The organism is Alteraurantiacibacter lauratis (assembly GCF_037154155.1).
Lineage (GTDB): Bacteria > Pseudomonadota > Alphaproteobacteria > Sphingomonadales > Sphingomonadaceae > Alteraurantiacibacter > Alteraurantiacibacter lauratis.
Genome location: NZ_JBANRN010000004.1, coordinates 54,242 through 109,972, shown reverse-complemented (window position 1 = coordinate 109,972; position 55,731 = coordinate 54,242). Strand labels below are relative to the sequence as shown.

53 protein-coding genes and 1 tRNA gene (2 of these 54 only partly in view) are annotated in these 55,731 nt (G+C 64.6%); 35 read left to right on the top strand and 19 right to left on the bottom strand.

All coding sequences use genetic code 11. The features are described from left to right. From WFP39_RS05660 to tsaD, 5 genes are all read right to left on the bottom strand, one after another. Positions 1-182, bottom strand: the beginning of a protein-coding gene (locus WFP39_RS05660; RefSeq protein WP_336918371.1) for an acyl-CoA dehydrogenase. Its footprint begins 994 nt before the window's first position; only the first 182 of its 1,176 coding nucleotides appear in the window; the start codon lies at positions 180-182; its stop codon lies off the left edge, out of view. A 92-nt stretch (positions 183-274) separates the two neighbouring features. After that, on the bottom strand, positions 275-778 hold the full coding sequence (locus WFP39_RS05655) for a helix-hairpin-helix domain-containing protein (RefSeq protein WP_336918226.1): 504 nt from the start codon (positions 776-778) through the stop codon (positions 275-277). A gap of 29 nt (positions 779-807) precedes the next feature. Next, on the bottom strand, positions 808-2,265 hold the full coding sequence (locus WFP39_RS05650) for a lipopolysaccharide biosynthesis protein (RefSeq protein WP_336918370.1): 1,458 nt from the start codon (positions 2,263-2,265) through the stop codon (positions 808-810). 59 nt (positions 2,266-2,324) lie between these two features. Continuing rightward, positions 2,325-3,335, bottom strand: coding sequence for an NAD(P)H-dependent glycerol-3-phosphate dehydrogenase (locus WFP39_RS05645; protein WP_336918225.1), 1,011 nt, complete (start codon positions 3,333-3,335; stop codon positions 2,325-2,327). Next, positions 3,332-4,369 carry a tRNA (adenosine(37)-N6)-threonylcarbamoyltransferase complex transferase subunit TsaD gene (gene tsaD / locus WFP39_RS05640; RefSeq protein WP_336918224.1) on the bottom strand — a complete coding sequence of 346 codons (1,038 nt, stop codon included), beginning with the start codon at positions 4,367-4,369 and terminating at the stop codon, positions 3,332-3,334. The genes WFP39_RS05645 and tsaD overlap by 4 nt, the downstream gene beginning before the upstream one ends. A gap of 50 nt (positions 4,370-4,419) precedes the next feature. On the opposite strand from tsaD, the gene hemC reads away from it, so the two are divergent. The 3 genes from hemC to WFP39_RS05625 are packed head-to-tail and all read left to right on the top strand — an operon-like array spanning position 4,420 to position 6,985. Further along, positions 4,420-5,349 carry a hydroxymethylbilane synthase gene (hemC, locus tag WFP39_RS05635; protein WP_336918222.1) on the top strand — a complete coding sequence of 310 codons (930 nt, stop codon included), beginning with the start codon at positions 4,420-4,422 and terminating at the stop codon, positions 5,347-5,349. Beyond that, the gene (locus WFP39_RS05630) at positions 5,346-6,032 is read left to right on the top strand and encodes a uroporphyrinogen-III synthase (protein WP_336918221.1); all 687 of its coding nucleotides are present in this window, start codon (positions 5,346-5,348) and stop codon (positions 6,030-6,032) included. Before hemC ends, WFP39_RS05630 begins: the two co-directional genes overlap by 4 nt. An 8-nt stretch (positions 6,033-6,040) precedes the next feature. Beyond that, positions 6,041-6,985, top strand: coding sequence for a hypothetical protein (locus WFP39_RS05625; RefSeq protein WP_336918220.1), 945 nt, complete (start codon positions 6,041-6,043; stop codon positions 6,983-6,985). Between the two features lie 3 nt (positions 6,986-6,988). Here WFP39_RS05625 and WFP39_RS05620 read toward each other — a convergent pair whose 3' ends face one another. Continuing rightward, positions 6,989-8,203 carry an FAD-dependent monooxygenase gene (locus WFP39_RS05620; RefSeq protein WP_336918219.1) on the bottom strand — a complete coding sequence of 405 codons (1,215 nt, stop codon included), beginning with the start codon at positions 8,201-8,203 and terminating at the stop codon, positions 6,989-6,991. 79 nt (positions 8,204-8,282) lie between these two features. On the opposite strand from WFP39_RS05620, the gene WFP39_RS05615 reads away from it, so the two are divergent. After that, positions 8,283-10,355, top strand: a complete 2,073-nt coding sequence (locus tag WFP39_RS05615; protein ID WP_336918218.1) for a protein-disulfide reductase DsbD family protein — start codon at positions 8,283-8,285, stop codon at positions 10,353-10,355. Here the strand turns inward: WFP39_RS05615 and WFP39_RS05610 are convergent. Beyond that, on the bottom strand, positions 10,348-10,908 hold the full coding sequence (locus WFP39_RS05610; RefSeq protein ID WP_336918217.1) for a hypothetical protein: 561 nt from the start codon (positions 10,906-10,908) through the stop codon (positions 10,348-10,350). The genes WFP39_RS05615 and WFP39_RS05610 overlap by 8 nt on opposite strands. Then, complete coding sequence (uvrB, locus tag WFP39_RS05605) at positions 10,908-13,094, bottom strand: excinuclease ABC subunit UvrB (RefSeq protein ID WP_336918216.1); 2,187 nt, start codon at positions 13,092-13,094, stop codon at positions 10,908-10,910. The genes WFP39_RS05610 and uvrB overlap by 1 nt, the downstream gene beginning before the upstream one ends. Positions 13,095-13,214: 120 nt before the next feature. Between uvrB and WFP39_RS05600 the strand changes: the two genes are divergently transcribed. From WFP39_RS05600 to WFP39_RS05570, 7 genes are all read left to right on the top strand, one after another. Beyond that, a complete protein-coding gene (locus WFP39_RS05600) occupies positions 13,215-13,745 on the top strand; it encodes a DUF3617 domain-containing protein (RefSeq protein ID WP_336918214.1) in 531 nt (176 codons plus the stop codon). Positions 13,746-13,958: 213 nt separating this feature from the next. Beyond that, positions 13,959-14,747: an alpha/beta hydrolase family protein gene (locus tag WFP39_RS05595; protein ID WP_336918213.1), complete on the top strand. Its 789-nt coding sequence runs from the start codon at positions 13,959-13,961 to the stop codon at positions 14,745-14,747. Positions 14,748-14,841: 94 nt separating this feature from the next. Continuing rightward, positions 14,842-16,272, top strand: coding sequence for a circularly permuted type 2 ATP-grasp protein (locus WFP39_RS05590; protein WP_336918212.1), 1,431 nt, complete (start codon positions 14,842-14,844; stop codon positions 16,270-16,272). Positions 16,273-16,303: 31 nt separating this feature from the next. Continuing rightward, positions 16,304-17,248, top strand: coding sequence for an alpha-E domain-containing protein (locus tag WFP39_RS05585; protein ID WP_336918369.1), 945 nt, complete (start codon positions 16,304-16,306; stop codon positions 17,246-17,248). Positions 17,249-17,269: 21 nt separating this feature from the next. Continuing rightward, on the top strand, positions 17,270-18,082 hold the full coding sequence (locus tag WFP39_RS05580; RefSeq protein WP_336918211.1) for a transglutaminase family protein: 813 nt from the start codon (positions 17,270-17,272) through the stop codon (positions 18,080-18,082). 84 nt (positions 18,083-18,166) lie between these two features. After that, complete coding sequence (locus WFP39_RS05575; RefSeq protein ID WP_336918210.1) at positions 18,167-18,919, top strand: proteasome-type protease; 753 nt, start codon at positions 18,167-18,169, stop codon at positions 18,917-18,919. A 240-nt stretch (positions 18,920-19,159) separates the two neighbouring features. Further along, complete coding sequence (locus WFP39_RS05570; protein WP_336918209.1) at positions 19,160-19,834, top strand: response regulator transcription factor; 675 nt, start codon at positions 19,160-19,162, stop codon at positions 19,832-19,834. Between the two features lie 2 nt (positions 19,835-19,836). Here the strand turns inward: WFP39_RS05570 and WFP39_RS05565 are convergent, their stop codons facing one another. Then, complete coding sequence (locus WFP39_RS05565) at positions 19,837-20,541, bottom strand: extensin family protein (RefSeq protein WP_336918208.1); 705 nt, start codon at positions 20,539-20,541, stop codon at positions 19,837-19,839. A gap of 227 nt (positions 20,542-20,768) precedes the next feature. Between WFP39_RS05565 and WFP39_RS05560 the strand changes: the two genes are divergently transcribed. The 3 genes from WFP39_RS05560 (at position 20,769) to WFP39_RS05550 (ending at position 24,794) form a co-directional block, all read left to right on the top strand. Further along, positions 20,769-21,929 (top strand): phosphoserine transaminase, encoded by a 1,161-nt coding sequence (locus WFP39_RS05560; RefSeq protein WP_336918207.1) that lies wholly within the window; start codon positions 20,769-20,771, stop codon positions 21,927-21,929. A gap of 100 nt (positions 21,930-22,029) precedes the next feature. Further along, complete coding sequence (gene serA / locus WFP39_RS05555) at positions 22,030-23,616, top strand: phosphoglycerate dehydrogenase (protein WP_336918205.1); 1,587 nt, start codon at positions 22,030-22,032, stop codon at positions 23,614-23,616. A 65-nt stretch (positions 23,617-23,681) separates the two neighbouring features. Then, positions 23,682-24,794, top strand: coding sequence for an ATP phosphoribosyltransferase regulatory subunit (locus tag WFP39_RS05550; RefSeq protein ID WP_377923530.1), 1,113 nt, complete (start codon positions 23,682-23,684; stop codon positions 24,792-24,794). Here the strand turns inward: WFP39_RS05550 and trhO are convergent. Beyond that, complete coding sequence (trhO, locus tag WFP39_RS05545; RefSeq protein WP_377923531.1) at positions 24,791-25,558, bottom strand: oxygen-dependent tRNA uridine(34) hydroxylase TrhO; 768 nt, start codon at positions 25,556-25,558, stop codon at positions 24,791-24,793. The two genes, WFP39_RS05550 and trhO, sit on opposite strands and share 4 nt — an antisense overlap. A 30-nt stretch (positions 25,559-25,588) precedes the next feature. Further along, the gene (locus WFP39_RS05540; protein WP_377923532.1) at positions 25,589-26,470 is read right to left on the bottom strand and encodes an alpha/beta hydrolase; all 882 of its coding nucleotides are present in this window, start codon (positions 26,468-26,470) and stop codon (positions 25,589-25,591) included. A gap of 132 nt (positions 26,471-26,602) precedes the next feature. On the opposite strand from WFP39_RS05540, the gene WFP39_RS05535 reads away from it, so the two are divergent. From WFP39_RS05535 to WFP39_RS05520, 4 genes are all read left to right on the top strand, one after another. Further along, complete coding sequence (locus tag WFP39_RS05535) at positions 26,603-27,892, top strand: adenylosuccinate synthase (protein ID WP_336918204.1); 1,290 nt, start codon at positions 26,603-26,605, stop codon at positions 27,890-27,892. A 107-nt stretch (positions 27,893-27,999) separates the two neighbouring features. Then, entirely contained in the window at positions 28,000-28,737 is a 738-nt protein-coding gene (locus WFP39_RS05530) for a class I SAM-dependent methyltransferase (protein WP_336918203.1), read from the top strand. 63 nt (positions 28,738-28,800) lie between these two features. Then, the gene (locus tag WFP39_RS05525; RefSeq protein ID WP_336918202.1) at positions 28,801-29,811 is read left to right on the top strand and encodes a MarR family transcriptional regulator; all 1,011 of its coding nucleotides are present in this window, start codon (positions 28,801-28,803) and stop codon (positions 29,809-29,811) included. A 90-nt stretch (positions 29,812-29,901) separates the two neighbouring features. Then, positions 29,902-29,977 (top strand) — tRNA-Val (locus WFP39_RS05520). Between the two features lie 158 nt (positions 29,978-30,135). On the opposite strand, the gene WFP39_RS05515 is transcribed toward WFP39_RS05520, so the two are convergent. Next, positions 30,136-30,633: a MarR family winged helix-turn-helix transcriptional regulator gene (locus WFP39_RS05515; protein ID WP_336918200.1), complete on the bottom strand. Its 498-nt coding sequence runs from the start codon at positions 30,631-30,633 to the stop codon at positions 30,136-30,138. Positions 30,634-30,939: 306 nt separating this feature from the next. On the opposite strand from WFP39_RS05515, the gene WFP39_RS05510 reads away from it, so the two are divergent. The 6 genes from WFP39_RS05510 (at position 30,940) to WFP39_RS05485 (ending at position 39,760) form a co-directional block, all read left to right on the top strand. After that, entirely contained in the window at positions 30,940-34,137 is a 3,198-nt protein-coding gene (locus WFP39_RS05510) for a TonB-dependent receptor plug domain-containing protein (RefSeq protein ID WP_336918199.1), read from the top strand. A 102-nt stretch (positions 34,138-34,239) separates the two neighbouring features. Beyond that, on the top strand, positions 34,240-34,833 hold the full coding sequence (locus tag WFP39_RS05505) for a hypothetical protein (RefSeq protein WP_336918197.1): 594 nt from the start codon (positions 34,240-34,242) through the stop codon (positions 34,831-34,833). Between the two features lie 117 nt (positions 34,834-34,950). Next, positions 34,951-36,246, top strand: a complete 1,296-nt coding sequence (locus WFP39_RS05500) for an FAD-dependent oxidoreductase (protein WP_336918196.1) — start codon at positions 34,951-34,953, stop codon at positions 36,244-36,246. Further along, a complete protein-coding gene (locus tag WFP39_RS05495; protein WP_336918195.1) occupies positions 36,243-36,686 on the top strand; it encodes a c-type cytochrome in 444 nt (147 codons plus the stop codon). The genes WFP39_RS05500 and WFP39_RS05495 overlap by 4 nt, the downstream gene beginning before the upstream one ends. A gap of 522 nt (positions 36,687-37,208) precedes the next feature. Continuing rightward, the gene (locus tag WFP39_RS05490; RefSeq protein WP_336918193.1) at positions 37,209-38,828 is read left to right on the top strand and encodes an ATP-binding response regulator; all 1,620 of its coding nucleotides are present in this window, start codon (positions 37,209-37,211) and stop codon (positions 38,826-38,828) included. Continuing rightward, positions 38,825-39,760, top strand: a complete 936-nt coding sequence (locus WFP39_RS05485; protein WP_336918192.1) for a DNA-binding response regulator — start codon at positions 38,825-38,827, stop codon at positions 39,758-39,760. The genes WFP39_RS05490 and WFP39_RS05485 overlap by 4 nt, the downstream gene beginning before the upstream one ends. A 70-nt stretch (positions 39,761-39,830) precedes the next feature. On the opposite strand, the gene WFP39_RS05480 is transcribed toward WFP39_RS05485, so the two are convergent. Beyond that, complete coding sequence (locus tag WFP39_RS05480; protein WP_336918191.1) at positions 39,831-40,166, bottom strand: UrcA family protein; 336 nt, start codon at positions 40,164-40,166, stop codon at positions 39,831-39,833. Positions 40,167-40,700: 534 nt separating this feature from the next. Then, on the bottom strand, positions 40,701-41,237 hold the full coding sequence (locus WFP39_RS05475; RefSeq protein ID WP_336918190.1) for a Rid family hydrolase: 537 nt from the start codon (positions 41,235-41,237) through the stop codon (positions 40,701-40,703). 319 nt (positions 41,238-41,556) lie between these two features. Between WFP39_RS05475 and WFP39_RS05470 the strand changes: the two genes are divergently transcribed. The 3 genes from WFP39_RS05470 (at position 41,557) to WFP39_RS05460 (ending at position 45,227) form a co-directional block, all read left to right on the top strand. Then, the gene (locus WFP39_RS05470) at positions 41,557-44,184 is read left to right on the top strand and encodes a TonB-dependent receptor plug domain-containing protein (protein WP_336918189.1); all 2,628 of its coding nucleotides are present in this window, start codon (positions 41,557-41,559) and stop codon (positions 44,182-44,184) included. Between the two features lie 73 nt (positions 44,185-44,257). Further along, positions 44,258-44,752 carry a Rid family hydrolase gene (locus tag WFP39_RS05465; RefSeq protein ID WP_336918188.1) on the top strand — a complete coding sequence of 165 codons (495 nt, stop codon included), beginning with the start codon at positions 44,258-44,260 and terminating at the stop codon, positions 44,750-44,752. Positions 44,753-45,053: 301 nt separating this feature from the next. Beyond that, a complete protein-coding gene (locus WFP39_RS05460) occupies positions 45,054-45,227 on the top strand; it encodes a hypothetical protein (protein WP_336918187.1) in 174 nt (57 codons plus the stop codon). Positions 45,228-45,296: 69 nt separating this feature from the next. Here WFP39_RS05460 and WFP39_RS05455 read toward each other — a convergent pair whose 3' ends face one another. Next, positions 45,297-45,719, bottom strand: a complete 423-nt coding sequence (locus WFP39_RS05455) for a c-type cytochrome (protein ID WP_336918186.1) — start codon at positions 45,717-45,719, stop codon at positions 45,297-45,299. Between the two features lie 13 nt (positions 45,720-45,732). Then, on the bottom strand, positions 45,733-47,325 hold the full coding sequence (locus tag WFP39_RS05450) for a flavin monoamine oxidase family protein (protein ID WP_336918184.1): 1,593 nt from the start codon (positions 47,323-47,325) through the stop codon (positions 45,733-45,735). Between the two features lie 178 nt (positions 47,326-47,503). Here WFP39_RS05450 and WFP39_RS05445 point away from each other — a divergent pair, with 178 nt between their 5' ends. Continuing rightward, positions 47,504-47,656 (top strand): hypothetical protein, encoded by a 153-nt coding sequence (locus tag WFP39_RS05445; protein ID WP_336918183.1) that lies wholly within the window; start codon positions 47,504-47,506, stop codon positions 47,654-47,656. Positions 47,657-47,678: 22 nt separating this feature from the next. Here the strand turns inward: WFP39_RS05445 and WFP39_RS05440 are convergent, their stop codons facing one another. Further along, entirely contained in the window at positions 47,679-48,242 is a 564-nt protein-coding gene (locus WFP39_RS05440) for a TlpA family protein disulfide reductase (RefSeq protein ID WP_336918182.1), read from the bottom strand. Between the two features lie 67 nt (positions 48,243-48,309). Between WFP39_RS05440 and argH the strand changes: the two genes are divergently transcribed. From argH to WFP39_RS05405, 7 genes are all read left to right on the top strand, one after another. Beyond that, positions 48,310-49,686 carry an argininosuccinate lyase gene (gene argH / locus WFP39_RS05435; RefSeq protein WP_336918365.1) on the top strand — a complete coding sequence of 459 codons (1,377 nt, stop codon included), beginning with the start codon at positions 48,310-48,312 and terminating at the stop codon, positions 49,684-49,686. Next, on the top strand, positions 49,683-49,922 hold the full coding sequence (locus WFP39_RS05430; RefSeq protein ID WP_336918181.1) for a hypothetical protein: 240 nt from the start codon (positions 49,683-49,685) through the stop codon (positions 49,920-49,922). The genes argH and WFP39_RS05430 overlap by 4 nt, the downstream gene beginning before the upstream one ends. Positions 49,923-49,933: 11 nt before the next feature. Next, complete coding sequence (gene lysA / locus WFP39_RS05425; RefSeq protein ID WP_336918179.1) at positions 49,934-51,199, top strand: diaminopimelate decarboxylase; 1,266 nt, start codon at positions 49,934-49,936, stop codon at positions 51,197-51,199. Between the two features lie 7 nt (positions 51,200-51,206). After that, on the top strand, positions 51,207-52,016 hold the full coding sequence (locus tag WFP39_RS05420) for a precorrin-2 dehydrogenase/sirohydrochlorin ferrochelatase family protein (protein ID WP_336918177.1): 810 nt from the start codon (positions 51,207-51,209) through the stop codon (positions 52,014-52,016). Between the two features lie 74 nt (positions 52,017-52,090). Further along, positions 52,091-52,258: a hypothetical protein gene (locus tag WFP39_RS05415; protein WP_336918176.1), complete on the top strand. Its 168-nt coding sequence runs from the start codon at positions 52,091-52,093 to the stop codon at positions 52,256-52,258. A gap of 14 nt (positions 52,259-52,272) precedes the next feature. Continuing rightward, positions 52,273-53,226, top strand: coding sequence for a hypothetical protein (locus WFP39_RS05410; RefSeq protein ID WP_336918174.1), 954 nt, complete (start codon positions 52,273-52,275; stop codon positions 53,224-53,226). Then, positions 53,226-54,125: a transposase gene (locus WFP39_RS05405; RefSeq protein ID WP_336918173.1), complete on the top strand. Its 900-nt coding sequence runs from the start codon at positions 53,226-53,228 to the stop codon at positions 54,123-54,125. The genes WFP39_RS05410 and WFP39_RS05405 overlap by 1 nt, the downstream gene beginning before the upstream one ends. On the opposite strand, the gene ruvX is transcribed toward WFP39_RS05405, so the two are convergent. Both ruvX and WFP39_RS05395 read right to left on the bottom strand, forming a co-directional pair. Next, positions 54,122-54,604: a Holliday junction resolvase RuvX gene (ruvX, locus tag WFP39_RS05400; RefSeq protein WP_336918172.1), complete on the bottom strand. Its 483-nt coding sequence runs from the start codon at positions 54,602-54,604 to the stop codon at positions 54,122-54,124. The genes WFP39_RS05405 and ruvX overlap by 4 nt on opposite strands. 10 nt (positions 54,605-54,614) lie before the next feature. After that, a protein-coding gene (locus WFP39_RS05395) for a DUF3089 domain-containing protein (protein ID WP_336918171.1) crosses the window boundary here: on the bottom strand, positions 54,615-55,731 show its 3' portion. Its footprint extends 56 nt past the window's final position; the window shows 1,117 of its 1,173 coding nt (coding positions 57-1,173); its start codon lies beyond the right edge, outside the window; its stop codon occupies positions 54,615-54,617.

Below are 55,731 nucleotides of genomic sequence, written 5' to 3'. Positions count from 1 at the left end.
AGGCCCGCCTCGCCCATTTGCGGGAACAGTTCGCGCGCGTCGGCCTCTTGCGCGAAATCTTCGATCACACGCGGTTGCAACACATCTTGCGCAAAGCCGTGCGCGGCATCGCGGATCATCCGCTCCTCGTCGGTCAGTTGATCGTCGAGATTGAGCGGATCGGCCCAATCGAACGGCACCATGTGGGTCATTGAGGGGTGGCCATCAAACAAGTCTCCTTTGAAACCGCCTTAGCCGTGTTGGCCGGTCAAGCCAATGCCTGCTTTGGGTGCCCTCAACCGTTACCGAAATGCGCGGCGAAACCGGCCTTGTCGCCTGCCGCCAGCAGCCGGGCCTGTTCCACCCACCGGTCGCGCCGGATGCGTCCGGCAAAGCGGCCCATCAGCGCGTCCACGCGGTCGATTTCGGCATCGTCCCACGCGGCGATCTGGGCAAAACTGGTGATGCCCATGCCGGCAAGCTGCGCGGCGATCTTGGGGCCAAGTCCCTTGATCTGCGTCAGGTCATCGCCGGATGCAGCGGCGGGCGTAGTCTGCGTGACGGCGGCCGCCGCCGCGACCGGCGCAGCTTCGGGAACGGGCGGGGGAATCGTTTCCTTCACCACCGCAGGCGGCGCATCGATCAACGCCTGGTTGCGCCGCGCCTGCGCATCCTGCGCATCGCTATCGCGCTGGATGCGCGCCTTGCGATTGGCGGCGATCACGAACCACATCACCAGAAGAAGCACAATCAGCGCCGCCACCAGCAGCGCCGCATTTGCCTGAATCATTTCCGCCATGGCAGACCCCTCAAACCTGTGCCCGCAGCTTATGCAAGCTTGTCGTCATCCTGCAAGCGGCGGCGGAACAGCACGCGGTCTTCCGGCCCGAAGCCGCGCGTCCAGATGATCCAGCCATAGGCCGCCAGAATGGCCGGGATGCCAAAGGCCAGTTCCATCCATTCGGGCAGCAAGATCGCAATCTGCCCCACTGCCACCGCTGCGGCACAGGCCCAGACCAGCGGCCATCGCCAATTGTTGATCGGATGGCCCAGAATGCGCCCCAACATGGTGGCCTTCACCAGCGAAGCCACCCCCAGCGCCAGCATAAGCGCCGCGGCCGCTGCAGCCGCGCGGTAGTAATCGGCGCTTTCGGGCTGGGCGAAATCCACCCGGCCGATGATGACCATCAACACCACGGTGAGCAGGCCTTGCAGCACAATCGTGCCGATCGACACCCACAGATTGCGCAGGCGGGCGACATAGACCAGCGCGGCCTCGGCAACAACGGCAGTGGCCGCCACCACTTCGGCCATCAGCAGGAAGGCCAGCGCCCCTGTGCCCGGCACGAACTCTCCGCCCGATCCGAACAGGCCCATCAGCGCTTCGCCCGGAATCCCCAGCGCCAGCGCAATGCCAGCCTGCGCCGCCACGATCCAGAAGCCCACCTGGCACACCTGACGCGCAATGGCGGCATAATCCCTCTCCTTCAGGCGCGCGGTGATGACCGGGCCAAGGATGGGTTCGAAACTGGTTTTGAGCTTTTGGGGCAGGCTCGCTACCTGCTGCGCCATGTAATAGATGCCCACCGCCACGGGCCCGGCAAACAGGCCCAGGATGAAGATGTCTAGCCGCCGTGTGCCCCATTCGATCGCATCGGCCACCGCCAGCGGCAGCGCGCGTGCGGTCATGCGCCAGAGCCGCACCGGATGCGGCGACCAGTGGCGCGGCAGGCCATAGCTGCGCAGATAGGACCACAGCGCCGTGGCAAGTCCGGCATAGATCGAGGCGAGATAGGCCATCGCCAGTCCCGATTCCCGCAAGGGACCGATATAAAAGAACACGCCCGCCAGGATCGAGATCGTCCACGGCTCCACCACCGCGCGCGCCCGCACGGTTGTGGCGATGTCATAGCGGTAGGCTTGTGCTGCCAGCACGATTTCGGTCAGCGCGTAACCGGGGATCGCCAGCACGATCCACAGATCGAGATCGGCGTAGATGCCTGATGGGAAAAGCGGCGCGGGAACGAAATACAGCGCCGCCGCCGCCACGCTGGAAAGCACCAGCGCCACCAGCATTGCATCGGCAATCAGACCAGCGGGATCGGCTTCCTTGCCTTCGGCCAGCCGCTGCGCCAGCCCGCGCTTCTCCCCGATCGAGCAGACGAGCGCCAGCAGTTCGACGATGACGAGGGCAGAGGCAAACCGCCCCACCGCCGCTGCGCCATACAGCTGGCCCGCGATGAACAGGAAAGGCAGGCGCGCCAGCAGGCGCAGCAGGAACCCCATGAAATTGGTGCGCCCGCCCTTGGCGAGCCTGGCGATATCGCCCGATTGCTGCGTGTCGCTCAACGCGGTGCGCTTTCGCCAGCGGGCATTTCCGCCTTGAGCGGGCGGGTTAGCATGGTTTGCGCAATTTCGGTGGCATTGCCGCCGTCCAGCAGCGCGCAGACCGCTTCCACAATCGGCATTGATACGCCGTGGCGCGCGGCCAGATCGCGCAGCACCGGCGCGGTGTGCGCGCCTTCGGCCACGGTGCGCCTCTCGCGCAGCAGATCGCGTGCGCTCTGCCCTTCACCCAGCGCCTTGCCCAGGCTGAAATTGCGGCTGGAAGTGGATGAGCAGGTGAGCACCAGATCGCCGAGGCCGCACAATCCCGCCAGCGTCGCGGCCCGCGCACCCATTGCCTCGCCAAAGCGCAGCATTTCGGCATAGCCGCGGCTGATGAGCGCTGCGCGCGCGTTCTGGCCCAGCTTGAGGCCATCCACCACGCCGCAGGCAATGGCGAGGACGTTCTTCACCGATCCGCCCACTTCGGCGCCGGCCAGATCGTCCGAATAATAGGGGCGGAAGGCAGGACGGGCGAGGGCGGGGGCCAGCCTTTCCCATTGCGCCTCGCCTCCGCCACAGGCCAGCGTCACGGCGGTGGGAAGACCGGCGGCCACTTCATGTGCAAAGGTGGGGCCGGACAGGACGGCAATGTCGCTGGCAGGCGCGATGGCGTGCGCCACTTCGTGCATCATGCGGCCCGTGCCCGCTTCGATCCCCTTCGAACACAGCACCAGATCGCGCGGCAAACGCGGCAGGCGCGAAAGCACGCTGCCCAGATGCTGCGCCGGGGTGACGATCAGCAGGATGTCGCACGCGGCCAGGTCGGAGAGATTGCCAGTCGCCCGGATGGTGCGGGCCAGCGTGGCGGAGGGGAGGTAGAGGTCGTTGCGGTGATCGCGGTTGATCGCGTCGGCCAGCCCATCCTCCAACGCCCACAGCAGCACGGGCGTGCCGTCCGCGCCCAGCATCTGCGCCAATGCGGTGCCCCATGCACCCGCGCCCACCACGCCAGTCTTGAACCTCGTCATGCTTTCACCCCTGCGCCGCGTGCCGGTTCTGCCGCAGGGTCCAGCGGCCAGCGCGGGCGTGCGGCCACGTCCAGCGGATCGGCCGGGAAACCGGCTTCCATGCGCTCCACCCCCGCCCAGGCAATCATCGCGGCGTTATCGGTGCACAGCGCCAGCGGCGGCGCGGTGAAGGGCAAGTCGTGGTTTGCGGCAAGGTCTTCCAGCGCGGCGCGGATCGTCTGATTCGCCGCAACCCCGCCTGCAACCACCAGCGCGCTGACCGGCCCCATGGCGCCCAGCGCTATCCGGGTGCGGTCGATAATGCAATCTACCGCCGCCGCCTGAAAACTGGCGGCAATGTCTTCGGGAGCGTGCTGGCCGCTTTCCACCGCGCGCAGCACCGCGCTTTTGAGGCCGGCGAAGGAGAAATGCATCTCGCCGCTGCCCACCAGCGGGCGGGGGAGCGGCACGGCGCACGGATTTCCCGCCAGCGCCAGCTTCTCCACCGCCGGGCCGCCGGGATAGCCGAGGCCCAGAATCTTGGCGGTCTTGTCGAACGCCTCGCCCAGCGCATCGTCGATGGTGGTGGCAAGGCGGCGGTACTGGCCGGGGCCGTCCACCCGCAAAATCTGGCAATGCCCGCCCGACACCAGCAGCAGCGCATAAGGAAATTGCAGGGCGGGATCGGCCAGACGCGGGCTGAGCGCGTGGCCTTCCAGATGGTTGATCGCCAGCAGCGGCAGATCGCCCGCCATGGCCAGCGCCTTGGCGGTGACCAGACCCACCATCACCCCGCCGATCAGCCCCGGCCCGGCCGTGGCGGCAATGCCGTCGAGATCGCTCAGGGTCTTGCCGGCCTCTTTCAGCACCCGTTCGATCAGGGGCACCAGGCGTTCTGCATGGGCGCGGGCGGCGATTTCGGGCACCACACCGCCATAGGGCGCGTGCTCGGCCTCCTGGCTGGCAATCGCCTGCGCCAGAATGCGGCGATCCGAATCCACCAGCGCGGCCGCCGTTTCATCGCACGAACTTTCTATGCCGAGTATCAGCGCCATCCTGCCGCTTCCCCTGAACGCAAATGCCCTTTAGGGCAAGCGCCACGCTTATGACGACACCGCCAATACTCAGACTGGGAACCCGCGCCTCGCCGCTCGCCATGGCGCAGGCCCACGAAACCCGCGCGCGCCTGTGCGCCGCCCACGGCTGGGACGAGGCGGCGGTGGAACTGTTTCCCGTCACCGCCAGCGGCGACAAGGTGCTCGACCGGCCGCTCGCGGAAATCGGCGGCAAGGCCTTGTGGACCAAGGAACTCGACCAGTGGCTGGGCGAAGGCGTGATCGACGCCAGCGTCCATTCGCTCAAGGATGTGGAGACGATCCGCCCGGATGCCTTCACGCTTGGGGCGATTCTGCCGCGCGCGGACAAGCGCGACAGGCTGGTGGGGGCAAGTTCGCTTGCCGATCTGCCGCCGCGCGCGGTGGTTGGCACCAGCGCCCCGCGCCGCGCCGCGCAATTGCTCAACCTCAGGCCTGATTGCCGGGTGGTGATGTTTCGCGGAAATGTCGCCACGCGGCTGGGCAAGCTGGCGGCGGGGGAGGCGCAGGCGACATTCCTTGCCGCTGCCGGACTGGAAAGGTTGGGGCAGGGCGCTGTCGGCCATGCGCTCGACCCGCACGAATGGTTGCCCGCGCCTTCGCAAGGCGCGATCGCGGTGGAATGCCGGGCAGATGATGCCCGCACGCAGCAACTGCTCGCCGCCATCGACCATGCGCCCAGCCGGGCCGAGGTGGAGGCCGAGCGCGCGCTGCTGGCGGCGCTGGGCGGCGGGTGCCAGTCGGCCATCGCGGTGCTGTGCAACCATGCGGGCGGCGAACTCGACCTGCGCGCAGCGCTGTTCAGCCCCGACGGGGCGGAGCGGGTGGACGCGCAAATCCGCTTTGCCGCCGGCAATCTCCGCGCGGTTGAGCAATTGGCGGCCGATCTGCTGTCGCGTTCCAGCCCTGCCATCCGGGCGCTTTTCGAGGGACAAGAGTGACGCAACCCCCCATCATCACGCTCCGCCCGGAACCTCATGCCACCCAGATGTGCGTATTGGCGCGGCAGAAGGGGTTGGACGTTTCCGCCTTTCCCTTGTCAGAAGTGCGGCCACTCGCCTGGGAGGGGCCTGATCCGGCCAGCTTCGATGCCATTCTGGCGGGCAGCGCCAATGCCTTTCGCCATGCGGGCGAGGGATTGGCGCGGTATCGCAGCAAGCCTGTTTTCGCCGTAGGGCCAGCCACGGGCAGAGCTGCCTCCGAAGCAGGCTTTACCGTGGGAATGGCGGGCACCGGCGGGTTGCAACAACTGCTGCCGCTGATCCCCGAACGCCCGGTTCGCCTGTTGCGGCTGGCGGGTGCGCGCCATGTGCCGATCGAACCGCCCGAAGACATCACCGTGACCACGCGCGAAGTCTACGAGGTTGTGCATATGCCGATGCCTGGCGAAATGGCCGATCTGCTCCAGGCGGGCGGAGCGCTGGTATTGCTCCATTCGGCCGGTGCGGCGGAGCATTTTGCCGCGGAGTGCGACCGGCTCGGCATTGATCGCGCAGGCGTGCGGCTGGCGGCGCTGGGGCCGCGCATTGCCGAAGCGGCGGGCGCGGGCTGGGCCGAGGTGCAATTCGCGCCCAAGCCCGCCAACGGCGCATTGTTGGCCTTGGCGCAAAAGATGTGCCAATAGGGCCGCCGATGGACGAAACCGGATCGCCCCTGATGGATCACCCCGCCACCGCCCCCGTTCGTGCTGGCTTGCCACTGTGGCCCATCCTTGCCGCCGTGCTGCTGGCGTTCCTGCTCGGCGCTGGCGCGATGTTCTATGTGTCGCGCCAGAACGGCTGGATCGGGCAAAGCCTGTTTTCGGTGCGGCAGGAAACCCCTCCGCCCGCCACCCTGCCGATGGCTGCGCTCAGCCGCCGCGGTCTGGTGCCTGCGCCGCCTGCGTCCGCCACGCCGGTGTCGGCGGAAGTGCGCGCCACGGTAGAGCGGGTGGAGCAGGTCGCGGAGCAGACCGGCGGACTTGACCAGCGCGTGGCTGCGCTGGAACAGCGTCTCACGCGGCTCGATCTGCAATCGCAGGCGGCCGCCGGCAACGCGGCGCGCGCGGAAAGCATGTTGATCGCCTTTGCCGCGCGCCGTGCGATCGACCGGGGGCAGCGGCTGGGCTTTCTGGAAGATCAGCTGCGCCTGCGTTTTGGCGAAGCGCGCCCCAATGCGGTGCAGACCGTGATCGATGCCTCGCGCGACCCCGTGACGCTCGATCAATTGCTGGTGCAGCTTGACGGGTTGAGCGGCAATCTTGTGCAAACCCCCTCCAGCGCAGGGCTGTTCACAAGGCTTCGTTACCAGCTTTCGCAGCTTTTTTCGGTGCGGACCGACGATACGCCTTCGCCCGCAGCCGAACAGCGGCTGGCGCGCGCGCGCACCAATCTGGAAAATGGCCGCATCGAACGGGCAATTGCCGAAGTGCGCGCCATGCCCAATGCTGAGGCGGCGCAGGACTGGCTCGACCGGGCGGAGCGCTATGCCGCAGCGCAAAGGGCGCTGGAAGCGCTGGAAGCGGCGGCGGTTTACGAATCGCGCTCCTTGCGCGATGGCGACGGTCAGCGGGTGGAGCAACCGGGGCTTGCCGAATAAGGCCTAGCCTTTCAGCAATTCGGGAATATCGCCGCTCACTCCGCGCGCTTCGTCCATGAAGAAACGCTTCAAGGGCGGGGTGCGCTGCACCAGCCCCATGCCCAGCCGCCGGATCGCACTGGGGAGGCGGCCCGGAATGCCGAACAGCCGGTTCAGGCCATCGGTGGCGGACATTACCATGAGCGAATCGAGCGCGCGCCAGTTCTCATACCGCTTGAGCAATTGCGCATCGGCCAGGTCGAGGCCCAGCCGCGCGCCTTCGACCAGCACTTCGACCAGCGCGCCCACATCGCGCAGGCCCAGATTGAGGCCTTGCCCGGCAATCGGATGCATTCCGTGCGCCGCATCGCCCACCAGCGCCAGGCGCGGCGCGGTGATGCGCGCGGTGTGCTGGAAGGACAGCGGATAGGAACTGACCGTTCCCACCAGATCGATATCGCCAAGCACACCGTGCATCCGCTTGGCCACTTCGGCGCGCAGCATGGTGCGGTTCATGGCGAGAACGCCGGTCGCGTCGCGCTCCGCCACCGTCCAGACCAGCGCGCTGCGGTGGCGGCCCTGTTCGTCATCCAGCCGGGGAAGCAGCGCGAACGGCCCGGCGGGGTAGAAGATTTCCCACGCCACATTGCCGTGCGGCTTTTCATGCGTCAGCCCCGCAATGATCGCGCGGTGCGCATAATCCCATTGCGCCATGGCAATGCCCGCCTCCTCACGCGTGGGAGACAGCCGCCCTTCGGCCCCCACCATCAGCGCGGCGGAAAGCTCCTGCCCGTTGGCGAGAGTGGCCGAAACGGCATATTCGCCGCGCTGGCGGCGCAGCACATCGGCCTTCTGGTGCCAGGTAATGAGCGGTTCAGCCTTCGCCGCCTCGAACAGCGTCAGGCGCAATTGCCGGTTGGCAAACATCCGCCCCAGCGAGCCATCTTCGGGCTCCGGACGGAAATCGATGCGGCCCGGTTTCATCCCGTCGGTAACCGCGATCGCTTCGATGGGGCAGCCGAAAGGCTCTAATGCATCGGCAAGGCCAATATTGCTAAACAGGTTCCAGCTGGCGGAGGAAATGGCGGAAGCGCGCCCGTCGAAACCTTCCACCGTCAGTTCTGCCGGGTCGGCCCGGTCGACCACATGGCTGGAAAACCCCTTGCGGGCCGCGGCAAGGGCAAGGGTCATTCCCACCAGCCCCCCGCCAAGGATCAGGAGATCGCGCTTGTCGCTCATGGCCAACAGCCCTAGATCGTGCGCCATGCACCGCGCAAGTGTTCCCAAAGGCCAGTGGTCCCTTTTCCGGGATGTGCCGATGCTTTTCGCGGCTCTGCTTGCGCTGCTGCTGGCGGCAGTTCCGCTCGCCGCTCAGCCTGTGCGCGACAACAACATCGCCGCCGATCTGGTGGCCGAAGGCGCGCCAGTGGCGGGCGAAACGCTGACGGTGGCACTGCATTTCCGGCCGAAGGAAGGCTGGCACGGCTATTGGTCCAATCCCGGCGATGCAGGCCTTGGGATGCAGCTCGACTGGCGCCTTCCGCAAGGCTGGCAAGCGGGGGAGCCGCAATATCCGGTGCCGTCCAAGCTGGTGTTGGCGGGCCTGATGAACCATGTGTTCAAGGGCGAATATGCGGTGCTGGTTCCCATCACCGTCCCCGCCAATGCGGCAATTGCGGGCGTGCCGCCGATCAGCCTGTCGGCGCAATGGCTGGCCTGCACCGATCAGATCTGCGTGCCCGAACAGGCGGAACTGACGCTGCGGGTGCAGCAGATTGGCAACGGAGCGAACCCGTTCGACACGTGGCGCGCGGCCCTGCCGCCGCCGCTCGATACGACCGCACGTTTTGCCTTGGCGGGCAATGTTTTGCGCATTGCCATTCCGTTGCCCGCAAGCATGGATCTGGCGTCGCCGCACATCTTCATGGAGCAGGACAGGATCGCGGCCGACAAACGCACCGCCTATGCCGCGCCGCAAATCTTCTACCGCCAGGGCGATCTGGTGGTGGCCGAGGTGCCGCTGGCCGATCTGGTGCTGCCTGCATCTTCCCCCGCCTTCGATCCCCTGCGCGAAATCAGCGGGATTCTGGCCTTTGGCGAGGCGGGCAACGGCGTAGGCTTCACCGCCGTGCCGGGCGATGTGCCCACGGGCGGGGAGCGGATTGCGGGCGGCGGCGCGGCGGGCAATCCTGCGCCGCTGTGGACGCTGATCCTTGCCGCGCTTGCGGGGGGCTTGCTCCTCAACCTCATGCCTTGCGTCTTTCCGATCCTGAGCCTGAAGGCGATGACTTTGGCGCGTGCGGGCGAAAGCGAGCGGCAGGCGCGGATCGAAGGGCTTGCCTATACAGCAGGCGTGGTGCTGGCCTGCATGGCGATTGGCGCGCTGCTGCTGGTGCTGCGCGCCGGGGGTGAGGAAGTCGGCTGGGCGTTCCAGTTGCAGGAACCGGGCGTGGTCGTCGCGTTGCTGGTGCTCGCCGTGCTGATCACCGCCAATTTTGCCGGTGTGTTCGAGGTGCCGAGTTTCTCCTTTGCCGGCGCGGGCGGACTGGGCAAGGGCGCAGGCTCGTCGTTCGCTACCGGGTTGCTGGCGGCCTTTGTGGCCACGCCTTGCACCGGGCCGTTCATGGCGGCGGCCCTGGGGGCGGCGCTGCTGCTGCCGCCTGCCTCGGCCATGCTGCTGTTCGCCATGCTGGGGCTGGGGCTGGCGCTGCCGTTCCTGCTGCTCGGCTTCGTGCCCGCGCTTCGCAGCCGTTTGCCCAAGCCGGGACCGTGGATGAACACGTTCCGCCGGGCGATGGCGATCCCGATGGGGCTGACCGCTCTGGCGCTGCTCTGGCTGCTCACCCGGCTGGGCGGGCGGGAGTTTGCGCTGGTGGCGCTCGTGGTCACGCTGGGCGTGCTGGTCGCGCTGGCGGTGACGGGCCGCTTGCAGCAACGTGGCAAGCTGGCATGGCCCGCCTTTGCCCTGATCGCCGCGCCCTTTGCGCTGTTCGGTGCCTTTGCGCTCCCTTCAAGCTACTCTGCCGTGCAGCCGGGCGGGGGCGCGTCGTTGCTCGATCCGGTCGAATACAGCGAGGCCAATCTGGCCGAGGCGCGGGCCAGCGGGCAGCCGGTGTTCCTGTGGTTCACCGCCGATTGGTGCGTCACCTGCAAGGTCAATGAAAGCGTGGCGATCGAACGGGAAAGCACCAAGGCCGCGTTCGAGGCGGCTGGCGTCATTGCCATGCGCGGCGACTGGACGCTGCGCAACGAGGAGATCACCCGCTTCCTGACCGCCCAAGGCGCAGCAGGCGTGCCGCTCTATATGTGGTATCCCGCAGGCGGCGAGGGCGAACAATTGCCGCAGGTGTTGACGCCAACGATGCTGCAGGATCTGGCCGAAGCTAGCTGAGCGGAGCCTCCGGAGGCTCGCTTGCTGGCTCTGCCTGCCCGCCTGCGCGGCACCAGGTCACAAACTCTCCCGGCACGCGGCTGCCGGGGATTTTCAGCATCCCTCCGCCGGGCAAGGTAGCCTGCAACTCGCGCGGGCCGGTGAACACGTCCCACATCGGATCGCTTGCCGCCAGCACGCCTTCCCACCGCCATTCGCCATCGGTCAGTCGCGCATCCACGAAAAAGCGGCTGCGCATTCCGTTGCCGATCACCGGGAACAGCGCGCTCTGCCTGGGCAGGGCAGGAGCATGGCGCACGATCAGCATTTGCGGTGGGGCCGTATCGCCCAGCAGGCAGGCCAGCGTCAGAAGTGGCGGGTCGCCCGCCTTGGCAAACTCGATCGCGCGGCCGCTTTCGGCTACCCGCCACACAGCGCCGGTTGTGTCGGGCGATTGCCGCATCACCTGCACAGGCACATCGCGAGACGGAGCAAGTTCAACCCGCTGCGCAGGTTCTCCCCGCTCGCACGCGGCGAGGAGGAGGAAGGGCAGGAGCACGGCGGGATAGCGCATCACTTCCCCCACTTCTTCTGTACCTTCCCATACCGCGTCTTGCGCGTTCCCGGCCGGCCCTCATTGGAACGGCCGACCAAAGGCGCCTTTTTCTGGTCGTCGGGCAGACCAAGTTCCTGGTTTTCGAGCCGGCGGATTTCGTCGCGCAGGCGGCCGGCTTCCTCGAATTCGAGGTCGGCGGCGGCGGCGCGCATCTTCTTTTCCAATTCCTCGATATAGGCGCGCAGATTGTGGCCGACCATGTGGTTGGCCCCTTCGGCATCGATCTCCACCAGCACGCCGTCCTGCGCGGCAGTGTGCGCGACGATATCGGCAATCGCGCGCTTGATTGTTTGCGGGGTGATGCCGTGCGCCTCGTTATAGGCGCGCTGCTTTTCGCGGCGGCGATCGGTTTCCGCGATGGCGCGCTCCATGCTTCCCGTTATCCGGTCGGCATACAGGATTACCCGGCCATCCACATTGCGCGCGGCGCGGCCGATGGTCTGGATGAGCGAGGTCTCGGAGCGCAGGAAGCCTTCCTTGTCCGCATCCAGAATGCACACCAGCCCGCATTCGGGAATGTCCAGCCCTTCGCGCAGCAGGTTGATGCCGATCAGCACGTCATACACGCCCATGCGCAGATCGCGGATCAGCTCGATACGTTCCAGCGTCTCCACATCCGAATGCATATAGCGCACGCGCACGCCCTGTTCGTGCATGAACTCGGTCAGATCCTCGGCCATGCGCTTGGTGAGGGTGGTGACAAGCGTGCGGTAGCCATTGGCGGCGGTGGCTTTCGCTTCGGCGATGCAATCCTGCACCTGATCTTCCACCGGGCGGATTTCCACCGGGGGGTCGATCAGGCCGGTAGGGCGGATGACCTGTTCGGCAAAGGCGCCGCCTGTCTGCTCCATTTCCCAATTGCCGGGCGTGGCGGACACGGCGAAGGTCTGCGGGCGCATCGCGTCCCATTCGTTGAAACGCAAGGGGCGGTTGTCGATGCAACTGGGCAGGCGGAACCCGTACTCGGCCAGTGTCAGCTTGCGCCGGTGGTCGCCGCGCGCCATCGCGCCGATCTGCGGGATCGTCTGGTGGCTTTCATCGACAAACAGCAGCGCGTTTTCGGGCAGGTATTCGAACAATGTTGGCGGTGGTTCGCCGGGCAGGCGACCGGTCAGGAAACGGCTGTAATTCTCGATTCCCGCGCAGCTTCCGGTGGCCGCGATCATCTCAAGATCGAAATGCGTGCGCTGTTCCAGCCGCTGCGCTTCCAGCAGGCGGCCTTCGGCGTGAAGCTCCTTCAGCCGCTCCTCCAGCTCGAAGCGGATGGCTTCGGCGGCCTGCTTCATCGTGGGACCGGGGGTGACATAGTGGCTGTTGGCATAGATGCGCACCTTGCCCAGCGATGCGCCCTTCTTGCCCGTCAGCGGATCGAATTCGGATATTTCCTCGATCTCGTCCCCGAAAAAGCTGATGCGCCAGGCGGTGTCCTCCAGATGGCTGGGAAACAGTTCCAGACTGTCCCCGCGCACCCGAAAATTGCCGCGCGCAAAGGCGGCGTCGTTACGCTTGTATTGCAGCGCCACCAGCTTGCGGATGATCTCGCGCTGGTCGTAGCTTTCGCCAGCCTTCAGGTCGAAAATCATGGCGGAATAGGTTTCCACCGACCCGATGCCATACAGACAGGAAACCGAAGCGACGATGATGACATCGTCGCGTTCCAGCAGCGCGCGCGTGGCCGAATGGCGCATCCGGTCGATCGCCTCGTTCACGCTCGATTCCTTCTCGATATAGGTATCGGAGCGCGGGACATAGGCTTCGGGCTGGTAGTAATCGTAATAGGATACGAAATATTCGACCGCGTTTTCGGGAAAGAAGCTTTTGAATTCGCCGTATAATTGCGCGGCAAGGATCTTGTTGGGGGCAAGGATCAGCGCCGGGCGCTGCAACTCGGCAATCACCGATGCCATGGTGAAGGTCTTGCCGCTGCCGGTGACGCCCAGCAGCACCTGCGTCTTTTCGCCTGCTTTTGCGCCTTCCACCAGTTCGGCAATCGCGGTGGGCTGGTCGCCCGAAGGCTCGTAATCGGACACCAGCTTGAACGGCCGCCCACCCATGCTCTTTTCCGGGCGCGCGGGCTTGTGCGGGGTGAATGTGCCGGAAGTATCGGGTTCTTCCAGTCCGCGACGGATAACGAGTTCGGCCATGCGCGAACATATGGGGAATGGCGGGCGCGGGCGCAATCGTGCTGACAGCGACGGTTGCCGCGCATTGGCAGCAAGGGCCGGGGCTGATAGGGTGCGCGCCTGCCATTTGAGGGGGAAGTCATGCGTTTCATCTGCCTGTTGCCCGTTGCCGCCGTCCTGACGCTCACCGCGTGCGGCGACAGTGCCGAGGATTCGCCGACCACGCTGGAGGAAGCGGCAGAGGAAATGACCGAGGGGCCAACGCCGCAGCCTGGCCAGTACACCACCACGACCGAGCTGTTGGAGCTGAATATTCCCGGTCTCACCCCGGAAATGCAGCAGATGTTCGAACAGATGATGGCCGAAGGCGCACAGGAAGGAGCCAGTTATTGCCTGACCGCGGCAGAGGTGACCAGTTCGCGCGAGGAAATGCTCAAGAACATGACCGAAAGCGATTGCACCGTGCAGCGCTTTGATATGTCCGGCGGCACTATCGATGCGGCACTCACTTGCCCGCCGGGCACGGACGGGATCAGCGGCGATGTCCGCATGACCGGCACGATGAGCGAAACCGGCGCGGACATGACGATGTCGTTCAAGACGCAAATTCCCGATATGGGCGAGGCGACAATTCGTATGCGCGCGGTGACAACGCGCGTGGGCGATTGCTGACCCGCTGCATCGGTCAGATGGCCTAAGGTTCTGTAATTACCCGATCTCCTGTTGAATTGTCGGGTCGGTTTCCCAGCTTGGGCTTGGAAACCGGCGGCATTGCCGTGCGTTCCACGGAGGACACGGTTCACCGCACGGCAAGCCATGTGGCGAAGGCGTGACCGCAGACGGTAGGAGATGATCAATCACGACAGTTGTGTTACAGGGCAGGCCATGCATGTCGCGAAACTGAAATATCCGGCGCCGAGTGCGCCCCATCGCCTTGCCAGCTTTGGCGAGGCCGTGCTGCGCCGCATCCGCCTGCTGCGCAGCCAGCCGCCGGATAATGCCGCGCGGCCATCGCAGGCGCTGTTCCTGGCCGAAGCGCTGGCCTTTGCCGAGCCGCTCATGCGCCGGTTCCGTCCCGCATTGGTCGTGCCCAAGGCGAGTGAGCGGCAGATCGTGATCCTGATCCCCGGCTTTGCCACGCATCCCATGCGGATGCGCTACATGGCGGAAAAGCTGGAGGAAGCGGGTCACAAGGTGAAGCGCTGGGGCCTGGGTTTCAATTTCGGCCCGACCGAGGAAAACTTTGCCTTCCTCTCCCAGCGTGTGCGCGATGTTCATGCCCGCTATGGCTGCAAGGTGGTGCTGGTGGGGTGGAGCCTGGGCGGCATTTTCGCGCGCGAAATGGCCAAGCTGCATCCCGAATGCGTGGCCAAGGTCATCACCATGGGATCGCCGTTCAGCCACACGCCCTATTCGAACAATGTCTGGCGGCTCTACCAGCTTGTCACCGGTCATTCGGTCGAGCGACCGCCGATTGCGGCCGATCTGGCGGCCAAACCACCGGTGGAAACCGTGGCGCTGTGGAGCGCGCGTGACGGCGTGGTTTCGGTGCGTAGCGCGCGCGGCCTTCCGGGCGAGCGGGACCGCGAACGCGCGCTGAAATGCAGCCACATGGGCTTCTCCAATTCGGCCGAGGCGATACTGGCGGTGGCTCAGGAATTGGAAAGGCGTTGATTGTAAACCGGTTTTCCGCTCAATAACCCCTCACGCAAACGGCGCTTGGCGGCGCGGTTCTTTCGTGCAATGTTGCACTGCGACATAGGTGGATATGAGCACAGCCGAAGCTTCCCGTTATGATGAAATGCTTGCGCCTGACGGGTCCGTCCGCGCAGCCTACCGGGACTATGAACAGTGGCTGGAGCGGCAGGATCCGGCTGTTCTGCGTCGCAAGGGGAGCGAGGCGGAAAGCTTCTTTCGCCGCACCGGCATCACCTTCAATGTCTATGGCGAAGCGGATGCCGAAGAGCGGCTGATCCCCTTCGACATGGTGCCGCGGATCATCACCGGGCAGGAATGGCGGCGGCTCTCGCGCGGGATCGAACAACGGGTGCGCGCGCTCAACGCCTTCATCCACGATCTGTATCACCGGCAGGAAATCATCCGGTCGGGCCGCCTGCCGGTGCGGCTGCTGCGCGAAAACAGCGCGTGGCTGCCGCAGATGGTGGGCTTCACGCCGCCGGGCGGGGTCTATACGCATATTGTGGGGATCGATCTGGTGCGCACCGGGCCGGATCAGTTCCTGGTGCTGGAGGACAATGCCCGCACCCCCAGCGGCGTGTCCTATATGCTGGAAAACCGGGAAACCATGATGTCCATGTTCCCGGAACTGTTCACGCAGGTGAAGGTGCGTCCCGTATCGGGCTATCCGCGCAGCCTGGCGGCCAGCCTTGCCGCCTGCGCCCCCGATGGGGCAGGGCCAAAGCCGACAATTGCCGTGCTGACACCCGGCATTTTCAATTCGGCCTATTTCGAACACGCATTCCTTGCGGATCAGATGGGCGCGGAACTGGTGGAAGGCAGCGATCTGCGGGTGGTTGACGGGCGCGTGCAGATGCGCACGACCGACGGCTTTCGCCCGATCGATGTGCTCTACCGCCGCGTGGATGACGAATATCTCGATCCGCTCACCTTCAATCCCCATTCGGTGCTGGGCGTGCCGGGGATCATGGATGTCTACCGCGCGGGGCGCATTACCATTGCCAATGCGCCGGGCACCGGGGTGGCGGATGACAAGGCGATCTATTCCTTCATGCCCGAAATCGTGAAGTTCTACACCGGCGAAAATCCAATACTTCCCAATGTGCAGACCTGGCGCTGTGCCGATGCGGACAGCCTGAAATATGTGCTCGACAACCTGGCCGATCTGGTGGTGAAGGAAGTGCACGGATCGGGCGGATACGGGATGCTGATCGGCCCGACCTCCTCGAAGAAGGAGATTGAGGCCTTCCGCGCCAAGCTGGTCGCGCGGCCCGAAAACTACATTGCGCAGCCGACGCTGGCGCTTTCCACCTGCCCGATCTTCACCGCCAAGGGGCTGGCCCCGCGCCATGTCGATCTGCGCCCCTTCGTGCTCGTCTCGCCCGAAGGGGTCGACATTACCCCCGGCGGGCTCACGCGGGTGGCGATGAAGAAGGGGTCGTTGGTGGTCAATTCCAGCCAGGGCGGCGGCACGAAAGACAGCTGGGTGCTCGATGACTGACGGCTACACCTGCGGGGCCATGCAGAAGCCCATGCTGGGCCGCGTGGCGGGCGGCATTTTCTGGATGTACCGCTATCTGGAGCGCGCGGAAAATACTGCCCGCCTGCTTGCCGCCGGGCACCGCATGACGCTGACGCGCGGCGAAGACGAGGCGAGCCAGGAATGGCGATCGATCCTCACCACGCTGGGCCAGCTGGCCGATTACGAGAAGTATCACGAAGGCTATGCCGGGGCGCAGGTGTGCGATTTCGTGCTGCGTTCGCGCAACAATCCGCAAAGCGTGCTGTCCATGTTCGAACGCGCGCGCAGCAATGCCCGCGCCTGCCGCTCGGCGATCACGCGCGAAGTGTGGGAAGCCATCAACGAAGGCTGGATGACCTTGCGCGACCTGCTCGCCCGCCCCGTGCGCGTGACCAATCTGGATGCGGTGCTGGGCGCGATCCGGCGCGAATCGACGCTGGCGCGCGGGGCCACGCACGGATCGATGCTGCGCAACGAAACCTACAGCTTCGCCCGCGCGGGCACCTTTCTGGAACGGGCGGATAACACCGCGCGCATTCTGGATGTGAAATATTACCTGCTGCTGCCCAGCATCGCCTATGTCGGCACGGTGCTCGATACCGGGCAATGGGACAATGTGCTGCGATCTGTCTCGGCGGAACGGGCCTATAGCTGGCTCAATGCCGGGCGTATGGATGCCCGATCGATTGCCGAGTTCCTGATACTGGACGAACGCTTCCCGCGCAGCCTGATGTTCTGCCACCTGGCGATGCGCGAAAACCTTGCCGCGCTCGCCCGGTTTCACCGCCGTGAAGGTATGGCGCACGAAGCGCTGGCGCGGGCCGATGGTATGCTTTCGGGGAAACGGGTGGAGGACATATTCGAGCAAGGGCTGCACGAATTCATCCTCGAATTCATCGGCTGCAACGCAGCCATCGGCAACGCCATATCGGAGGAGTATCGGTTCGTTTCGTAAGCGGGCCGGTCATACACAGCCATGCGCCTCTCCATTCGCCACACCACCCGTTATGTTTTTGCCGAACCTGTCGCGCACGGGGTGCAGCGCCTGCGCCTGACGCCCAAGGAGACGCAGGGTCAGCGAATTCTCGACTGGGTCATGGAATTGAGCGGCGCACGCGAGGAATTGGCGTATGACGACCAGAACCACAATCACGTAACGCTCGTCTCGGTGCTTCCGGGTGCCAGCGAAGTGGAGATTTCGTGCCGCGGGACGGTTGAGACCGAGGACCATGCCGGGGTAATCGGCCGCCATGCCGGGCATATGCCGCTTTGGGCGTTCCTCAGTCATACGCCGTTGACCAAGCCGGGGCCGCGCCTGCGCCAGCTTGTGAACGGCCTCGACAAGGGCGGCAGCTCGGTCGAAATGCTGCACCGCCTGTCGGCCGCCGTGCTGGCGGCGGTGGCCTATGAAACCGGCGTTACGCATGTGGAAACCACCGCGGAGGAGGCCTTGGTCCATGGGCGCGGGGTGTGCCAGGACCATGCCCACACCTTCATTGCCGCGGCGCGGATGCTCGACATCCCGGCGCGCTATGTCAGCGGCTATCTGATGATGAACGACCGGGTGCACCAGGAAGCCACGCACGCCTGGGCCGAGGCCTTTGTGGAAGGGCTGGGGTGGGTCGGCTTTGACATCTCCAACCAGATCAGCCCCGATCCGCGTTATGTCCGCGTGGCCACGGGCCGCGATTACCGCGACGCGGCCCCCATTGTGGGCATCAGCTACGGCGCAATGAGCGAGGATCTGCATGTCGAACTCGCAATCGAGCAGCAGATGGTGGAGCAATAGCGCCTTCGCGCTTGCGCAGAGGGCGGCCTGCACCCTATTCGCGACTGCAGGCAAAACAGGGCACAAAATGACGGGGCATTTGCGATGACCTATTGCGTGGGGATGGTGCTGGACAAGGGGCTGGTGCTGATGAGCGACACGCGCACCAATTCCGGCGTCGATAACATCTCGGTGTTCCGCAAGATGTACCGCTGGTCGGTGCCGGGGCAGCGGATCATCACGCTGATGACGGCGGGCAACCTTGCCACCACGCAGGCAGTGATCAGCAAGCTGGAGGAACGCAGCAAGGCGCCCGGAGAGCGGCAGAACTCGCTGCTCGAACTGCCGACCATGTTTCAGGTGGCGGTGGAAGTGGGCAAGCTGCTGCGCGAGACGGTGCAGCAAACGCAGGCCGAAAATGGCGGTGCGGCGGCGGGCAGCCGCTTTACCGCCAGCATCATCCTGGCCGGCCAGATCGCCGGCATGGAACCGCGCCTGTTCATGATCTATCCCGAAGGCAATTTCATCGAGGCCAGCTTCGACACGCCATTCTTCCAGATTGGAGAGACCAAATACGGTCGCCCGATCCTGATCCGCGGATATGACCGGAACATGAGTTTCGAGGACGCGGTGAAACTGCTTATGGTCAGCTTCGATTCCACGCTAAAGGCGAACCTCTCCGTGGGTATGCCGCTCGACCTCATGGTTATCGAGCGTGACACGTTCGAACCGCTGCACGAACGGCGGATCGAAAGCGATGACCGTTACTATGTGGCGATTTCCACAAGCTGGTCCAATGCCTTGCGCAATGCCTTTCATTCCTTGCCCGATTACACCTTCTACCAGCAGGCCGAGTGACGGCGCGAACCGATCAGCCGGCATCCTTGGCACAACTGGTCAACGGCATAAGGGGTTATACCTAGGTATTGGCTGCGTAAGTATTCCCAGCATCAGGGGCATTGCGGATTTCCACTCCGTTTTGGAGGGAAGTTGGCGATGTATTTACGACTTATGCGTGCCGAACGTGTGCCGAATTCGCTTGGAATCGGAGGCGATTCCCCATGCACTAACGATGTCTGCGGAGCAAAATTTGCTCCTATGGAACAGCGCCTCAAACTTCACATCGTCGGCGGCGACAGCCGCCTCAGGGCCGAAGCTTCGCGGCTTGCCTTCAGTCTGGGACATCATGTGGAGGTCTATTCGGATCTTGCCGAACTGATGGACCTTGCCCCGCGCGAGGGGGTTATCATTGCGTGCGAGAACCAGCTGGCCAGCGGGGTGGATCACCTGCTCGACCGGTTGGGCGAACGGGGAATATGGTTACCGGTGATTGCCGCCAGCCACGCGCCCGATGTGGACGAAGTGGTGCAGGCCATCCGCGCAGGCGCGCTTGATTATCTGCGCCTGCCGCTTACCGAGGGGGAGATCGCGCGCATGGCCGCCCAGATCGCCGCGGATGGCGGACGCCACGCCGAAAGTCGCCGCCGCATGATCGAGGCGCGCCAGCGTATCGCCCTGCTTAGCAGGCGCGAACGCGAGGTGCTCCAGTGGCTCAGTGCGGGATGTTCGAACAAGGCGATTGCCCGCGCGCTGGATATCAGCCCGCGCACGGTCGAGATCCACCGCGCCAACATGATGGAGAAATTGGGCGCAACCCATTCGGCGGAAGCTGTGCGGTTGCACATGGAAGCGGGCCTTAGCGATCGGCGCGTTCCGCCAGCGGACCCCGATCGAAGTGAGGGCCCAAGCCTTCGGATAGCCGCCAACGGGTGATGTCAGCGGCAGAAGGAACTGTCGGTCATCACGCCTTCGACGTGGAAATGGTCGCGGTGCGCGGCATTGTATTCCGGCCCCAACACCGTGGCGAAACGGCGGCACGCACTGCGCTGCACCGTGCGCAGGAATTCCTTTTCCGCCGCGCTGCCGCCATGCCAATGCTGCAACACCGAAATGCGGCGGCCGTCTTCCAGCACGAAGGCGGCAATGTCGATCGCGCCCGCCGTGGCATGGGCGCTGCGGCGGCTGCTTCCCGCGACATTGCGGCAGGCATAGCTGCCCATCGTTTCGATCCGCTGCAATCGCGAGCCGAGGATCTGCTGCGCGGCGCGGTCCACGCCATAGCGCGCCCAGGCGGCAAAGGCCGCGCCCACGCCGCATTGCACCGGCCCCATATTGCTGAGCGACAGGCGGGTGGCATCGCTGCGCAAGGCGGACAGCTGCACCGTGCCCACCGTGCTGCATCCCTCGCCCAGATAGGCATCGGCCACCGGCACAAACTGCGCGCCGGTATCGGTAAGCTGCGCGAGGCATTGCCGATCCTGCGGATGAGCTGCCACCGGGGCGGGAAGGCGTGTGGCCACAGCACCCGATGAAGCAGGGGCGGTGCTGCGGGCGCCGGTGCCTGCGCGATTCGCTTCGGGAACAACGGTGCAGGCCGACAGCAGACCCGATGCGATCAGAACGGAAATGATCCTCTTCATATCCGTGTTATTACCCTGTCGTGGTAAACTCTCCTGCAACAGTTACGGTTAACGCACGGCAACCTCTTGCCGGGCGGCAGGATGTTGCCGCCTGTTTCCAGTCATTTACCGCCAGTTTCGCCGCATATCCCAGCATTGCGGCTTGACTATGGCGGCGATCTGTCTAGTGCCGCCGGCGGGCCACGCGGTCCCAACGCCGCGCGTGCTCTCTGCAAGGAGAGAATACCATGACTGACCAACCTGCCCTCCGTCCGGAGCGTCCCTTCTTTTCGTCCGGCCCCACCGCCAAGCCGGTTACCTGGGCACCCGAAAAGCTCGATCTCAAAAGCCTCGGCCGTTCGCACCGCTCCTCCTACGCCAAGGGGCGGCTGAAATATGCCATCGACCTGACCAAGGAACTGCTCGGCATTCCTGACGATTATCTGGTCGGCATCATGCCGGGTTCGGATACGGGCGCGCTGGAATGCGCGATGTGGACGATGCTGGGTGCCCGCCCCGCCACGGTCGCCGCATGGGAAAGCTTCGGCAATGTCTGGATCCAGGACGCGGTCAAGCAGCTCAAGCTGCCGAACCTGCAGGTGCTCGAAGCCGGTTATGGCGAGATTCCGGACCTGACGCAGGTCCCGCAGGACAACGACGTTGTCTTTACCTTCAACGGCACCACATCCGGCGCGCGCATTCCCAACCTCGACTGGCTGGCGCCGGGCCGCGCAGGCCTTGCCATCAACGATGCCACCAGCGCCGTCTTCGCGATGGAGATGGATTGGGCCAAGCTCGATGCCACCACCTATTCGTGGCAGAAGGTGCTGGGCGGCGAAGCGCAGCACGGCATGCTGATCCTGTCGCCCAAGGCGGTGGAACGGATCAACAGCTACGATCCCGAATGGCCGCTGCCCAAGCTGTTCCGCATCAAGAAGAAGGGCAAGATCGACACCGCCATCTTCGAAGGCTCGACCATCAACACGCCCTCCATGCTGGCGACCGAGGACTATATCTTCGCGCTGGAATGGGTGAAGGAAATGGGCGGCCTGCCGGCGATGATCGCGCGCGCCAATGCCAATGCGCAGGCGGTGTGGGACTTCATCGAAAGCAAGGACTACCTTCGCAACATGGTGCCCGATCCCGCGCAGCGCACCAATACCGGCGTGTGCATGGTGTTCCAGGGCGAATGGTATGACAGCCTTTCCCCCGAAGATCAGGCCGCCGTGCCCAAGAAGATCGCGTCCAAGCTGGAAAAGATGGACATCGGGTATGATTTCAACGGCTACCGCGACGCCCCGCCGAGCTTGCGCATCTGGTGCGGCGGTTCGGTGGAACTGGAGGACATCCAGCGCCTGCTGCCGTGGATCGACTGGGCCTATCACGAGCTGAAGGCCGGCAATCTCTGACCCGTGTGAGCCCCCTGCGAAGGCAGGGGCCCTGCACCGTCTTTCCCCATTTCTGCCTGAGGTCTCGGCCTGCGCCGGGACTCGCACAGGAGTAATTCCCATGACCAAGCCCAAGGTTCTTATTTCCGACAAGATGGATCCCAACGCCGCGCGCATCTTTGCCGAGCGCGGCTGCGATGTGGATGTAAAGCCCGGCATGACCAAGGACGAGCTGATCGCCTGTATCGGCGAGTATGACGGCCTTGCCATCCGTTCGGCCACCAAGGTGACGGCCGATGTGCTCGATGCCGCCACCAAGCTGAAGGTGGTGGGCCGTGCCGGCATTGGCGTGGACAATGTGGACATCCCCCATGCCTCGTCCAAGGGCATCGTGGTGATGAACACGCCGTTCGGCAATTCGATCACCACTGCCGAACACGCCATTGCCCTGATCATGGCGCTGGCGCGCCAGATCCCGGCGGCCGACCGCCGCACGCAGGCCGGCGAATGGCCCAAGAACGATTTCATGGGCGTCGAAGTCACCGGCAAGACGCTGGGCCTGATTGGCGCGGGCAATATCGGCTCGATCGTCGCATCCCGCGCGCTGGGCCTGAAGATGAAGGTCATCGCCTATGACCCGTTCCTCACGCCCGAACGCGCGGTGGAACTGGGGGTGGAGAAGGTCGATCTGGGCGCGCTGGTCGAGCGGGCCGATTTCATCACGCTGCACACGCCCTTGACCGACGAGACGCGCAATATCCTGAGCCGCGACCGGCTGGAAAAGTGCAAGAAGGGCGTGCGCATCGTCAATTGCGCGCGCGGCGGCCTGGTCGACGAAGTGGCGCTGAAGGATCTGCTCGATTCAGGCCATATTGCGGGCGCGGCGCTGGACGTGTTCGAAGTGGAACCGCCCGCAAAGGATCATCCCCTGTTTGGCACGCCAAACTTCATCTGCACCCCGCATCTGGGCGCATCCACCACCGAAGCGCAGGTCAATGTGGCGCTGCAGGTGGCCGAACAGATGGCCGATTTCCTCGTCAATGGCGGCGTGACCAACGCGCTCAACATGCCTTCGCTGTCGGCTGAGGAAGCGCCCAAGCTCAAGCCCTATATGGCGCTTGCGGAAAAGCTGGGCAGCCTGGTGGGCCAGCTGGCGCATGGCGACCTGCCCAAGATCAGCATCGAGACCGAAGGCGCCGCCGCCCAGCTCAACCAGAAGCCCATTGTGGGCGCAGTGCTGGCGGGCCTGATGCGCCGCTATTCGCAGAGCGTGAACATGGTCAACGCCCCCTTCCTGGCGCGCGAACGCGGCATGGAAGTGCGCGAAATCCGCAACGAGCGTGAAGGCATCTACCACACGCTGGTGCGCGTGACGGTGGAAACCAGCCAGGGCAGCCGCTCGGTCGCAGGCACGCTGTTCTCCAACGGCGCGCCGCGTCTGGTGGAAATGTTCGGCATTTCGATCGAGGCCGACCTTGAAGGCGACATGCTCTATATCTCGAACACCGATATGCCGGGCTTCATCGGTTCGGTGGGTGCGATTCTGGGCGAAGCCAATATCAACATCGGCACCTTCCACCTCGGCCGGCGCGAAGCCGGTGGCGAGGCGATCCTGCTGCTTTCGGTCGATAGCCCGGTTTCGGCCGATCTGATCGACAAGATCTGCAAGGTGCGCAATGTGAAGCGGGTGCAGCCGCTCAAGTTCTGACCCATGCGGCCCGGCGGATGCGCGCAAGCCTTCCGCCGGGCCGGTATTTCGCTATAGGGGCTGGCATGATGGATCCGACGACCGACCTCCTGCCCGAAGGCCTCGAAGACCGCCTGCCGCAAAGCGCCGCGGCTGCTGCCCGCATTGAGCGCGAGGCGATGGCGGTGATGCGCGCCCACGGGTTTGACCGGGTGCGCCCGCCGCTGATCGAATTTGAAAAAAGCATGGCCGCGCGCATGGACGGGCTGATGACGCGGGCGATGTTCCGCTTTGTCGATCCCAAGTCCTTGCGCACGCTGGCACTGCGCAGCGACATGACCGCGCAGGTGGGGCGCATTGCCGCTACCGGGCTGGGCGGTGCGGCGCGGCCCTTGCGGCTGTGCTATGCGGGCCAAGTGGTCAAGATCGCGGGCGACCAGCTGGAACCGCGCCGCGAGAACCTGCAGATTGGCGCGGAACTGATCGGCAATGACAGCGCCGCGGCAGCGGGCGAGATGGTCGAACTGGCGATCACCGCGCTGGAAGCGGCGGGCGCCACGGGCATTTCGGTCGATTTCACGCTGCCTGACCTCGTCGATACGCTGGCGGCAGAAGCCTTCCCGCTCGCCCCCGAACAGCGTGAGGCGGTGCGGCGCGAGCTCGATGCAAAAGATGCAGGCGGGCTAAAGGAGGCGGGCGGCGCGGCCTATCTGCCGCTGCTCTTTGCCACCGGCCCCTTTGCCGAGGCGGCGGCCAAGCTTGAGGCCATCGACGCGGCAGGCGTGCTCGATAGTCGTATCGATGCCCTGCGCCAGATTGCGGCGCGGGTGGAAGGACGCGCCCGCCTGACGCTGGATCCCAGCGAGCGGCACGGCTTTGAATACCAGACGTGGTTCGGCTTCACCCTGTATGCGCAGGGGGTGCGCGGCGCGCTGGGGCGCGGGGGCACCTACCGCATCGGAGGCACGGACGAGGCGGCAACGGGTTTCTCGCTTTATCCCGAAGAGCTGATCGAGGCGGTCAAGGCGCAAGAGGCGCTGGGCGACAAGCTGTTCCTGCCGCTGGGGCATGACCGGGTGGTCGCCGCGTCCCTGCGCGCGCAGGGGTGGCGCACGGTGGAGGCGCTATCGGATGCAGATGACGCCGTGGCACTGGGGTGCACCCATGTGCTCGATGGCGGAGCGCCGCACGCGCTCTAATCCTGTTTCACGGTTCCGTCGGGGTTTCGCTCCAGCCCGCCGGGCACGAGGCCATGGCCCACGCTGACGCGTTCGTCGAACACGAAGCACTGGCCGCGCCACAGGCTTTCTTCCTCCGGAATATCCTCCAGATATTTGAGGATGCCGCCCTTCAGGTGGAACACATCCTCCACCCCTTCGGCTTTCAGGAAAGCGGTGCTTTTTTCGCAGCGTATGCCGCCGGTGCAATACATCGCGATCTTGGGGGCGGGGCCGAACTTTTCCCGGTTTTCGCGGAACCACGCGGGGAAATCGCGGAAGGTGGGCGTCTGGGGGTCTAACGCACCCTCAAAGGAACCTATCGCAACTTCGTAATCGTTGCGGGTATCGATCACCACCACATCGGGATCGGAAATCAGCGCGTTCCAGTCTGCCGGATCGACATAGGTGCCCACGATCTGCGTCGGGTCGGTTCCGGGCACGCCCATTGTCACGATCTCGCGCTTTACCTTCACCTTCATCCGGCCAAAAGGCATGGCGTTGCAGCGGGAGAACTTCACCTCGATATCGGCGCAGCCGGGCAGGGCGCGGATATGCGCCAGCACCTGCGCAATCGCGTTGTCGCTGCCCGCGATGGTTCCGTTGATCCCTTCGCCTGCCAGCAGCAGCGTGCCTTTCAGCCCCACCTCCTCGCATAGGGCCAGCAACGGGGGGCGCAGAGCTGCGGGATCGTCAAACCGGGCAAAGCGGTAGAGCGCGGCAACGAGGATGGGCGGGGTATCCATGCGGGTGCCCCTAGCAGCAGCGGGCAGCGGTTATCGAGCGAAAATCCGCATCAGGAAAGCATCGACCACCGGGGTTGCGGGATAATCAGGCTCGCCCAACTGCTGGTTGATCTGGCGGTGGCCGCGCAGGCCGCGCCCGGCAAAGCCCTGCACGCTGGCAGGCGTTCCTGCCCGGCGCAGCGCGGCGGCGAGTTCCTCGCTTTGCCGCCGTGCATCGTCGCGCTGGACATGCAGGATGAGGAATTCGGGCGCGTTGGGCGCGGCGGCGTGCAGCGTGGGGGACAAGGCCCGCTGTCGCGCCGGATCGGTGCCGAAGGCCTGCCGGTAGGTATCGCCCATCAGGCGTTCATTCTCGCCCATCTGGTCGGGCACATTATACCCCGCCCCGTCGAGCGGCACGATGCCTGCCACATCGTGCATCGCCAGGCCCGCGGTGCGGAAATATTGCGGATCGGTGCCCACCAGCGCCACCAGATGCGCGCCCGCGCTGTGGCCGACCAGGGCGATGCGCCGCGTATCGAAGCCCAGTCCGCCGCCATGCGTCTTGAGGTAGGCGATGGCGCTGGCCACATCGGCGGCCTGCTGTTCCACCGTGGCATCGGGCACCAACCGGTAATTGAGCGAGGCAACGGCATAGCCTGCCGCCTGCCAGTGGCGCAGCTTGGCCGAACCGTGCATCATGCGCTTGTCGCCGCGCTTCCACCCGCCGCCATGCACGAATACCACCAGCGGCGCATCGCGGCGTGCGCCGGGCCAGTAATCGAGCTGCTGCAAGCGGTCGCTGCCATAGGCGAGCGTCTGCATCCCGGCTTCGGCGCGGCGGCTTTGCGCGGCGCTGGCGATGGGGATGGCGGTGACGGCCAAGGTCGCAGACGCGGTGGCCAAGGCGATGGCAAATGTAATGCGGCGCATGGTATCCCTCCAGCAGTGTCCCGCCGCGTTCATGCGCCGCGAAATCTTGCCACGCGCTGAATTGCCGCAAACCTTGCCCTTATGCGCCGCTTTGCCTAGGGCCGCGCGGCAACTGCCGGGAAAGAATCAGCTATGGCCAATGTCACCGTAATCGGCGCCCAATGGGGCGATGAAGGCAAAGGCAAGATTGTCGATTGGCTCGCCGCACGTGCCGATGTGGTGGTTCGCTTTCAGGGCGGGCACAATGCAGGCCACACGCTGGTGGTGGGCGACACTACATATAAGCTGTCGCTGCTGCCCAGCGGCATCGTCACTGGCACGCTATCTCTGATCGGCAATGGCGTGGTGCTCGATCCCTGGGCCTTGAAGGCCGAGATCGAGCGGCTGGAAGGGCAGGGCGTTGCCATCACGCCCGCCAATTTCGGCATTGCCGACAATTGCCCGCTGATCCTGCCGGTCCACCGCGAGCTGGATACCTTGCGCGAGGCGGCGGCGGGCAAGGGCAAGATCGGCACCACCGGGCGCGGCATCGGCCCCGCTTACGAAGACAAGGTCGGCCGCCGTGCGATCCGCGTGTGCGATCTGGCGCATTTGGATGATCTGGAACCGCAGCTTGACCGCCTCTGCGCGCACCACGATGCCTTGCGCGCCGGATTTGGTGAACCGCCGGTGGACCGCGCGGCCTTGCTGGCGCAGTTGCGCGACATTGCGCCTTTCGTGCTGCAATATGCCCAGCCTGTCTGGCGCCGCCTGAACGAGGCGAAGAAGGCAGGCAAGCGAATCCTGTTCGAAGGCGCGCAGGGCGTGCTGCTCGATGTCGATCACGGCACCTATCCCTTCGTCACCTCCTCCAACACTGTATCGGGCACGGTTGCCAGCGGCAGCGGCATGGGGCCGGGCGCGGCGGGCTTCGTGCTGGGCATTGTCAAGGCCTACACCACGCGCGTGGGCAGCGGCCCCTTCCCCAGCGAGCTGGAGGACGAGGTAGGCGAGACATTGGGCCGCCGCGGCCACGAATTCGGCACTGTCACCGCGCGCAAGCGGCGCTGCGGCTGGTTCGACGCGGTGCTGGTGCGGCAGACCTGCGCGCTGTCGGGCGTGACGGGTATCGCGCTCACCAAGATCGACGTGCTCGACGGGTTCGAGACGATCAAGATCTGCACCGGTTACCGCCTGCGCGGCGAGATCATCGATTACCTGCCTGCCAACGCGCAGGATCAGGCCGCGTGCGAGCCGGTTTACGAGGAAATGCCCGGCTGGGAAGGCACCACGGTTGGCGCGCGTTCATGGGCCGATCTGCCTGCGCAGGCGATCAAATATATCCGCCGGATCGAGGAATTGATCGAATGCCCGGTGGCCTCGGTCTCCACCAGTCCGGAACGGGAAGACACGATTCTGGTGCGCGATCCTTTCGCGGATTGATTTCTGCCTTCATTTGGCCGCAATTACCAGCCGTTCTGGCCCGTTTGACGAGGGCAGAGCGGCTCGGCCGATTTACTCGCAAGAGCGCGCAGATATCTCTCCACGCCATGACATCGCGCGAACGCACCGGGCTGCTTCCTTTGCCCGGCACCAGCCAGAAACAACCGCTTTCGGAGCGGGCCCTGGTTTGGGCGTGGGGTGCGATACAATGGCCGTGGCTGGCGCGCAGCCTGTGGGGCGGGCGCAAGGCGGAAAAGCGGCTGCTTCTCGACCGGCTGGGCCTGGCGCATGACGCACTGCCAAATCTGGGAAGCTGGAAGGCCGACACAACCTTCCTTCTCCGGCTGATCGACATCATTGAGGCGTCCCGCCCGCGCGTGGTGGTGGAACTCGGCTGCGGCGCCACATCGCTGGTAATCGGGCGGGCGTTGCAACTGCACGGCGGGGGGCAGTTGATCGGTTTCGACCAGCACGCCGCCTTTGTCGAAGCAACCGCGCAATGGCTGGCCGGACACGGAGTGGAAGCGCAATTGTGGCCCGCGCCCATCGTGCCGCAGGACAGCGTGTGGGCGTCGCGCTGGTATCAGTTGCCGGTGGTGCCGGATGCGATTGATCTTCTTGTCATCGATGGGCCACCCTGGGTGATAAACCCCTTCGTGCGCGGTCATGCCGAGGTGCTGTTCGATCGCATCGCACCGGGCGGTCTGGTGCTGCTCGACGATGCAGCGCGTCCGGGTGAGCGGGTGGTTGCCACGCGCTGGAAGAAACGTTGGCCCGATTTCCGCTTCACCTATCTTGGTGGCGGCAAGGGCACTTTGGTGGGTCAACGGGGCATCTATTCTTGACACGATCTGCATTTGTTCTCATCCTGTTCACGCTTGGGGGAGCGCGAATCAGGAGCAGGTTCAATGGGGCAGGCCAATTTCGTTTACGACACGCTGGCCGATGCGGCGGGGATTGCGCCCTGCGTCTCGATCTTTGCCGACTGCGCGGTGCGCCGGGCCGAACTGCGTGACGATGCGCAAGGCGCGGGCTTTGCGCTGCGCGAGGTGGGGGCTGTGGCTGATTTGAGCGAAGGCAGCGCGCGCCCGTTGGGCGATGCGGTGGTGATCGATTGTCCGCTGCCCGATGGCGCGGCCCTCGCGGCCCTGTCGCGCATCGATAGCCGTGCGGCGCGGGCGGGCACGCATCTGGTTGTTTCAACCAGCCTGGACGGGCTGGAGGATGTCTTTGCCTGCCTGTGGCAATCCTCGCCCGAAATCCTCGTCAATCCGCGCCGGGCGGATCGGATCATCGTCCTGGGTCGCTTACTGGCGCAGGGCACCTCCGCGCGGATGCGTGAATTGTCCGAAACCGATAGGATGGCGCTCCTCCGCCTGACCGAGCAGGTCAACCAGATCGCGCTGCAATTGGAGCGGCTGGGCGAGTATGAGGCCGAAGGCGGCACCTTGCGCAGCCCCGGCCAGACGTTTCGCTTTGGCGATGCGGCACAGGATGCGCGCCTGGTACCCGGAGCCTCGGCTGCGCGAACGCCGGGTTCGGGTGGGCAGGGTCGTGCGATCCGTCCCCCTCTGCCCAATCCGCGGCTGGTGCGCCGGCTGATCCAGATGCGACGGCTGCGCGGGCGGTTCCTTGATGGCGCGCTGTTTGCCGATCCGGCGTGGGATATGCTGCTCGATCTGACAGCGGCGCGGGTTGAGCATGTTCGCGTCTCGGTAACATCGCTGTGTATCGCGGCGGGTGTTCCGCCCACCACGGCGCTGCGCTGGATCAGCCAGATGACCGATGCGGGACTGTTCCAGCGTGTGGAGGACGATACCGATCGCCGCCGCGCTTTCATCCAGCTGAGCGACAAGGCGGCCGATGCAATGGCCCGCTATTTCGACGAGGTGGCAAGGATCATGGCGGCGCGCGACTGATCGATCGGGCCGCGCGCGGTATGTGCCGGTCTTTGGGGCTTTTCAGTGTGTGGTGGTTGGGCTATGGGCGGCGCTCTTGCGGCAACGCAGGGGCGATTAGCTCAGTTGGTAGAGCATCTCGTTTACACCGAGAGGGTCGGCAGTTCGAGCCTGTCATCGCCCACCACACATCCCTATATCGGCGCAACGAATTGTTTGCAGACGGGGGCCACCATTCCCCGGCGGTTTGGGCCATGGGGTCATGTTGGCGAAACAGAGCTTAATCTGCCTCCAGCACCAGCTGGCCGCTATTGGAAAATCCGTCCGATAACGCAGCTGTACCGCTCAGCCCGGTTCACCGATGGCTTCGAACAGCTTCCCCAGAAGTCGCACGGTTTGCGCAAGTTCCTCGTCTGACAGGTGCTGCAGGACGGCGGCGCGTTCGCTGTCCTTTACCGGCTGGATCGTCCGCACCATTGCTTCGCCCGCATCGGTCAGGCTGATCAGTTTCGACCTGCCATCTGCGGGGTTGTCTTGCCGCTGCAAAAGACCTTCGCGCACCATCTCGTCCACCAGCTTCACCATCGAAGGCCATTTGAGATAGGCGCGGCGAGCCACATCGGTCAGCGTGGCAGGTTGCGGTGCGAAGGCGAGGGCGAACAAGATTTGCCAACGTACACGACTCTGCCCGGTCTTGCGGACAAGCAGCTTGTCGATGCGGCTGACATAGGCCCGTCCCGCCAGCACAAGCAGGCGCGTTGTCCGGAACTCCAAATCGCTTCGCGATCCTTCCGGATAAAAGCGGTTGTACAGGCTGTTCCACTCGTCGAAATCGTCTTTCATCTCGCGTTCCTGCAGCCTTACCTGTTTGGGATGCCTGGTATTTCCTAGGCGGGTTCCTGTTGGTCTAGCCCCTTCGGCCGGACAAAGAAATTTCCCGCTTGAACAATCTACCTACTGCAATAGATATTGGAAGTCCCTCACGGGATGAAACTCGACATATGCGTCCTGATGGCTCGGCCTTCGGGTGAAAACAAAAATTGGTGCGAGGAAAATCGCACATGGTCTGGGTCTGCATCTCCCCCGGATGCTGTCCCAAGTCCGTCAAAAAGGGAGAGATTGATGTTGAGGAATCGAGCGATATTGCGCTTGGCTTACGCCTGCAGCACCGGCTTGCTGGGCCTTGTAGCAGCGAGCCCGGCGATTGCGCAGCAAGCATCTGCCGAAGCAGCGGTAACGAGCGAAGATATGATCATCGTGACCGGTTCGCGCATTGTGGGCCGAGATTACGAGGCGAACAGCCCGATTGTGACGGTGGGCGATGACCTTCTGCGCAACACTGGCAGCGCATCCTTGGAAACCAGCCTTAACCGCTTGCCGGCTTTCACGCCTGCCCAAAACCCCCAATTGGGTGGTGATACGCAGGCAACCGCAACCAACACGCCGGGTGCTGCCACGGTTTCGCTGCGCAGCCTGGGCACCAACCGCAACCTTGTTCTGGTCGATGGCCGCCGCGCCACGCCGGCCAACGCTTTGGGGGTGGTGGACATCAACACCATACCGGCCGCCGCGATCGAGCGGGTTGAAATCATCACCGGCGGCGCTTCGGCAACTTACGGTGCCGACGCCGTTGGCGGGGTGGTGAACTTCATTCTCAAGCGCAATTTTGAAGGTTTTGCCTTTGACGCGCAGGGCGGCATCAGCGAGCGCGGCGACGGCGCTCAATATGCCGTCAACGGCCTGATCGGTGCCAATTTCGCGGACGGCAGCGGCAATGTCACGCTGGGCGTTTCCAAGAGCGTTCGCCGCGCTGCCCGTCAGGACGAGCGTCCGTGGTATCGCGATGCCTGGCGCGATCCGCGCTTTGCGGGCACGCAAATCTTCTCTGACTTTTCCGGTTTCCAGCCGAGCGGCGGGATTAATCCCACGCAGGCATCCTACGACGCGCTGTTTGGCCCCGGCGTTGTGGCGGCGGGTTCGCGGCTTTATTTCAATCCTGATGGCACGGCCTTTACCGGCTTCTTCAACAGCCCGCTTGGCGGATCGTTCCGCTTCAATCAGGATGTGACCAACGGCCGGCACAAGCGGACGCAGGATGGTGGACTGGCGCAGAATTTCCAGGACGCGCAGGCGCAGCTGCCGCTCAGCCGTTACAATGTCTATGGCCGCGCCAGCTATGACATCAATGACTGGATCGGCGTGTTCACCCAGGCAACCTTTACCCGCAGCAATGCGCGTACGGTGAACGAGCCTTCGCCCACAGTGAACGGCTGGTCGGGCTTTGCGCGCGGCGATGCGCCGGTTCCGGCAGAACTGCGCGCCGTGCTCGACAGCCGCATAATTCCGACCAATGTTTCGCAGGCGACGCTGGACCGGCTGAATTGCGGCGACGTCGATCCGGCGACGTTTGGTCAGGTCGGGTCGGGTGCGAGTTGCGACTGGCAGCTGACCTATCTGCTCGATTTCGCCAACCGCATTTCCACGACCGATGTGAAAACCTACAATTTGGTCGCGGGCCTTGAAGGGGAGATCCCCGGCACGGATTGGACCTGGGAACTCTACACCTCCAAGGGCGAATCTGACGTCAATACCCTGTTGACCGGCGTTGCGTCGCTGTCGCGCTTCCGCGAAGTGATCAATGCGCCCAATTGGGGTGCAGGCTTCCGCGCTCAGGGTAACCAGGGCAGCGGCTTTGGCGGCTTTGGCGCATCGGTGGCAACCTGCACCAGCGGGTTCAACCCGTTCGATTACAATCAGGTGGTCTCGCAGGATTGTATCGAAGCTATCTCCGCCGATCTGAAGACCCGTTCGATCATGGAGCAGTCGGTCTATGAATTGAACATGCAGGGCGGATTGCTCGAACTGCCGGCGGGCCAGCTGCGCGCGGCGATCGGCGCAACGCACCGGGTGAACGATTATGTCTACACGAATGACACGCTGTCCACCCAGGGCCGGTCGTTCCAGGATCAGGCGGTTGGCCTGTATCCCAGCGGCAATTCCGCCGGCACCATCAAGGTCAGCGAAGTTTACGGCGAATTGCTGATCCCGGTGTTGTCGGAAATGCCGCTGATCGAGATGTTCGAACTGAACCTCGGCGCACGCTATTCCGATTACAACACCACCGGAGGCAATTTCACGTGGAAGGCCATGGCCGATTGGGAAGTGACCGACTGGCTGCGTCTGCGGGGCGGCTACAACAAGGCGGTTCGCGCGCCCAATATCGCCGAATTGTTCCTTGCTCCGCAGCAGACCTTTACCGCTGCCGGCGGCGGTGACGTTTGCCGCACGCCCAACACGCTGGGATGGTCGGTCAATCCGGCGACCAACCCCAATGCGGCCAATGTGCTGGCCACATGCCGCATCCTGATGAACCAGCAAGTGGCCGAGACCGCGGATGTTTTCTATTCGAGCCCGGTTTTCCACCTTGCTACCGGCCCGGCCTTTGCCTTCCCGATCCTGGTGGGCAACCCCAATGTGCGCCCGGAATCGGCCAAGACCTGGACGGTGGGTGCAGTGGTCGATTCGCCGTTTACCAGCGAGGCGCTGAGCCGCCTGCGGCTGACGGTGGACTATTACAACATCCGCGTGGATGATGCGATCGGCCCGCTCACTCTGGATACGGCCCAGCGTCTCTGCTTTGATCCCACCTTCAACCCGGCAATCGCCACCAATCCGGTGGCGGCAGCGGCAACGCCGCAGTGCCAGGCGATCGATCGTGTGGCGGGAACCGGGGCATTGGGCGCGGTTCAGGTGACCTACCTCAACAATGGCCGTTTCCGCACGCAGGGCATCGATCTGCAACTCGATTGGTCGGCACCTGTCGGCCCCGGTGAGCTGAGCCTCAACTCGGTCTTCAACTATCTGATCACCTTCAAGTCTGCGCCGCTGCCGCCTGAGGCGGGTGCTGCGGGGCAGCTGGTGGAATATGCCGGAACGCTGGGCCCATCGGGCAATGCCGGCGTGGCGGAAAACGGGCTCAACCCCGGTGCCTTCCGCTGGAAGCTGTTCAGCACGCTTGGCTATTCGGTTGGCCCGGCGGAGGTTTCGCTCCAGTGGCAGCATTTGCCTTCGGCCAAGTCGATCAGCTTCCCGTCCACCCCCAATACGCCTTTCGTCGGGTCGCCTGCCTACAACCTGTTCAATCTGAACAGTTCGTTCCGCGTGAACGATATGGTGACGATCCGGGCAGGCGTCGAGAACCTGTTCGACAAGGCGCCGCCGCTGTCGGACTATAACGCGGTCACTACGACAGGCCTTGCCACGAATATCGGGACCTCGCCGATCAACGCCTATTTCTTTGATGTGATCGGCCGGCGCTACTTTGTCGGGGCCAGCGTAAGGTTCTGATAGTGTCGCTGGCCAGGTGATGGTCGTTTGGGGAAACATGGCACGGCCTGCGGTATAATTGCCGCAGGCCGTGCTCCCATTGGAGATGAGAGGATGGGAAGGATGATCGAGGCAGGAGACGTTTCAGTACCGGTTCGGGTCGGCCACCCCGCTGTTGTGCTGATGATCGCGCTTGTCCTCCCGGTGACAGCGGCTGCGCAGGAGACGGATCTGTCCCGCTGTCTTGCCATCGGCAATATCGAGGAACGCGTCCGTTGTTATGACCTCATTGCCGAGGCGCAGGTGCAAAGGGCGATGACCAACTCCGCAGGCGAGACCTCCGCCGCATCCATCCCGCCGGTGTCCAGCCCCGCGCCGGTTGCTCCTACAGCCACAGCCAGCGCGGCTGCGGCTTCCGCCCCCGCCGTGGCCACTCCGACATTCGGGCTAAGCGCCGCGCAGCGGGAGGCCCGGCGTGATCCCGCCGCGCGTGAGGCGGACCAGCTTGCCGCGAATGTGGTGAGTGCGCGATCGGTGGGGCCGGGATATTGGCGGTTTGAACTGTCTGACGGAACGGTATGGCAGCTCACGGAAACGCGCCGCAGCTTCCGCGCGCCGCGCCCCGGTGACAGCATTGTCATTCGCCGCGGGGCACTGGGCGCCTTTTATCTTGATGCCGACCGGCAACCCGTCATCGGGATCCGGCGCGTGGACTGACGGAAGGGGGGCGGCGAAATACGCAGTTTGCGGCATTAGAGGTAAGTCCGCCTGCGCATAGCCTTCATGTGCTGTCCCATCCATGTTGCGATGGGTGATGCAAAGGAAGGCGCCGCTTTGCCCCGTAGCGAACTCATCCCCAGCCATCTCGCCCCTGTAAAGGCGCTTTATCCTGCAAACCGGCGCGGTTTCATGGGCGGGGCTTTGGGGCTGGCCGGCGCGATGGCGCTTCCGCCTCTTTTGGCGCGACCGGCGCGGGCGCAGGGCCTGCTCGCCCCCGCACTGGTGCCCATGCGGCTTTCCCCGGATCAGCTTGTCGATATGAAGTGCTGCCTTCGCCCCTTGCGGGCAGCCGGTCCGAACCTGTCGACCGAGACGGTGGGCCGCAAGCTGGTGGTGCACAATTACGGGCACGGCGGCAGCGGCTGGTCGCTGTCCTGGGGATCGGCCGAAGTGGCGGTGGGCAAGGCGCTGTCAGTGCTGCCCAGCCGCATTGCGGTGATCGGCTGCGGCATTATCGGCCTGACCAGCGCCATCATGGCGCAGCGCGCCGGGCTGCATGTGACGATCTATGCCCGCGAATTGCTGCCGCGCACCCGCTCGTTCCGCGCCAGCGGATCGTTCACCCCCAGCGCGCGTGTGGCGCTGGAAGGGCCGGCAGGGCCGCAGTTCGGCGACCTATGGGAACAGATGGCCCGCTTTTCATGGAAGATGTTTCGCACCCTGTTGGGCCTGCCGGGCAAACCGGTGGAGTTCAGCGATTCCTATGCCGTGTCGGACGAGCCGATTACGCGCCGTGTCTGGCCGGTCGATCCTGCCATCACCGAAAGCTACGAAACATCGGGGCTGCCGCGCCAGAACGCCGAATTTGCGCGGCTGGATTCGCGTATCCGCGACATAGTTCCGCAGGCGGTGCCGCTGCTGCCCGAAGAAAATCCCTTTCCCACACCATTCGCCACGCGCACCTCGCAGATGCATTTCAACTTTCCCGCTTATGCGCAGCTGCTGATGGACGAATTCTTCGCCCGCGGCGGCCGCTATGTCATGCGCAGTTTCCATGCCCCGTCTGCGCTGGCGGAGCTGCCCGAAGATGTGATCATCCACGCCACCGGCTATGCCGCACGCGATCTGTGGGGTGATCGCAGCGTGATACCCGTGCGCGGGCAAACCGGTTGGCTGGTGCCCCAGCCAGAGGCGAATTACGCCCTGCGCTTCCGCAACATGTCGGCGCTGTCCAAGGCGGACGGTATCGTCATCATGAACAACAACCCGGATTTGGGTGACATGCTGGGGGTGGGCGAAAGTATGGAACTTCCCCAACGCGAACCCCTGCTGGAAGCGATGGCGACGCTGGCCGGCGTGTTTGCGGGGACCTATGCAAGCCCGGCCCAGGCGGCAGGAGCGGGCGCATGACGCGGCCGGGCGCGCGCAAGGTGGCCATGTTTCTTGGCGCAAGCCTGTTGGCGAGCGCCGGGGCAGGCGGCGTGGCGGCGCAGGGGCGCGGCACGGCGGCGGGAATGTATACCAGTGCGCAGGCCGATGCGGGCGGGCGCCTCTATGCCATCCATTGCGCAATGTGCCACGGGGCAGGCTTGCAGGGCACTGTCGAAGTGCCGCCGCTGACGGGGCGCTTTGTCGCCAATTGGGGTGGGCGGCCGTTGGGCGAATTGTTCCATTATCTGTCGCGCGCCATGCCGCAGCACGCACCCGGCGCCCTTTCTGCTGCTGATAACGCGAACATACTGGCGTTTCTCTTGCGCACCAACGGAGCCCCTGTGGGCGGGCGGGAACTTCCATCCGAAGCCACCCAGTTGGAGCGAATCCGGTTTGATGCCATCCAGCCGGCACCCTGATCGGGTCCGGGCATGAGGGCGGGGGGCAGCCTTGGGCCCGATGGGTGAGGAAATTTCCGAGCTTGTTGCTGCAATGCAACACGGTTTGTGAGGCTTGCGACCTGTTTGCGCCAGGCCTTTTTGCCTGAGCGACCGTTGCGCTGTTGGCGCCTGTCCATCATTTTACGGCCGTAAAACAATACAATAGGCGGCATTTCTATGGCCTGTGGTGCCGGGCTTGCCGATCAGGCCGGGCGTTGCGGGGTGTCCTGCTGTCATGCCTGTAACAAGCTGTCGCAAATTTTGCATTGCAGCACATTTTTGCTAGCAATGGTGCAGTCGCACAATCGGCATCGGAGCTTTTGGAGTGGAACCCTGTTCTGCGGTCCATGTCCTGTATGCATTGCCGCCCTTCGCGTTCGGCGGCAGGGCAAAGAACGCGACCCAAGGGCAGGCACGGTGAGCAATACGGCGGTATCCCCTGCGCTTTCCGCCGAAGCATCCTCTCCTTCCGGCGGGAAAGATGCCGGGCAGACTCTCCACATGTTGACTACGGATCGGGCAGCGGCGCTCGCGCTCAGCCTGATCCTTCTGGCCACTCTCGTCGAGGCGGCCCTGCTGGCTTCCGACATTGCGACGGGTGGAGACCATCGGCCGTTCCACATCGTCACGTTGGTTGTTCTGCTGGTGATCCTGCTGTGCGGGCTTGCCAGCTTCGCATTCTTGCGCCGCCGCATTGCCGCGCTGCTTGACCTGTCCGCCCGGCTGGAGGCGGCGCTGCGCGCCCGGCAGGCGGCGGAAGCGGCGAACAGGGCCAAGGTCCGTTATCTCGCCAATGTCAGCCACGAGATCCGTTCGCCGCTCAACGCGATTTACGGCTATGCCCAATTGCTGGAAAGCCAAGGCGATGTCGATCCGGTGCAGGCCGCGCGCGTGATCCGTCGCTGCACCGAACACATTACCAGCCTGACCGAGAGCCTGCTGGACATCACCCAGCTGGAAAACGGGATGCTGCGCTTGCGGCACGAACCGGTGAACCTGCCCGATTTCCTCGACCAGATCGGCTGGATGATGCGCCCTGCCGCGCAGGCCAAGGGGATTGGCTTTGCGATCGAGGTGGGTTCGCGCCTGCCTGAAACGGTGCGCACCGACCCCGGACGGCTGCGGCAGGCGCTGCTCAACATTATCGGCAATGCGATCAAATATACCGACAGCGGATCGGTTACGCTGAAGATGACCTATCGCGGCCAGATCGCCACCTTCGAAATCCGGGATACCGGCCCCGGAATCTCGCCGGAAGATCAGCTGCGCATCTTCGACCCCTACGAACAGGTGGGCGAATTGTCGGGTTCCATGCTCGAAAGCGGCGTGGGACTGGGATTGCCCATCACCAAGGCCATTATCGAGATCATGGGCGGCAAGCTGGAGCTGGAAAGCGCGCCGGGTCGGGGCAGTGTCTTCCGCATAACCTTGATGTTGGCCGAACCCGCCAATGCACTGGTGCCGGACGTGACCAACCGCCGCATCACCGGCTATCAGGGGCCGCGCCGGAAGGTTCTGGTGGTCGATGACGAGGCGGATCAGCGCGCCATGCTGAAGCAGTTTCTGGGCGAATGCGGGTTCGACGTGGTCACAGCTCCCAATGGCGAAGCCGCGATTGCCGAGGTGCAGGCGGGGGCGTTCGATCTGGTGCTGCTCGATATCACGATGCCCGGCCTTTCGGGATGGGAAACCGCGGCGCGCATCCGCGAAATGGCCGGGCGGCAGGTGCAGATATGCATGGCATCGGGCAATGTGCAGGAATTCCACCGCCCGCAGACCGACAAGCCCACGCACGATCATTTCTTCATCAAGCCCTATCGCCTCAGCGAGCTGGCGGAAACGATCGGCGCGCTGATGGGCCTCTCGTGGAAATGGGAAAGCACCGGGCCGGAAAGCGAAGAGGCCGCCGGGCAACGCAGTGGCGGTCTGCCCCGCAAGGCCATGCCGCATGTCGAGCGGCTGCGCGAACTGGTCCAGATCGGCCATGTGCGCGGAATTGAAACCGAAATCGGCCTGCTCGCGACGGCGGCGCCCCAACATGGAAAGCTGGTGACGGCCTTGTATGCCGCGCTCGATCAATTCGATCTCGCCGGCTTACTGCGTTTGCTGGAGGAAGCATGAGCAAGACCCTGCCCGGACATGGCGAAACCGTTCTGGTAATCGATGACGAGCCTGGAACCCTCTCGGTCATTACCGCCAGCCTGGAGGCCGCCGGGATCAGCGTGCTGGTTGCGACGTCGGGCGAGGACGGGTTGCGGCTGCTCGACCATATCCTGCCCGATCTGGTCATTGTCGATGCCAAGATGCCCGGCATGGATGGCTTTGCCACCACGCGAAAGATCAAGCAGTCGCCCACCCACGCGCAGGTGCCGGTCATCTTCATGACCGGGCTGACCGAAAGCGAGCATGTGGTCGAAGCCCTGCAGGCGGGCGGGGTGGATTACCTGCGCAAGCCGGTCAATCTCGATGAATTGCTGGCGCGTGTGCGTGTGCAGATCGCGCAAGGGCGCGCGGCGCAGGCCAGCCTCACCAGTCTGGACGCCACGGGCCGGTTGATGCTGGCCACCGATGCTGCGGGCAAGATGCTGTGGTGCACACCGCGGGCAGAGGAGGCGCTGGTGCAGGCCCTGCCCGGCTGGCAGCGCGGCACGCCCTTTCCCGATGTGCTGCGCGCCGCGATCGAGCGGCTGCTGGTGCGCGGGAGTGCGGGTGTAGGGGCGAGCGTGTCGCTGCGCCCGGCCGATACCGGCGGCACGGGCACGCTCGAATTGGTGTTGGTCGCCCGCTACCGCCGCGACGAGATGCTGATCCGCCTCAACGTGGTGGATGCTGCGCGCGATGCCGAAATCCTGGCCGAACGGCTGGGCCTGACCGCGCGCGAGGCGCAGGTGCTTTTATGGGTCAGTTACGGCAAATCGAGTGCCGATATCAGCGAAGTGCTGGGGATTTCCCCGCGTACGGTGCAGAAGCATCTCGAACACCTCTACATCAAGCTGGGCGTTGAAACCCGTTCGGCCGCAGCCGCCGTGGCGGTGCGGGCCATGGAAGCCTGACACGATAACGGCCGGAGCAGCGCGATGCTGCCCGGCCGTAATGCGTCTCCTGTCGGGAAGGGGTGTGACCTTATTCCACGCCCACGAAGCGACGGTCGTTCTGCGTGGCGCGCGCGGCCAGACGGGTCACCGTGGGTTCAAGCGTGGCAGCCATTTCGCGGCGGCACTTGAAGTCGGGCTTCATGTCGGCACCAAGGCGGTCGCCCGGATTGCAGATGGCTTCGATCTGACGCTCGACCGAGCGGCGGAACTGGGCCACGGCGACCGGATCTGCAAAATCGACACCAGCCGTATCGACCTGCACGGTCACCGTTTCGCGGTTGCTCTGGGTATTCTCGTTGGCGCTGGCGGTGCCGCTCAGCGCCAGGATGCCGGCAGCAGCAGCTGCAATGGCAATCTTCATCATGTCGTACTCTCCTGGAACATCGATTCTGATTTTTGCGGAGTGTTTTCTTCGATCTGTCGGGCTCTTTTCGGCAGATTTGCCTGTTCCGGCCCGTCAAGCGTTCTCGCTGCGCTTGAGCGGCAGATATGCCTCGATGGGGCGTTGTGCAAGCGGAAAAGGGCACGAAAACCGCAGAATACTGCGATTTTCATGCTGCAATTGCGATGCGGCATTGCCGCAATTTTCTGTCACATCCCGGTCATCTGCGCGATGATACCGTGTATCATTGAAAATATTCGAAATGCAGAATCAAGAAATATCGAAAATGATATCCGATTTTGCCAGAAACGTTTACGAAAATAAAAGCAGAGTCAGAATACAATCAGAATGTTGAATAGATTATACTAATAGATACTTCTCTCCTTGCCGGCCTTGCCTGCTGCCGCCGGCGGAATGTTGGCCGGTAATCAGATAATGCGACGGCGTATCGCCTTCTTGCCAGCTAGAGCGGCCGGGACGGGGCTGTGCTGCATTGCAAAAACGCTTGCGCCAAGCTCAATCCGATCCCTGCGGCGCGCGTGCCGCGATCGCGTCAATCTCGATGAGGAAATACGGGCCGACCAGTCCCGCCACCTCGAAAGTCGAACGGGCCGTGGTGTTCGGATTCGCCTCGGTGCCGAAGAATTCGCGGAAACCCGCATTCATGCCGGCAAAGTCCATCGCCCCGATGCGCGGGTCGGCCTTCACGAACACGTTCAGCTTGACCACATCGGCCATGGTGAAGCCTTCGGTGGCCAGCACATCCTCGATCCGGGCCAGCGTGCTGATCGTCTGCTGCCGTGTGTCGCCCATCTGATCCAGCGATGTCACCTCGCTCATCGGCATTGCGGGATCGAGCGGGGTGGGGAGTTGGCCGGAAACATACATCACATCCGCCCCGGCATTCACGCGTGCGGCTTCCAGGATGATCGCGGCAGGGTTGCGCTTGATCCGGGTAATCTCGCCCTGCGCCAGTGCGGGGGCAGGCAGGGCCACCGCGAGGGAAATGGCGGCAAACAGGGCATTTTTGCCGAGCAGGACCGGTCCGGGCATCGCGCAGAATCTCCAACATTTGCCACTACGCGCCACAATGCGCGCCGACGCGAAAAGCGCCGGGCTGGCGATGGCTTGGCCTAGCATTGGAGGGCTGCGCACAAGGCTACGCACATCGGCGTATGTCACGATCCGTCACAAAACGGTCAATTGGATGGGCCGGGTCAACGAATCCGGTCCGACCGCCGATACGCATGAGGGGGGTCGTTCGCACAGGCAGGCCGGGGCCGGGGTTTCGCACAGGCGAACGCCGGCTGCCCGGACCAGTCCTGAAAATGGGGATTAGCGGAGAGGGCATAACAATTACGGGGGCCACTCCATGTCGCATGCTTTGCAATCGTCTGCCATCTTCCTTCTCGCCACCACCGCCCTTTCGGCGCCGGTGATGGCGCAAACCTCCACCGACGAGACTGTCGCAACACCCGCCAGCAGCGAAGTCATCATCGTGACCGGCACGCGCGCCAGCGGCCAGGTCGCGGCGCAGTCCGCCGCACCGATCCAGCTTCTGTCGGAAGATGCGCTGACGCGCGTGGGCCAGCCCAACCTCAACCAGGCGCTGACGCAGCTTGTGCCGTCCTTCCAGGCGCAGACGCAGGGCACCGACATGGCGAGCTTCTCGCTCTCGGCGCGACTGCGCGGCCTCAGCCCCAACCACACGCTGGTGATGGTCAACGGCAAGCGCCGCCACGGCAACTCGATCCTTCAGGTGATCAACGGCGCATTCGGCGGTTCGGCCGCGCCCAGCATCGACCTGATCCCGCCGGACATCGTGGAGCGTATCGAAATCCTCCAGGACGGCGCCGCCGCCGTGTACGGGTCTGACGCGATCGCGGGCGTGATCAACATCATCCTGAAGAGCGATACCTCTGGCGGCACGATCCGCGCCACCACCGGCCAGTATTACGATGGCGAAGGCACGACCTATAGCGCCAGCGGCAATATCGGCATGGAAGTGGGCGATTCGGGCTTTCTCGACATCTCGCTGTTTCACCGCCGCAACGACTGGACGACGATTGGCGATGGCCAGATTTCGGTCGTCAACCTGAACGGGACAATCAATTCGGCAGTGTCCCCTGCCTTCCGTCCGATCTACCAGGCGCTGGCAGACAGCCGCGGCACCGCCGGGATCAATGGCGGTCAGCCGGCGTCCAAGCTGCATATCGGCTTCTACAATTTCGGCTACGAATTCGACGATTTCGAAGTCTATTCATTCGGCAACGTGTCCTACCGTGCGGGCGATGCCTTGCAAGGTTACCGCGTGCCGACCCGTCTGTGCCGCAACCCGGTGACAGCCACGGCGCAGACCACCGATCCGACCAATTGCTTCGGCAATACGGCGCAAACCGGCATGGTTCCGCACATTGAGGTGTTCCAGAACGAATTTTCCCTGACCGGCGGTGTGCGCGGGCAGACGGGTGATGGCTGGAACTGGGATCTGTCGGGCACCTATGCCGAGGATATCGCGCAGGTCTACACCACCAATTCGGCCAACGCCTCGCTGTTCGTGGCGACGGGCTTCTCTCCCACCGAGTTCTATGATGGCGGGTTCCAGTTCAACCAGTTCGTCGGCACGGTCGATATCGACAAGGAGTTCGATATTGGTCTGGCCGAGCCGATGACCGTTGCCTTCGGCGGCGAATACCGCAATGAATCCTACGAAATCTTCCAGGGTGATGCGGCTTCGCTCTTTGTCGAGGGCGGCCAGTCCTTCCCCGGCTATTCGGCCACTGACGCAGGCAAGATCGACCGCAGCGCGTGGGCGCTTTACACCAACTTCATCCTTTACCCGGTGGAAGAGTGGACGGTGGACATTGCCGGTCGCTATGAAAAATACAGCGACTTTGGCGATGCGCTGATCGGCAAGCTGACCACGCGTTACGATTTCAGCGATGCCTTTGCGCTGCGCGCCACGGTCAGCACGGGTTTCCGCGCGCCGACGCTTGCGGAATCGGGCTATTCAGCGACCAATGTGGGCCCGACGAGCGCCGTGCTGCAACTGGCGCCCAGCTCGCCGGGTGCAGCCAGCGCCGGGTTTGGCGCTCTGGGGCCGGAAAAATCGTTGAACATTTCGGCAGGCACGGTGGTTCGCGCCATTCCGCGGCTGACCATGACGCTGGATGGGTATTTCATCCGCATCAAGGATCGCATTGTGTCCTCTGGCGAGATCCGGGGGCAGAACCAGCAGCCGGCCCCCACGCCGGGGACTCCGGTGCTGACGCCGCTGATTAACGGTCTGACGCCTTATCAGCTGGTGCTCAATGCAATCGCGGCCACCGGAAAGGATCTGGACCCGACAGTTCTGGCATCGGGTCAGCTGGGCATCCAGACCTTCACCAACGGCATCGATACCGAAACGATGGGCCTGGAATTTGCCGCGCGCTATCCGGTGGACCTGTCGTTCGGTTCGCTCGATCTGAACCTGGGCGCAAACTACAACGTGACGAAGGTCACCAATTCCGCCCGCCTCGGCAGCCTGTTCACGCAGACGGCAGAGGACATCATCGAGAACGCCAGCCCCGACTACAAGATCAATGTCGGCGCGCTGTTCGAAACCGGCGCGTTCAGCGCAAATCTGCGCATGAACTACTACGGCAAGGTCACCCAGCTGGTGCGGCCCAATGTCAACTCCACCGCGCCGCGTCCGATCCTCAATGCGGCAGGGGTGGGCGAGTTCTACCGCGCCGTGGTGGAAGCGACGCCCATCTTCGACCTGGAACTGGGTTATGACGCGACCGAATGGCTGAACCTGGCAATCGGTGCGAACAACCTTCTCGACAAGCGGCCCGAAATTCCGCCGCTGGTGGCTGATTACAATCCCGCCACATGGTCGCAGAACAACCGCTCGCCCTATATCAACAACTCCGGCGTCATCAACGCGCCGTATAACTTCGGGCCATACGGCACGAATGGCGGATATTACTACGCCCGCATGACGCTGAAATTCTGATCCCTCAGGCGGGCTGTCTTCGGGTAGCCCGCCACATTTTTTGCCTGATGCATAACAAGAAGAGGCCATGCCCATGACTGCCAAGATGTTTTCGCCCGCCCTCGCGTTCGCCTTGGCGGGCTTTGCCGTTTCCGCACCTGCGCACGCGCAGGAGATCGAGCGGACCTACAGCAGCCCGACCGCGACGATTGCCAGCACGGCCTCGGTTCCCGCAGGTGCCCGTCTGGTGTTCGTGTCGGGCACGGTTCCCGCCCCGCTTGATCCGGCAAACCCCAACGATCTGGGCGATACGCGCCAGCAGACCATTTCGGTTCTCGAACGGATCAAGGCCACGCTGGAAGCGCAGGGGCTGGGCCTTGGCGATCTGGTCAAGCTGACCGTCTTCCTTGTCGGCGTGCCCGAACTGGAAGGCCGCATGGATTCGGCGGCAATGAACGAAGTGTTCCGCACCTATTTCGGCACGCCCGAACAACCCAACCGGCCCACCCGCTCCACTATCCAGATAGCCGCGCTGGGCCGACCCGGCATGTATGTCGAGATTGAAGGGATCGCAGCGGTCGCACCCTGAATTTTTTATCCGATCCAATGATATGATCTAGATTCAGGGGGGGCGTATTGCCATGACAAGCGGGGATGCAGGCGGGCCGCGAGGCGGAACCACGCGCGCGAATTGCTGTCGATGATCGGCGCGATGGGCGGTGCGGCGGCGATGTATCAGGCGATGACCGCGCTGGGCCACGCAGCAGAAACGCAGTTTACCGGCCCGCTCGCCCTGTCGGGCGCGCCTCGCACGAAGTGCTGGCCGTGGGTTACCGTGGCGAGGCCCACGCGTTCAAGCAGACGGTGGATCGATCTGAGTAGCGTTCGGCGTGGCGCTGGCCACGGTGGTCACGGTGTATGTCGTGCCGCTGCTTTACCGCTGGCTAGCCCCGCGCACAGGATCGCCGCAGACTGTGGCGCGGCGTCTTCGCGGCCTGATCGACGCGCAGAAGGCGAAGCGCGCTGGCAACGCCGGCAGTGGCGCGCCGCAGCCGGCAGAGTAAGAAGACGCCGCCCCCGTTCGCGACAGGGGCGGCGCTCAAGTTTTCAGCAGGTGTGCCGGGCAAGAGCGTTCAGCGCAGCGCAGCGACTTCGGCGGGCGTCACCGCGTCGGTGTAGGAATTGCCGAAATTCGTGCGGATGTAATTGACCACATCGGCCACTTGCTCATCGGTCATCATATCGGCCATGGGCGGCATCCCGTTCATCCCCTTGACCACGACATACAGCGGATAGCCCTTGGCGATCATGCGCGGATTGTTTGCCAATGCGGGATAAAACCCCGCGCCCACCGCGCCTTCGCCTGCGTGCATGTGGCAGGCGGCGCAGATATTGGCATAGAGTGCCTCGCCGCCCAATTCGCTGAAGCCGCTGTGTGCGGCGGCGGTGGGGGCATCGGCATCGGCGCTGGTCTGCGCCCATGCGCCCGATCCCGCGCCCGCGATACTGGCCGCCAGGGCAAGACCTGCGGCTGCCAGAAAGAGCTTTCCGTTCATAATCAGATATTCCTTATGCGGACTGGATGCGCTGGTGGAGGCGGGTGACGGCATCGAGCGCAGAGGTGACCGCTCCCTCGATCCAGCCGCCGATGTAGGAGGCATGCTCGCCCGCCAGCACCACGCGGTTGTCGATCTGGCACAGATTGGAATAATGGCGCGCGCGCGTCTCTTCCGACCACATGCCGAAGCAGCCCTGCACGAAGGGCACGCGGTGCCAGCCCACCGAGATGCCGCTGACAAATTCCTCGTAGTATTGCGGGTGGATAACGGCGCCCATTTCCAGCGTGCGCCGGATGCGTTCCTCGGGCGAAAGCGCGGTCATCTCATAAGCGAACGACCCCCCTGAATAGGCCGCCAGCAGCACGCCGGGGCCGGAGGAGCCGTATTTGTCGCTGGGATAGGAGATCTGGCTGATCGGCAGATTGGTGCTGGTGATCCCGCCATAGATCTGTTCGTCTTGTTCCCAGAAGCGGCGCTTGAATTCCAGCCCCACTTTCAGGCTGGGACGGTAAGGCACGGCGCGGATGGCGGCGGACATATCCGGCCCGACATTGAGCGGAATCTGCGCCAGGATCGACAGCGGCAGGGTGCAGACGCAGTAATCGGCGGCCGCCGTCAGCTTCTCGCCCGTGCGCGTATCCTCATACTCGGCCACGACGCCCGCATCGCTTTGCCGGATCGCCGTGACCTTGGCGTTGTGGCGGACCAGATGGCCCACCGCGCGGCCAAACCCCGCCGCAATCCGGTCCATCCCGCCCACCGGCTGGAAGATCGCGTGCTGGTGTTCATTGGTCATATGCGTGGCGATATTGCGCCACAGGCCCGATTTGAGCACCGAAGACAGGTCCATCGGCTGTGAAGGGATGGGCTCTGCCGTCAACCCGCCGCCGGGCCCCTTGGCCCATCCGCGCCGGCCCGATGCGGCATTGCTGGCGACATAACGCATATTGCGATCCAGCGCGCCCCAGCTGCGCAGCGATTCGAGCAGGATCTCGGCATCCTCTGCTGTCACCGCGTCGCTCAGCGCGTTCTGCCGCACCGCCTTGGCCAGCAATTCGGCGACATGGCCGTAATAATCGGCCTGGATCGCCTTGTAGCGCTGCGGCTTGCCGTCAAACGCGTCGGTGTGGTGCAGATAGGCGTTGTAATTGTTCTGCTGGAACGGCTCCAGCGGCACGCCCAGTTCCTTGCAGTAATGGATCACCCCGCCATGTTCGGTCGGAATGCGCCACGGGCCGGGATTGAGGTAATTGCCATCGGAAAAGGTGCAGTGCTGGGTCGCGCCGCCCAGTTCGGTATAGCTGTCCCCGCCGCGCAGCGACCAGCAGCGCCCGCCGACCCGCGCATTGTATTCGAGCACCTGCACCTGATAGCCGGCGCGGGTCAGTTCCAGCGCCGCGACCATTCCGGCAATCCCTGCGCCCAGGATCAGCACCGATTTTCCGGTGCCGCCGCCTTGCAGGTTGATCGGGCCTGTGAAGGTGGAAGCGTGCGCCTGCCCCAGCGGGGCCATGGCCATCAGCATCGCGCCGGCGCCGGCGGATTTGCCGATCATCGAGAGGAGATCGCGCTTGGTCATCGGGATTTGCGGTAATTCGGCCATGGTCGCCTCTGCTGTGGGCGAAACCTGCGATGCCTTGTGTGCAAGGGAACCTGTTGCGCCCGGTTCTTGGCGCCGGTGATCCGCCTCCACGCGGCGCAAGGGGATACGCCGAACAGCGTATTGGGCGCAGGCCCCCGCGCGTTAGTCTGCCGCTATCGTAGCAACTGGAGACCAAGCGATGCGCGGCGTTGTCCTGTTTTCCACCAGCGTGGCTCTGGCGGTCCCCGCGATCATGTGGCCTCCGCGCCCGGTGCGCGCCGAAACGCTCGATAGCGTGCCTTGTGTGGTGCAGGTGGTCAATGCGGCCCAAATTGGCGAAGTAATGGGCTGACACGCCCGCAATCGCGGCGGGATCAGCGTCCTGCCGCAGCGCTCTCCGCCAGCCCCTCGGCAATCAGGGCGCGCGCATCCTCGCTGCTCCAATCATAGGCGCCCATCATGCGCCACACTTCGCGCCCCTCAGCATCATACAGCACGGTCAGCGGCAGCACCGCCCCGCCGCCGAATTTGAAGGCGAGGTCATTGGCCGGGTCCATCCAGCGCGGCAGGTTGCGGTATCCGTGCCGTTCAAAGAAAGGCACCACCGCCTCGGCCCCGTTCATGTCCTCGCTCACCGTCAGCACGCGCACCTGCCCTGCAAGATCGCCCGCCAGATCATCCAGCAGAGGCATTTCCGCCACGCAGGGCGCGCACCATGTGGCCCAGAGGTTGAGCAGCACCGGCTGGCCCGTCGCTTCCGCCAGCTTCAGCGTGGTGCCATCGGGGTCGGTCAAGGTCACATCAGGCAGCGCATCGCCGGCAAAGCTGCGTTCGAGAATACCGGTGAATTCATGCGCGGCGGTTTCCGCAGCAACTTCTTCCCCGCCTTGCGCCGCATCGCTCGCCCCGGTATCGCAGCCCGCCAGTGCCCCTGCCATCAGGCAGGCGACGGCAAGTCTAGCGGAACGGTGTGTGATCTTGAGCAAGGGTAATTCCTCCAACGCGATGTGGGGCGGGCGGTTCGCCGAAGGGCCATCCGCCATCATGCGCGAGATTAATGCCTCGATCCCGTTCGACAAGGCCCTGTGGCGGCAGGATATCGCGGCAAGCTGCGCGCATGTGCGCATGTTGGCCGCCTGCGGGATCGTCAGCGATGCGGATGCGGCGGCGATCCTGCACGGGCTGGAGCAGATCGCAGGCGAATACGAGGCGAACGGGGTGCCCGAAAACTGGGACCTTGAAGACATCCACATGACCACCGAAAGCCGCCTTGCCGAACTGATTGGCCCGGCAGCAGGGCGGTTGCATACGGCGCGCAGCCGTAACGATCAGGTGGCGACCGATTTCCGCCTGTGGGTGCGCGACGCGATTGATCAGGCAGACGCGGGGCTGAAAGCGCTGCAAGGCGCGCTGCTGGCACAGGCAGGCACGCACGCGGCCAGCATCATGCCCGGCTTCACCCACTTGCAGACCGCGCAGCCGGTGACTTTGGGCCACCACCTGATGGCCTATTACGAAATGATCCGGCGCGACCGGAGCCGCTTTGCCGATGCGCGCCGCCGCCTCAATGTCTCGCCGCTGGGCAGCGCGGCGCTGGCGGGAACGGGCTTTCCCATCGACCGGCAGATGACGGCGGCGGCGCTGGGGTTCGATGCGCCGATGCGCAACAGCCTCGATGGCGTGTCGGACCGCGACTTTGCGCTCGATTACCTGCAGGCCGCCGCGCAGTGCAGCCTGCATCTGTCGCGGCTGGCGGAAGAATTCGTGATCTGGGCCAGCCAGCCCTTCGGCTTTGTGCGCATGGCCGATAGCCTCTCCACCGGCTCCTCGATCATGCCGCAGAAGAAGAACCCCGACGCCGCCGAATTGGTGCGCGGCCATGCCGGGCGCATTGTCGGCTGCCTCACCAGCCTGATGGTGACGATGAAAGGCCTGCCGCTCGCCTATTCGAAGGACATGCAGGACGACAAGCCGCCCGTTTTCGAGGCGGCCAATCTGCTCGGCCTGTCGATCGCGGCGATGACCGGGATGGTGGAAGGCAGCACCTTCCGCACCGAACGGATGCGGCAGGCGGCGGAACTGGGCTACGCCACTGCTACTGATCTTGCCGACTGGCTGGTGCGGCAGGCGAATATTCCTTTCCGCGAGGCGCACCATATCACGGGTGCGGCGGTGAAACTGGCGGAAAGCCGGGGCCTGGCGCTCGTTGAATTGCCGCTGGCCGATTTGCAGGCGATTGACGCGCGGATTGACGAGCGGGTGTTTGCCGCCTTGTCGGTGGAGGCATCGGTCGCCGCGCGCGCCAGCTATGGCGGCACCGCGCCCGACCAGGTGCGCGCCCGCGTGGCCGAAGCGCTGGCAGAACTGGAGGGCGGAGAATGAAACGCGCCGCCGCGATCATGCTGGCCCTGACGCTCGCTTCTTGCGGGCGCATCGGCGACCTCGTGCCGCCCGAAGGTGCCAGCCTGCCGCCTGCACCCTATGGTGCCAGCGAACCGCCCGATGCCGCGCGCCTGCTCCGCAGCGAGCCGACCGCCGTGCCCGAACGCAGCGTCGAATTGCGGCGCGAATCCGAAGAACGCGAGGACGATCCCTTCGATCTCCCGCCTGAAGGCTGAACGAACACCCGATGGATCATTTCCAGTTGAAGAACGGCGAATTGCACGCCGAAGATGTGCCGATGAGCCGCATTGCCGAGCAATTCGGCACGCCGGTCTATATCTATTCGCGCGCCACGCTGGAGAGGCACGCGCGCGTGTTCCGTGAAGCGCTGGCAGGGTTGGACAAGCCTGCGCACATCGCCTTTGCGGTCAAATCCAATCCCAACCTTGCCGTGCTGCGCGTGATGCGCCGCGAAGGCTATGGGGCAGATGTGGTGTCGGGCGGCGAAATGGCGCGTGCGCTGACCGCCGGAATGCCCGCCAGCGACATCGTGTTTTCGGGCGTCGGCAAGACCGAGGCGGAGCTGGTGATGGGCCTCGAAAAGGGCATCGGCCAGTTCAACATCGAAAGCGAGGAGGAGGGGCTGGAGCTGGCCGAACTCGCCGCCGCGCGCGGCCTTCGCGCCCCCTGCGCCCTGCGCGTGAACCCGGACATTGATGCCGGCACGCACGAGAAGATTTCGACCGGCAAGGCCGACAACAAGTTCGGCGTGCCGATCGACATGGCGGTGGCGATGTATCAGCGCCTTGCCGCGCTGCCCGGCCTCGATATGCGCGGGCTGGCGGTGCATATCGGCAGCCAGCTGTCCGATCTGCGCCCACTGGAACTTGCGTTCGAGAAAGTCGGCGCGCTGATGCAGCAAATTCGCGGGTCCGGGGGCACGGTGACGCATGTGGACCTCGGCGGCGGGCTTGGCGTGCCCTACCGCGCGGGCGAAGTGATGCCGAGCCCGGCGGAATACGGCCACATGGTCGCCCGCGTGACCAAGGGCTGGGATGTGACCTTGATGTTCGAGCCAGGCCGCGTGATAGCGGGCAATGCGGGCGTCCTCCTCACCCGCGTGGTGCGGGTAAAGCGCAACGGCAACCGCGTACCTTTCGTGATTGTCGATGCGGCGATGAACGATCTGGCGCGTCCTGCCTTGTATGGTTCGTGGCACGATTTTGACGCGGTAAAGCCGCAGGGCACCCGCATGGTGGCCAATATCGTCGGGCCGATTTGCGAGACGGGCGATACCTTCGCCCGCGACCGCGAGACCGATGCGCTCGAACGCGGCGATCTGGCGGTGTTCCGCACCGCAGGCGCCTATGGCGCGACGATGGCCAGCTCCTACAATTCGCGCGGCTTCGTGGCCGAGGTGATGGTGGATGGGGACAAGGTGGCGAGCGTTGCCGACCGCATCCTTCCCGCCGAAATCACCGCGGCCGAACGCGTCCCCGAATGGCTCGATTGACCGGCCTATGAGAAGCCTGCCGCTGTTCCACCGCCTGACCGGACAGCCGGTGGTGGTGCTGGGCGAAGGGCCGATGGCCGAGCCCAAGCGGCGACTGGTCGAACGCGCCGGGGCCGAGGTGATCGACGATCTGGCCGAAGGGGTGGATCGCGGCGCGCGGCTTGCCTTCATCGCGCATGAAAGCGCGGCCATGTGCGAGGCGGATGCGATCCGCGCGCGCGGGGCGGGGCTGCTGGTGAATGTGGTGGACCGTCCCGACCTGTGCGATTTCACCACGCCCAGCATCCTTGATCGCGATCCGGTTCTGCTGGCGGTGGGCACCGATGGCGCATCGGCAGGGCTGGCCAAGCAATTGCGGCTGCGGCTGGAGGCGCTGCTTCCGGCGGATCTGGGCGATCTGGCGCTGCGGCTGGGGCAGGCGCGCGGCGCGATAAAGGCACGCTGGCCGGTGATGGCGGACAGGCGGCAGGCGCTTGACCGGGCGCTCACCAACGGTGGCCCGCTCGATCCTTTGCGCGCAGGTGCCGCCGCGCGGATCGACGATTGGCTGGTGGGCGCGGCGGACGATTCGGTGAAGGGACGGATTGAGATCATGCTCGCCAGCACCGATCCTGAGGAAATGACTTTGCGTGCCGCGCGCCTGCTGGGAAGCGCGGATGCCGTGCTCCACGATCCTGCAATTCCGGCGGCCATTCTCGACCGCGCGCGCGCCGATGCCGCGCGCCATCCGCTGCCCTTCTGCGGCGAAGAACCCGAAGGACTGGTGGTCGTGCTCCGGCTCGATCCGGCGGCGCCGGGGCCGATTACAATCTCTTAATTTCAAACGCTGTCCGCGCCGCGTCACATTCTCCCCGGCCGGGAAACGCCCGACCGCAAGAGGAGAATGCACCAATGAAATTTCTGCCCAATATCGATCTGGCGAGCCTGCCGGAACTGACAAATCTGATCGGCGTGTTCGGTTCCGGCCGCACCCCCAATCCCGGCCATGACGACCGGATCGTGATGATCGCGACGATTGTCTATGAAGCCAATGGCGGCGGTGGTGGCGGCCTGATCTGAGCGGGCGGCTGGCGATGCGCGTTCACCCCGCAATCGCGGCGCTGCGGAGCGACCGGGCTCCGCAGCGCCACGCCCAGGCCGCGATGACGGCCGCGCTCGATGGCTGGCGGGCCGAGCCGGAAGCGGCAAGGGTGCTGGCCCAGTTCAAGCAATTCGGCGGCGGCGCCCGTCTGGAGGAATGTCCGGCGCTTGACGCCATGTTCACCGGGCAGGGCGCGGCAGAGGCGGCTATGGCCTCACTCGTCCGCCATTTCTGCGAAGGGATCGCGTCGCATCCGCTGGCGCATCCTCCGTTCCGCAACGGATTCGATGGCAAGGCATCCAGCCTGCTGCTTGCCCGTTCGGGCCGCGCCAGCCTGGTGCTCCAAGCGCGCGAGCCGGGCGCCTATGCCTATTCCAGCGTCACGTTTTTCGACGATCTGCGGTACGAGGCCGTGCTGGCCGGTCGGGCCGAGGCCGCGATCCTGCGTATTCACGGCCCGTTGGAACAGGTGCGCTTCACCGAAGAAGCGCTTGCGCTGGAAGGCGGTGTGCGACTGGGCCTTGCCTGCGCCAGCGAAGCAATGCGCGTGACGCATGTGGAGCGGCGGCTGGTGACGCTGAGCCTGGTGCAGGCGTCGGCCACGCCGAACCCCGCGCGCGAATATGACCGGGATACGGGGCGCCTGCTGCATCTGTCCGCCGGATCGCTCGCCACCAGCCGGCGCGAGATGATGGTGGCGCTGCTGGGCCGGATGCAGCGCCGCGATGCTGCTCCTGTGCTGGCCGGAATGGCGCTGCGCGAACACGACCGCGGCTTGCGCTGGCAGGCGCTGCGCGAATGTCTGGCGCTTGATACCGCGCAGGGCTTTGCCGCGCTGGCCCGCATTGCGCGCAATCCGGCGGACAACCTCTATGCCGAAGCGGCTGCGCTGCATGCGCGCCTGCTGGAAGACTACCCGCAACTTGGCGAAGTGGAGATTGCCTGATGCCCCGCGTGATCGAATGCGTGGACGATAGCCCTTGCGACCTTGGCGAGTGCATCGCCGGGCTGGATGCCAGCGGATTCGACCCGCTGGAGGAGGAAAGCCTGCTCCACGCCGCGCACTGGCTGCGGCGGCTGGGCAATAACCGCGATTTCCTGGCCGATATCATGCTGGTCGAATTGAAAGACGGGCCGGATGGGCAGGAGGATGCCAGCTCTTACGGAGCGCAGGTGGTGATGCTCTCGCCATTTCGCGAAGACTATTTCCTGCGCGCCAATTTCTGGCCCGGCCCCAACGACCATGTGTTCCGCGCGTCGGGCCGAACTGCCTTCAGCTATGAAGTGCCGCACGATCACAATTTCCATTTCCTGACGGTGGGCTATTTCGGGCCGGGCTATGCCTCGGACTATTACGAGTATGACTACGAGGCGGTGGCGGGCGTGATCGGGGAGAAGGCAGGGCTGCGTTTCGTGGAGCGCTCGACGCTCGATCCGGGCAAGCTGATGCACTACCGCGCGCATCTGGACGTGCATTCGCAATTGCCGCCCGAAAGCCTCTCGGTCAGCGTCAACATCATGCATTCGGGCGGCGCGCAGGGGTGGCTCGACCAATACGGCTTTGACGTGGAAAAGGACGAGATCACCCGCGTGCTCAGCCCCGGCTGCAACGAATTGTTCCTGCGTGTGGCGGTGGGTCTGGAGCATCCGCAAGCGCTCGATCTGGCGGAGACATTTGCGCGAAGCCATGTCAGCGAGCGTCTGCGGCTGGTTGCCCTGGAGGCGCAGGCGGGGATCATGGATCTGGCGGCGCGCGATGATCTGTGGCGGCGGGCGGAAAGCAATGGCAGCCGCCTGATCGCGGGCGAAGCCACACGCCGGCGACGGGAACTGGCCGAAGCCTAGAAAATCCCGCCCGCCAGCCGGTCAATCGCGCCTTGCAGGATCACCGCGGCGGCATGCGCATCAATCCGTTCGGCGCGCTTTGCCCGGCTGAAATCCTGCGCGATCATGTCGCGCTCGGCCGCGGCGGTGGACCAGCGTTCGTCCCACAGCAGGATCGGCAGGCCCAGAACCGCCAGATTGCGGGCAAAGGCGCGGCTGGCCTGCGCGCGCGGGCCGGAACTGCCATCCATGTTGAGCGGCAGGCCGATGACGATCCCTTTCACCCGGCGCGCAGCGGCAAGATCGGCCAGCACCGCCTTGTCGCGGGCAAACTTGCCGCGCGGCAGCGTGCTGGCGGGGGTGGCAAAACGCCAATCGGCATCGCACAGCGCCGTGCCGATGGTCTGCGTGCCCAGATCAAGGCCCAGCAGCGCGCCGCCTTCCTCAGGCAGCGCATCGCGAAATTCCATCGCGTTTTCGGTGACGAAGCCTGCGTCCATCACCCGGCTATCAACGGGCGGCAAAGGCACGCATCCGCCGCGTCACATCGGCGCGCAGATTGGCCCAGAACAGCGGAATGTCATAGCTGTGGTAATTATTGCCCGGCAGCACAAACGGCCCCATGCGCGGCGGATCGCCGATCAGCAGCAGGCCGGTGGCAGGATCACAACGCGCCGGAACCGCGCCCGCAATCAGCTCTCCGCTTTCCAGATTCGCATCGGGCACCAGCGTGCCGTAATTGCGCGAGATGTCGGCAACGCCGCCCATCGCGCCGGTGAGCGGATTGACGCAGAGGATGGGATCGCCGGCCCCGCGCGGCTGGCCGTCCGCGCCGGGTTCTGCCGCATAGCGGGTCATGAACTGGCCCGGCTCGGCAGGTTCGGCAAAGCTGGCATAGGCAAGGATGCAGCGCGTTTGCTGCGCATCGGCACAGGCAGGCAGGGGCAGAGCGGGAAGATCATGCGCCACCGATATCGGCCAGCCGATGGGATAGGCCATGGCAAGGCGCGGCTCCAGATCGGTGCCTGCCACCTTCTCGCGCAGCAAGCGGAGCAGATGCACCGACCCCTGGCTGTGCCCGGCGAGTACGAAAGGCGTATCGGCATCGAGGCTGGCTAGGAAGAAATCGAACGCCTGCGCGACATCGGCATAGGCCGCGTCGAGCGCCCTTTGCGCATCGTGCTGCGTGGTCACAAAGGCGCCGAAAGCGGCTTGCCGGTATCGCGGCGCCCAGATCTCGCTTGCCGGATTGAACGCGCTCGCCATGCCGCGCACGAAATTGCGGGCGAGGGTGGTCGCGCCTTCGTCGTCGAGCGGCGCGTTCCAGCGTTGCCCGCTGTAATAGCTGGTGGGGTGGATGAAGAATACGGCAAAGCGCGGCACTGGCCCCGCGGAGGTCGCAGCCGGGTCCTCGCTGGGAAGCGGGGTGGCGGCGGGAAGCGATTTTTCCGCGTCCACCGGCGGTTGCCAGCGCGCCGGATCGGCGGGGGCATCCATGCCGGGGCGCGAGAACCACATCGCCGGATCGGCATAGGCATTGTCCGCCAGCGCGCCCTGCACCTCGAACGGGGCGGAGGGCACCAGCACCAGCTCGGTCAGCCGCTCGCCATACAGGCGCAGCGCGAAC

Bases quoted from the DNA above. Each gene is read 5' to 3' on its own strand.
- WFP39_RS05505 (WP_336918197.1), top strand. From the start codon at position 34,240: ATGATCGAGGCAGGAGACGTTTCAGTACCGGTTCGGGTCGGCCACCCC.
- WFP39_RS05450 (WP_336918184.1), bottom strand. From the start codon at position 47,325: ATGGCCGAATTACCGCAAATCCCGATGACCAAGCGCGATCTCCTCTCG.
- WFP39_RS05585 (WP_336918369.1), top strand. From the start codon at position 16,304: ATGCTGGGCCGCGTGGCGGGCGGCATTTTCTGGATGTACCGCTATCTG.
- hemC (WP_336918222.1), top strand. From the start codon at position 4,420: ATGACGACACCGCCAATACTCAGACTGGGAACCCGCGCCTCGCCGCTC.
- WFP39_RS05610 (WP_336918217.1), bottom strand. From the start codon at position 10,908: ATGCGCTATCCCGCCGTGCTCCTGCCCTTCCTCCTCCTCGCCGCGTGC.
- WFP39_RS05600 (WP_336918214.1), top strand. From the start codon at position 13,215: ATGCGTTTCATCTGCCTGTTGCCCGTTGCCGCCGTCCTGACGCTCACC.
- WFP39_RS05470 (WP_336918189.1), top strand. From the start codon at position 41,557: ATGTCGCATGCTTTGCAATCGTCTGCCATCTTCCTTCTCGCCACCACC.
- WFP39_RS05570 (WP_336918209.1), top strand. From the start codon at position 19,160: ATGGAACAGCGCCTCAAACTTCACATCGTCGGCGGCGACAGCCGCCTC.
- WFP39_RS05615 (WP_336918218.1), top strand. From the start codon at position 8,283: ATGCTTTTCGCGGCTCTGCTTGCGCTGCTGCTGGCGGCAGTTCCGCTC.
- ruvX (WP_336918172.1), bottom strand. From the start codon at position 54,604: ATGGACGCAGGCTTCGTCACCGAAAACGCGATGGAATTTCGCGATGCG.
- WFP39_RS05590 (WP_336918212.1), top strand. From the start codon at position 14,842: ATGAGCACAGCCGAAGCTTCCCGTTATGATGAAATGCTTGCGCCTGAC.
- WFP39_RS05495 (WP_336918195.1), top strand. From the start codon at position 36,243: ATGACGCGGCCGGGCGCGCGCAAGGTGGCCATGTTTCTTGGCGCAAGC.
- tsaD (WP_336918224.1), bottom strand. From the start codon at position 4,369: ATGGCGCTGATACTCGGCATAGAAAGTTCGTGCGATGAAACGGCGGCC.
- WFP39_RS05645 (WP_336918225.1), bottom strand. From the start codon at position 3,335: ATGACGAGGTTCAAGACTGGCGTGGTGGGCGCGGGTGCATGGGGCACC.
- WFP39_RS05540 (WP_377923532.1), bottom strand. From the start codon at position 26,470: ATGCGCCGCATTACATTTGCCATCGCCTTGGCCACCGCGTCTGCGACC.
- lysA (WP_336918179.1), top strand. From the start codon at position 49,934: ATGGATCATTTCCAGTTGAAGAACGGCGAATTGCACGCCGAAGATGTG.
- WFP39_RS05530 (WP_336918203.1), top strand. From the start codon at position 28,000: ATGACATCGCGCGAACGCACCGGGCTGCTTCCTTTGCCCGGCACCAGC.
- WFP39_RS05565 (WP_336918208.1), bottom strand. From the start codon at position 20,541: ATGAAGAGGATCATTTCCGTTCTGATCGCATCGGGTCTGCTGTCGGCC.
- WFP39_RS05415 (WP_336918176.1), top strand. From the start codon at position 52,091: ATGAAATTTCTGCCCAATATCGATCTGGCGAGCCTGCCGGAACTGACA.
- WFP39_RS05455 (WP_336918186.1), bottom strand. From the start codon at position 45,719: ATGAACGGAAAGCTCTTTCTGGCAGCCGCAGGTCTTGCCCTGGCGGCC.
- WFP39_RS05650 (WP_336918370.1), bottom strand. From the start codon at position 2,265: ATGGGGTTCCTGCTGCGCCTGCTGGCGCGCCTGCCTTTCCTGTTCATC.
- WFP39_RS05525 (WP_336918202.1), top strand. From the start codon at position 28,801: ATGGGGCAGGCCAATTTCGTTTACGACACGCTGGCCGATGCGGCGGGG.
- WFP39_RS05405 (WP_336918173.1), top strand. From the start codon at position 53,226: ATGCCCCGCGTGATCGAATGCGTGGACGATAGCCCTTGCGACCTTGGC.
- WFP39_RS05580 (WP_336918211.1), top strand. From the start codon at position 17,270: ATGCGCCTCTCCATTCGCCACACCACCCGTTATGTTTTTGCCGAACCT.
- serA (WP_336918205.1), top strand. From the start codon at position 22,030: ATGACCAAGCCCAAGGTTCTTATTTCCGACAAGATGGATCCCAACGCC.
- WFP39_RS05410 (WP_336918174.1), top strand. From the start codon at position 52,273: ATGCGCGTTCACCCCGCAATCGCGGCGCTGCGGAGCGACCGGGCTCCG.
- WFP39_RS05480 (WP_336918191.1), bottom strand. From the start codon at position 40,166: ATGATGAAGATTGCCATTGCAGCTGCTGCTGCCGGCATCCTGGCGCTG.
- trhO (WP_377923531.1), bottom strand. From the start codon at position 25,558: ATGGATACCCCGCCCATCCTCGTTGCCGCGCTCTACCGCTTTGCCCGG.
- uvrB (WP_336918216.1), bottom strand. From the start codon at position 13,094: ATGGCCGAACTCGTTATCCGTCGCGGACTGGAAGAACCCGATACTTCC.
- WFP39_RS05560 (WP_336918207.1), top strand. From the start codon at position 20,769: ATGACTGACCAACCTGCCCTCCGTCCGGAGCGTCCCTTCTTTTCGTCC.
- WFP39_RS05625 (WP_336918220.1), top strand. From the start codon at position 6,041: ATGGACGAAACCGGATCGCCCCTGATGGATCACCCCGCCACCGCCCCC.
- WFP39_RS05485 (WP_336918192.1), top strand. From the start codon at position 38,825: ATGAGCAAGACCCTGCCCGGACATGGCGAAACCGTTCTGGTAATCGAT.
- WFP39_RS05515 (WP_336918200.1), bottom strand. From the start codon at position 30,633: ATGAAAGACGATTTCGACGAGTGGAACAGCCTGTACAACCGCTTTTAT.
- WFP39_RS05430 (WP_336918181.1), top strand. From the start codon at position 49,683: ATGAAACGCGCCGCCGCGATCATGCTGGCCCTGACGCTCGCTTCTTGC.
- WFP39_RS05420 (WP_336918177.1), top strand. From the start codon at position 51,207: ATGAGAAGCCTGCCGCTGTTCCACCGCCTGACCGGACAGCCGGTGGTG.
- WFP39_RS05490 (WP_336918193.1), top strand. From the start codon at position 37,209: ATGTTGACTACGGATCGGGCAGCGGCGCTCGCGCTCAGCCTGATCCTT.
- WFP39_RS05595 (WP_336918213.1), top strand. From the start codon at position 13,959: ATGCATGTCGCGAAACTGAAATATCCGGCGCCGAGTGCGCCCCATCGC.
- WFP39_RS05655 (WP_336918226.1), bottom strand. From the start codon at position 778: ATGGCGGAAATGATTCAGGCAAATGCGGCGCTGCTGGTGGCGGCGCTG.
- argH (WP_336918365.1), top strand. From the start codon at position 48,310: ATGTGGGGCGGGCGGTTCGCCGAAGGGCCATCCGCCATCATGCGCGAG.
- WFP39_RS05475 (WP_336918190.1), bottom strand. From the start codon at position 41,237: ATGCCCGGACCGGTCCTGCTCGGCAAAAATGCCCTGTTTGCCGCCATT.
- WFP39_RS05620 (WP_336918219.1), bottom strand. From the start codon at position 8,203: ATGAGCGACAAGCGCGATCTCCTGATCCTTGGCGGGGGGCTGGTGGGA.
- WFP39_RS05465 (WP_336918188.1), top strand. From the start codon at position 44,258: ATGACTGCCAAGATGTTTTCGCCCGCCCTCGCGTTCGCCTTGGCGGGC.
- WFP39_RS05445 (WP_336918183.1), top strand. From the start codon at position 47,504: ATGCGCGGCGTTGTCCTGTTTTCCACCAGCGTGGCTCTGGCGGTCCCC.
- WFP39_RS05550 (WP_377923530.1), top strand. From the start codon at position 23,682: ATGATGGATCCGACGACCGACCTCCTGCCCGAAGGCCTCGAAGACCGC.
- WFP39_RS05535 (WP_336918204.1), top strand. From the start codon at position 26,603: ATGGCCAATGTCACCGTAATCGGCGCCCAATGGGGCGATGAAGGCAAA.
- WFP39_RS05440 (WP_336918182.1), bottom strand. From the start codon at position 48,242: ATGGCAGGGGCACTGGCGGGCTGCGATACCGGGGCGAGCGATGCGGCG.
- WFP39_RS05575 (WP_336918210.1), top strand. From the start codon at position 18,167: ATGACCTATTGCGTGGGGATGGTGCTGGACAAGGGGCTGGTGCTGATG.